A 56524-nucleotide genomic window follows, 5' to 3' on the forward strand; every position below is an offset into this window, starting at 1 on the left:
AGAGCTACTGGCAGGAGCGCAACGATGCGGCCTGGGAGGATCGCTCGATCCTGCGCATGCTGCCATCGCTCGAGGAAGGCATCGCCGAGCTGCGCGCCCTGCCCGGGGTCGCCCGGCTGCACGATCTGTCGGTGCAGGCGCACCGGGCCAAGATCGGCATGCTGCGCGCGCAGCCCCAGGTCGCCGAGCGCGCCGCGCATCTCGCCGCCCTTCCCGCACTGCCCCCCGGCGAGCTGGAGCTGATGGCACAACTCGGGTTTGCGTCGACACCGGCGGAGGGCGCGCGATGATCGTCATCAACCTCGGTCTGCCGAAGAGCGGCACTACCACGCTCGGGCTGGCGCTGGAACGGGCCGGGCTCCGGGTTGCCGACTTCCGCCTGCGGCGCGGCAAGTCCCCCGACCCCGCGCTCGCCGGCAGCTACGTGGCGCGGCAGCTCTACGACGGCTATTTCCGCTCGGGCGATCCGCTGGAGCGGCTCGACGGGTTGGATGCGCTGACCGAGATCAGCGTGCTCAACGCCCGCCTCAATCTCTGGCCGCAGACCGATTTCGGGCTGATCGAGGCGCTGCGGACCCGCCACCCGGAGCTGAAGTTTCTCGCTTCGATGCGCGACCCGCAGGCCATGGCGCATTCGATGCTCCGTTGGTCAGACCTCGGCAGCGACCGGCTGCCGCGGGGCGCGGTGCCCGGCCTGCCCGCGGGCTACGGCGAGACCCGGCTGGAGCGGGCGCAATGGATCGCCGGGCACCAGCAATTCCTGCGCCGCATCTTTGCCGATGATCCACGTTTTCTGGCCTATGACATCGACGACCCCGAGGCCCCGGCGCAGATCTCGCGTCACCTCGGGGTGAGCCTGCCGTGGTGGGGCAAGGCGAACGAGAACCGCAGCGGAAGGGACGACGGATGAGAATTTTTCTCCATATCGGTCCCGACGTGCAGACCACCGAGCGGCTGCAGCGGGTGATGGACGCCAAGCGGCGGCAGATGGCCAAGCGCGGCGTGCTCTACGCCCGCAGCCCCGGCGCGCGCAACCACACCCGACTCTACATGGCGGTGAGCGATCCTCGGTCCGTGGACGCCCTGCGCTGGGGCCGCGGCTTTGCCGATCCGGCCCAGCAGGCCGCGTTGCGCGCCGAGGTGGCCGCGCAACTGCAGGCCGAGGTGCAATCGGCGCAGCCAGAGGTGCTGATCCTCTCGGCGCACCAGCTGGGCAACGCTCTCACCCGGCAGGACGAGCTTGCGCGCTTGCGGGCGCTGCTGTCCCCGCTGTCAGAGGACATCACTGTCGTCGCCCATCTCGATGCACCGTCACGGATGCTTGCGCGGCATTACGCGGCGCAGCTGATGGATGGGCGGCGCAGCGGGCCAGAGGTCGAGCTGGCCCTCTGCACCGCGCCTGACTGGTGGCAGGCGGCGCTGGCCGCACGGCCCGCGACCGATCCGCGCGCGGGGCTCTTTGCCGAGGCGCAGGGCCCCGTCCACTGGCTCGACTTCGCCCGGCTGCAGCGCGGCTGGGAGGCGGTCTTCGGGGCCGGCGCCATCCGGCTGCGCAGCCTCGATCCCGCGCAGCTCTACGACCCGGCGGTGGTGGAGGAACTGCGCGCCGCATTCGACATCGAGCAGAGCATCGGCAAGGTCGAGGCGGCTCCGCCCCCGTCCGCGCCCTCCGCCGCCTGGCTCAGCCGCTGCCGCCAGATGAACGACGCTTTGCTGCGCTACCTCGGCAGCGACCCCGGCCTTCAGATCCCGCGCCCGCTCTGGCGGCGTCTGCTCTCCGAGATCAAGGTGCCCGGTGCGCCGCTCGATCCGGGCATGTTTGCCGCCCTCGACCGGCGCTTCGCGGCGGACCTCGAGGGCCTCGCCGCACAGCATCCCGCGCTGCGTCCGGAGCATTTGCGCAACGACGCGCCGGAAGCCCCGTGGCAGGAGGCCGACCCGCTTTTCGGCTTCCGGGCAACGCAGTACCTCATGGCATTCCGCTGGCGCATCGCGCAGGCCTCGAAGGAGGCGCAGGACACCCCCACGCCGACAGAGCCGCCCCAAGCGGCCCCGCAAATGCCCGCGGCGGCCCGCCGCAAGCTGGCGGCGCTGCAGAACACGCCCTGGCTGCCGCACAACCGGCTCGGAGCCCTGGACGAGACCCAGGTGCGCTCCGACTTCACTTCGTTGCCTCCCCGGCCACGCCGGGACAGCGGTGCCCGCGTCATCCTCGGCTGCATGAAGAACGAGGCGCCCTATGTGGTCGAATGGGTGGCCTACCACCGCGCCATCGGCTTTGACGATTTCCTCATCTACTCCAATGGCTGCGAGGACGGCACAGAGCAGATCCTCGAACGGCTGCAACAGATGGGCGTGATGCAGCATCGCGACAATGATGGCTGGTCCGGAAACTCTCCGCAGCAGCACGCGCTCGACGCGGCGCTGGAGGAAGAGGTGATCCGGAAGGCCGATTGGGTGCTGCATTCCGACGTCGATGAATTCGTCAACATCCGCTGCGGCAACGGCACGCTCGACGACCTCTTCGCCGCCGCGCCGGAGGCCACGCATTTCGCGCTGACCTGGCGGCTCTTCGGCCACGGCGGGGTGCAGGCGCTGGAGGACGCGCCGGTGATCGGCCAGTTCTCCGACTGCGCCCCGCGCTACTGCCCCAAGCCGCACACAACATGGGGGTTCAAGACCTTGATGCGCGGCGTCGGAAGCTACGGGAAACTCTCGTGCCATCGCCCGAACAAGCTATCTCAAGACGCTGATAAAACGGTGAAATGGGTCAACGGATCGGGCCGCGACATGACCGACGAGGCGCTGCACAACGGCTGGCGCAACTCACGCCGGTCAATCGGATACGACCTCGTGCAGCTCAATCACTATCCCCTGCGCTCGGCCGAAAGCTACCTGATCAAGCGCCAGCGCGGGAGGGCGCTGCACGTCGATCGGCAGATCGGGCTGAACTACTGGATCCGCATGGACTGGTCCGGCGCGCGCGACGTGACCATCCAGCGCAACCTGCCGCGTCTGCGGGCCGAGATGGACCGGCTGCTGGCCGATCCGGAACTCGCCCGCCTGCACGCCGAGGGCGTCGCCTGGCACAAGGCCAAAGCTGCTGAGCTGCGCGCGGATCCCGAATTCGGGAAATTGTTCCGTGAAGCGACGGCGCTCAGCCTCACCCCCGAGGAACGTGTCGCCTGGGCGCTCACGCTTGACATGGAGAGCTGACGCATGGCCGCCCCGAGCATCACCGCCGTGATCTGCGTCCGCAACGAGGGGGCCTTCCTGCTCGACTGGCTGGCGCATCACCTTGCTGCCGGGGTGAGCCACGTGGTGGCGCTCAGCAACGACTGCCAGGATGGCACCAACGCGCTGCTCGACCGGCTGGCCGAGGTGGCGCCGCTCACTCACATCCGCAACGACGGGCCCTACGACAAGGGCGGTATCCAGTTCACCGGGCTGAAACTTGCGGACCGCTGCGCCGCCGTGCAGCAGGCCGACTGGCTGTTGGCGCTGGACGTGGACGAGTTCGTCAACGTGCACACCGGCGATCACACCCTCCCGGCGCTGATCGCCGCCCTGCCCGAGGCAGATGCGATCACCCTGACATGGCGGCTCTTCGGCAACGCCGGCGTGGTCAGCTACGCCGACATCCCCGTGCCGCAGCAGTTCACCCGCGCCGCTCCCGTGACGATGTTCTGGCCCTGGCGCTCGGCGATGTTCAAGACGCTCTATCGCAACGACGGGACCTACCGGAAGCTCGGTGTGCACCGTCCGCGCAGCCCCGAGCCGGAAAAGATCGATGCCGTCCGCTGGTTCGACGGCGAGGGGCGCGCGCTCGACGCGCAGTTCCGCACACGGCGCATCTTTTCCAACTACGGGCGCTCAAATTACGCGCTGGCGCAGCTCAACCACTACCCGCTGGGCGCGATGGAGAGCTATGTGCTCAAGGCCGACCGTGGCCGTGCGGTGCACAGCGATCACCTTCTGGGGCTCGACTACTGGGTCGAGCGGAATTTCAACACCGACGAGGACCGCAGCATCGCGGCCTTGGCCACGCCCACCCACGCGCTGCGCGAGGGCTTCGCCGCCGATCCCCGGCTCGCGGAGCTGCATGGCGCCGCCGTGCGCTGGCGCAAGATGCGCTTCGCCGAGCTGATGGCGCAGGAGCCCTACCGGGCGCTCATGGGGCGGTTGATGATGACGCCGCCATCGCGCCCGCTGCCCCCGGAACTCGCCCGTCCGCTGATCGCCGCCGCGACCCGCGCCCGGCGGGCCGGCGACAGCTAGAAACGGCCTGCAAGCGCTTCCGTTGCGGCAATTTTCCTTGCCGCCGCACCACCGCCGTATTACCCCTAAACCCACATATTTCCGCCTCAATCCCTGCGCAGGCTCGGACCTATACGAGACGTTCGGGAATGGAGAGCGGGCACGACCCGCGGAGACCCGATCGGAAGCGACAAGACTATGGCAGGTACGATGAAGGACAGCGCAGATCAGATCAGGCCCGAGAACGTCTTCGACGACGAGCTCGACCTCACCGGCGTTGACCTCAGCATGCATTCCGGCCGCGCCTGGATCGACGCCATCTCCGGCATCGGCGACGCGCATGGCTTTGCCGAACCGCTCGGAAAACGTCACCACGCGGTCTTCGTCGAGGATGGCGACACCTTGCTGGTGACCTTCGAATCGATGCCCGGGATCTCTTCCTACAGCCAGACCGCGACGCCGCTCGGCTGGGAGATGCAGGCCATCGAGGGCTGGTCCAACCTGTCGGTGATCTGCACCGCCGACACTTGGTTCCGCGACCGCGAGGTGGTGGATTTCTTCGACCAACTGCTCGACGACGGATTTTTCGACGAGTTCGAGAAGGTGATCTTCTACGGCGCCGGACCCTGCGGCTATGCCGCTGCCGCCTATTCCGTCACCGCCCCCGGCGCACGGGTCGTGCTGCTGCAGCCGCAGGCAACGCTCGATCCGCGCATCGCCGAATGGGACGATCGCTTCCCGGAAATGCGCCGCGTGGATTTCACCTCGCGCTTCGGCTACGCGCCGGACATGCTCGACGCGGCGCAGGCCGCCTACGTGCTCTACGACCCGCAGGAGCGGATGGACGCAATGCACGCCGCGCTCTTCGCCCGGCCCAACGTGACGCGTTTCCGCCTGCCCTACATGGGCGACGCGCTGCAGGGCGACCTGCTGGAGATGGACCTCGTGCACCCGATCCTCGACGCCGCGGCCGACGACCGCCTCGATGTGGCCGAGATGTCGCGGCTGATGCGTGCGCGGCGCAACCACCCGCCCTACCTGCGCCGCCTGCTGTCGCGGATCGACGCCGAAGACCGGCCCCTGCTGGCCGAGTGGGTGTGCTCGAATGTCACCGCGCGGCTCAACGCCCCGCGCTTCCGCCGACGCCTCGACGCGCTGCGGGCCGAAGCCGAAGGGCGCGACGGCTGAGCAAGACCCTACCCGGGCTCGAAGCGAACCTGACTTAAGGCGAGATCGCCGGGCGAAGGCGCTTCCGCATCACACCACCAGCGAGCCGACCCGCGACACCTGCCCGCCGCCCACCGGCGCGGCAACGCCCGTGGTCGAGGGGGCGGAGGTCGGCCAGCCCTGCGCCACGCGGACGGCGAGGAACCCGAAGGCCTGCGCCTCCAGCATGTCGCCGTCGAGGCCGGCCTCCTCGACCGGCACCACCGGGCAGTCGAGCCCGGCCTGCAGCATCGCCATCATCACCGGGTTGTGCCGCCCGCCGCCGGTCACCAGCAGCTTCTCGGGCGGGATCGGGCAGTGCTCCATGCCCTGCATCACCGAGGCCGCCGCCATCGCCGTCATCGTCGCGGCTGCATCGGCGTCCGACAGCTCTCGAACGAGATCGAGCATCAGCGAGAAATCATCCCGATCCAGGGATTTCGGCGGCATGCGGCGGAAGAAGGCCTCTTCGAGGAAGAGCTCCAGCGCGCCGTCGACCACCTCGCCCTGCGCGGCAAGCTGGCCGTCGCGGTCGCAGTCAAGGCCGAGACGCTCGCCCACCAGATCGTTGATCGGCGCATTCGCCGGGCCGGTGTCGAAGGCCAGAAGCGCGCCGGGCGCCTCGGGCGAGGGTTTGCGCGGATCGACCCAGGTCAGGTTGCCGACGCCGCCGAGGTTGAGAAAGGCCACCGGGCGTTCCGCCCCCATCTTCCGGGCGCAGGCGAAATGGTAGAAGGGCGCCAACGGCGCACCCTCGCCCCCCAGCGCGACGTCTGCGGAGCGGAAATCCCAGACCACGTCGCGGTTCAGCGCCTCGGCCAGCGCCGCGCCGTCGCCCAGCTGGTGCGTGCCGCGGCCCTGCGGCTCATGCGCCAGCGTCTGGCCGTGAAAGCCCACCAGCTCGGCCTCGGGGAACTCTGCCAGCAGCTCGGCGTGGGCGCGCTGGACCACTTCCAGCGCCGCTTCCAGCTCCTCGCCCGGCCAGCGCCCCAGCGCGGCCTTCAGAACCCGGCGCTCGGCCTCGGAATAGGGCCGGTAGCCGGAGCGCCCGAACTCGTGGATTTCCGCCCCGTCGGTGCGGATCAGCGCCGCGTCCACCCCGTCGAGAGAGGTCCCCGACATACACCCGAGAGCCCAAACGGACCGTGCACCCAACTTGCCCTTCACCTTCGCCTTCCCCGCGCTTATAGGAACGGTCGAACTATAAGAGGGATCCGCGATGACCTACCATCCCAAATCGGACTTCATGCGCGTCATGATCGAGCGTGGCTATCTTGCCGATTGCACCGATTATCAGGGCCTTGACGAGGCGTTGAGCACGGGCGTGGTCACCGCCTATATCGGCTACGACGCGACGGCAAAGTCGCTGCACGTGGGTCACCTGCTCAACATCATGATGCTGCGCTGGCTGCAGAAGACCGGCCACAAGCCGATCACCCTGATGGGCGGCGGCACCACCAAGGTGGGCGATCCCTCGTTCCGCTCGGACGAGCGCCCGCTGCTCGGACCGGAGCAGATCGACGCCAACATCGAGGGCATGAAGCAGGTCTTCGCCAAGTACCTGCAGTACGGCGGCGGCGAGACCGACGCGCTGATGCTCAACAACGCCGAATGGCTGGACAACCTCAACTACCTAGAGTTCCTGCGCGACATCGGCCGGCACTTCTCGGTGAACCGGATGCTCAGCTTCGAGAGCGTGAAGTCGCGCCTCGACCGCGAGCAGTCGCTGTCGTTCCTCGAGTTCAACTACATGATCCTGCAGGCCTACGACTTCCTCGAGCTGAACCGCCGCTACGGCTGCGTTCTGCAGATGGGCGGCTCGGACCAGTGGGGCAACATCGTCAACGGCATCGACCTGACGCGTCGGGTGCTCGACAACGAAATCTACGGCCTGACCTCGCCGCTGCTGACCACCTCGGACGGCCGCAAGATGGGCAAGAGCCAGGGCGGGGCCATGTGGCTCAACGCCGACATGCTTTCGCCCTACGAGTTCTGGCAGTTCTGGCGCAACACCACCGACGCCGACACCGGCCGGTTCCTCAAGCTCTACACCGAGCTGCCGGTCGAGGAGTGCGAGCGTCTCGGTGCGCTGCAGGGCTCGGAGATCAACGAGGCGAAGATCATCCTCGCCAACGAGGTCACCACGCTCTGCCACGGCGCCGAGGCCGCCAAGGCGGCGGAGGCCACGGCGCGCGAGGTCTTCGAAAAGGGTGGCGTCGGCGACGACCTACCGACGCTCGAGCTGAGTGCCGACGAGATCGGTGATGGCATCTCGATCGTGCAGGTGATCGTCCGCGCCGGGCTCGCCAAGTCCGGCAAGGAGGCCAAGCGCCTGATCACCGAGAACGGCGCGCGGATCGACGATCAGCCGCTGACCGATGCCGGGCTGATGCTCGACGCCGCCGCGCTCTCGGCACCGGTGAAGCTCTCGGCAGGCAAGAAGCGTCACGCACTGGTGAAGCTGGGCTGAGGCTTTCAGAGCTGAATTTCGAAGGGGCGGTGCCGCGTGGCGCCGCCCCTTTTTGCATCCGCCACACGGCGCCACACAGAGCCACGCGCGCCGGGCGGGCGCCTGCCCGTGGGGTGGCGCTGCTACGCCTGCGCTCAGCGCTTTATGCCCGCCAAGCCCGGACGGTGTTTGAGCGCCGTGCCAGAGTGGCAAAGCGCCAGCCCGCCGGGACGGGCAGGCGCTCGCCCGGCGGCCTTCGGCCTTGATTCCGGGCAGGCGGGGACCCTGCACGACGCCCCCACCCCACATCCTGCCGCTTTCGGACATGTCGCACACGTCCCCTGCGCCCATGCTACCCTCATGACCGAGCCCAACAGCCCCCTCGTCGTCTTCACCCCCTCCGGCAAGCGCGGCCGCGTGCCCGCCGGTACCACGGTGCTCGAGGCCGCCCGGCGGCTCGGCGTCGATCTCGACTCGGTCTGCGGCGGGCGCGGCATCTGCTCGCGCTGCCAGGTCGCCCCGGCCTTCGGACAATTCGCCAAGCATGGCATCACCTCGACCGAGGCCGCCCTCTCCGACTGGAACAGGGTCGAAGCCCGCTACGCCGAGAAACGCGGCCTCGCGCCGGGACGCAGGCTCGGCTGCCAGGCGCAGATCCTCGCCGACGTGGTGATCGACGTGCCCGCCGAGAGCCAGCTGCACCGGCAGGTCATCCGCAAGGCCGCCGACGCCCGCCCGGTCGAGATGGACCCGGCTCTCCGCCTCTGTCTCGTCGAGGTCACCCCGCCCGACATGCACGCGCCTTCCGGTGACCTGGAACGCCTTACAGAGGCGCTGCGCGCGCAATGGGGCATCGAGGGCGTCACGATCTCCCTCCCCGTGCTGGCCGACCTGCAAACCACCCTGCGCGCCGGCAACTGGACCGTCACCGCCGCGCTGCACCGGACCTCGGCGGACGCGCCCCCGCGCATTACCGCGCTCTGGCCCGGGCTGCTCGAGGGCGATCTCTATGGTCTGGCCATCGACCTCGGATCGACCACCATCGCCGCGCATCTCGTCTCGCTCCGCAGCGGCGAGGTCGTGGCTTCCTCGGGCATCATGAACCCGCAGATCCGTTTCGGCGAGGATCTGATGTCGCGCGTCTCCTATGCAATGATGAACCCCGGCGGCGCGGCGGAGATGACGGGGGCCGTGCGCGAGGCGCTCACCCACCTGGCGCAGAAGATCGCCGCGACCGCCGGCATCGACATGGACCGCATTCTCGACCTGACCATCGTCGGCAACCCGGTGATGCACCACCTGCTGCTCGGGCTCGACCCGGTCGAGCTCGGACAGGCGCCCTTCGCGCTCGCCACCTCCGAGGCGCTCAATCTGCCTGCGCGCAATCTTGGCATTTCTGCCCTTCCCGAAGGAGCGCAGATCTACCTGCTGCCGCTGATCGCCGGTCACGTGGGGGCGGACGCCGCCGCCGTTGCCCTATCGGAAGCACCGGACCACTCGGACGAGTTGGCGCTCATCGTCGACGTGGGCACCAATGCCGAGATCCTGCTCGGCAACCGCCATCGCGTGCTCGCCTGCTCCTCGCCCACCGGCCCGGCCTTCGAGGGGGCGCAGATCAGCTCCGGCCAGCGCGCCGCCCCCGGCGCCATCGAGGCGATCCGCATCGACCCCACCACCAAGGAGCCGCGCTTCCGGGTCATCGGTTCCGATCTTTGGTCCGACGATCCGGGCTTTGCCGAGGCCACCGCTCAGACCGGCGTCACCGGCCTCTGCGGCTCCGGCATCATCGAGGCGGTTGCCGAAATGCGCATGGCGGGGCTGCTGGACTCGGCCGGGCTGATCGGCTCGGCGGCACAGACCGGCAGCGCGCGGATGATCCCCGAGGGCCGAACGCACGCCTACCTGATCCACGACGGCAGCGCCTCGGGCGGGCCGGTGATTACCGTCACACAGGGCGACATCCGCGCCATCCAGCTGGCAAAATCGGCGCTCTACGCGGGCGCACGGCTGCTGATGGACGAGATGGAGGTGGATGCGGTGGACCGGGTGGTGCTGGCCGGGGCCTTCGGCGCGCATATCTCGCCGCTGCACGCGCTGGTTCTGGGCATGATCCCGGACGTGCCCGTCGAAGATGTAACCTCTGCGGGCAATGCCGCGGGCACCGGCGCGCGCATCGCGCTCTGCAGCCTCGCCGCCCGGCGCCGGGTCGAAGCACTGGTGCGCCGGATCACCAAGGTCGAGACCGCCATCGAACCGCGCTTCCAGGAGCATTTCGTCGCCGCCAGCGCCATTCCCCACGCCACGGCCCCCTTCACGCAGCTGCGCCGTGTTGCGCCGCTGCCGGATGCGATGTTCAACGCCGAGGGCGGGCGGCGCAGGCGGCGCTAGGCCTCCGCCACGATCCCGTCCACGAGGTTTCGGAGGTCTCCGAAATAGCCCCCAGACCGCGCCGGCTGCATGGGGTCCGAGGTGATCGCAATCACCATCTCGCGTTCGGGCACCACCACCAGCATCTGCCCGCCATAGCCCCTTGCATAGGCCGCCTGAGCGCCGTCAAACCGCGTGAGGAACCAGCCATAGCCGTATTGGTCCCCCGAAAAAGGCGAGCGCGCACGCGGCTGCCACGAGGTCTGGAGCCAGCGCTCCGGCACCACCTGCCGCCCGTCCCACGTGCCGCCCCGGCGGACCATCTCGCCGATCCGCAGCAGCCCGCGCGGCGTCACCGCCATGTCGTTGCCACCGAGATAGCGCCCCTGCGGATCGCGCACCCAGGGGGCGAACTCGATGCCGAGCGGATCGCCGAGGCCTCGCCGCGCAAGGCTCAGCAGGCTGTCTCCGGTGGCTTCCGACAGCGCCGCGCCCAGCACGTGCCATCCGCCGGTGGAGTAGATGAACCGGCCCCCGGGCTCGGACTGCGGGTCTGGCCGCAAGGCGCTGTCCACCCAGTCGGAACTTGCAACCCAGGCGCCGTAGGAGCCGCCCGACGTGCGCACCAGACCGCCGCGCATGGACAGCAGATCGCCGACGGTCAGATCATCGCGGCTGTCGCCCGTCGCGCCGCGCCCGAGCATGGGAAGGATGCGCGCGTCCACACCAGGGATGTGCCCCGCGTCGATGGCGATGCCCGTGAGCAGCGCAACCAGCGTCTTGGAGACCGATTTGACGTTCGCCACCCGGTCGAGCCCCGGCCCGCCGAAGGCCTCTTCGACCACCGGTGCCCCGTCCTTCCAGACCAGCAGCGCGTGCAACTGGTCGAGCGCCTCTGCGCGGGCCGCCCAGGGACGGGACTGCGCCAGCGCGGGCGTGGCAAGAAGGGCGGCGGTGCTGCCCAGGAAGAGGCGGCGGGAGAGGAACGGACCTTGGCTCATAGGAATGAAAATCGACCCCGAGGACCGCCACGGCAAGCCAACGGAGTATCACGCCCGCGTGTGCGGGAAATCTGCGCAGCGCCCGCTTGACGCGCCCGCGCGCCCCGCGTAGATCAGCTTTCAGAGCGCGGGTATGATGTAATGGTAGCCTGTCAGCTTCCCAAGCTGAACGCGCGGGTTCGATTCCCGCTACCCGCTCCACTCCCACCAGAAAATCACCCCCACCGGAAATCCCGAGAAACCGTGCATCGGTTTTCCGCCGCAACGCCGCGGGGGGTTAATGTTCCGCCCGCAGCCGCTGGCGCAGCAGGCGCACGCCCTGCCGTACCTCGTCCCGCACCCCCCCCTCGCGCGGGGCGTCGCGCAGGGTGGTGAGCAACGGCTCCGAAGGCTGCCCGCGGCGCGCCCAGGACTGACGCGCCAGCACCGCACGTGCCGGCTCCGGCAGACGCTCCGGCACCTCGCGCCCCGAGAGCGTCGCCCAGACCAGCGACCAGCAGCGCGGCGCGCTCCACGGGTTGTAGCCGCCGCCGCCCGAGACGATCATCGCCGGGGCCAGGGCGCGCAGCGCCGCCGCGGCGCGGGCGTGCGAATTGTTCGACAGGGAAAGCCGCGCCAGCGGATCCTCCAGCACCGCGTCCGCCCCGCATTGCAGGAAGATCGCGTCCGGGCGGAAAGCCGCCACGGCGGGCAGGATCATCTGCTCGAGCACATGGGAGAACTCGGTGTCGTTGAAGTCGCGCGGCACCGGCAGGTTGAAGGCGGCGCCCCCCGCGCGATCCGTCACCTCGCCGGTGAAGGGCCAGCGCTTTGCCTCATGTACCGAGATCACCCGCACCTGCTCGGAGCCGTCGAAGGCGATCTCCACCCCGTCGCCATGATGTGCGTCGATGTCGACATAGGCGACCCGCCGCATGCCAAGCCGCAGCAGGTGCCGGATGGTCAGCACCGGCTCGTTGAGAAAGCAGAAACCACTGGCCCGGTCGGCCAGCGCGTGATGGGTGCCGCCGCCGGGGTTGAACACCACGCCGGGGCTGGCGGCGACCATCTCGGCCGCGAGCAGCCCGCCGCCCACCGCCGTCGCGGGACGGCGGTACATCTCCGGAAAGACCGGGTTCGACAGCGTGCCCAGGCCGTGTCGCAGGCGTACCTCCTCGCTGACCGAGCCCGCAGCCTCCGCCGCCCTCAGCGCGGCAATATAGCGCGGCGCGTGAAAGCCGGTCAGCGCCGCCGGTTTGGCCCGGGGCGAGACGCGCCATTCGTCCTGCGACAGCCAGCCGAGCGCCCGGCACAGGTCGATCACCGCCGGCACCCGCTCGATCGACAGCGGGTGCAGCCGGCCGTAGCGCGAGCCGCGGTAGATTTCCGAGCCGATGAAGATCGCCATTGCGCGCGATGCCCCCGCTTCCTGCCTTCTTCTCTTTCAAAATACGCCGGGGGTGAGCCGCGCAGCGGCGAGGGGGCAGCGCCCCCTTGTGCGCACCGCCGCTATCCGGCGATCGCCCGCAGCGCCCGGCTGCGGGCCGGCGGTATCGCGGCGGTTTCCACCCCGGTGAAGACGTGCAGCGTGTTCATCTGCCGGTCCACCACCGCATGATCGCTGACCCAGCCGCCCATGCCGAGATAGGTCCGCAGCAGCGGCGGGATGAGCTTCAGCGCGCCGCGCGCCTCGCCGGTGCCGGGATCGAAGCGCACCACCTCCGCTGCCTTGACGCCGATCTTCCAACGCTCCGGCGCGGCGTGACGGGCGCGCAGCATGCCGAAGGCGGCTCCGTAGCGCGCCGGCTCGGTGCCGGAAAAACTGGCACAGCCGAAGAGCAAGCGCGCCCCGCCGCGGTCGACGAGCGCCGCGATCGATCCCCAGGCCAGCCGCAGAACGTCCGGATCGATCTGTCCCGGACGGGTGCAGAACCGCCCCAGTTCCAGCAGCGGGCCGCCGAAAGTTTCGAGCCGGGTGAGATCGTAGTATTGCGCGGAATAGCTGGTGCCGACCGCGGCGCTGCTTTCGAGCCAGAGATAGCGAAAGCAGCACAGCAGCCGTCCGGCGTCGTCCTCGATCAGAACATGGCGGCAACCTGCGTCGAGCGGATCGCTGTCGGCGGGGCCGCCCGGGCCGAAGAAGGCAAGGCCGCGCAGCGCCTGCGCCGCCGCGAGGTCTGCATCGCCGCGCGCCATCCGCGCGTGGAACCGGCCGCGAGACAGGAGCACCTCGCCCTCCCCCGTACCAAGATCCTGCGGTCGGGAGGACATGCTCAGCGCTCCACGCTTATTCCAGGTCGCCGAGCGCCAGGCTGCCGATGTTCCCGAAGAGCCTGCGGATGAAGCCCAGTTCGCCATCGCTGGTCCGGGTGATCCGGCGCGTGAGCGGCACGACGTTGCCGTCCTCGAGACCGTAGCGGGTGATGTTGCTGACAACGCCCTGGCCGTCGAAGGTGATCGCCAGCACCTTGCGGTCGACGATCTCGGGCTCCTGCCAGGCGAAGCTGCGGACCTGCGACTCGATGTAGTAGTAGCCGCCCTGATCGGTCACCCCCGAGGCAGAGGGCACGCCGATCACGTCTTCCACCGTGGCGCGCGTGTCGATGCCGGGCACGATCTGCAGAAGATCATCCTCGCGCGGCACGTAGCCATGCGTCCGGTACTGCGCCGAGCAGGCAGCCAGTCCCAGCGCTGCAGTTCCAGCCAGAAGCGCAAATCTCAACCGTGATACCATGGACGCAGTCCTGCCCCTTGCCTTGCCCCTGAGGGCCTTCTATCCCGCATTACACAACCGAGCCAAGCGCTTCAAGCAAAGGAAAGGCGAGCTCATGGACAGAGGCGGAAACTCCGCGCGGCTTCGGGTCTCGACGATGCGCCGCGACGTGCCCACGGAATTCGACCTGCGCCCCGACGCCGACGATCGCGCCGCGATCGCCGGACAGCTCGGCCTGCTGGGTCTGCGCAAGGCCCGGCTGGCCGGAAAGCTCACCCCCGAGGCGGGCGGTGCCTACCGGCTCACCGCGGAACTCGGCGCCACGGTGGTCCAGCCCTGCGTCGTCACGCTCGACCCGGTAACCACCCGGATCGACGAGCAGGTTTCGCTGCTCTTCCGCCCGGCGCAGCAGATCGCGGAGCCCGATCCCGGCTCCGAGGTCGAGGTGCCCGAGGACGAGGAAGAGCCGCTGCCCGACGTCATCGACCTCCGCACGATTCTCACCGAGGCCCTGTCGCTGGCCCTGCCGCCCTACCCGCGCAGCGAGGCGGCGGAGAAAATGGCCGAGGCCGCCCCCGAGGCGCCCGAAGAGGACCTCTCCGAATCTCGTCCGAACCCGTTTGCCGGGCTCTCGGAACTGCGCGATCGACTCTCGAAGGGTGAAAAAGACGAGGACTGAGGCCTCTGAGCGCGAAATCTCTCTTGCGTCTTTGCAGGAATTACCTATTTTCGCGCCTTCATCGGAATTCCGGGTTGCCAGCCACCATGGGTTAAGACTATGAGGCCGGGCACGCCCGAACGTTATCGGGCACCCGTATAGCCCCCACACGCGAACAATCGAGGTTGAGACATGGCCGTCCAACAGAACAAAGTATCGAAATCGCGCCGCAACAACCGTCGCGCCCATGACGCGCTGGTCGCGGCCAACCCCAACGAGTGCAGCAACTGCGGCGAACTCAAGCGCCCGCACCACGTCTGCCCGTCCTGCGGCCACTATGCCGACCGTGAGGTCGTCGCCATGGCTGACGAGATCGACCTGGACGAAGACGCGGCATAAGCTGCTGAAAGGCCCGGTCGTCGCATGACATCCGCAATGGATAACCGTCAGGCGCACGGGCCTCTGGTCCTCTCCATCGACGCTATGGGAAGCGATCGCGGGCCGGCAACCATCGTTGCCGGTCTTTCCGCCTTTGCGCGGAAGCATCGCGATGTCCGCTTCCTGCTGCACGGACCCGAGGCCGAGTTGCGCCCCCTGGTGGACAAGCACAAAGGCTTGCCCGCCCAGGTCGAGATTCGCGATGCCTCCGGCGTCGTGTCGATGGAAGACAAGCCGAGCCACGTGATGCGCAACGGCCAGGACACCTCGATGTGGTCCACGGTCGATGCGGTGCGCAACCGCGAGGCCACCGTGGCGGTCTCCTGCGGCAACACCGGCGCGCTGATGCTGCTGTCGATGGTGCGGCTGCGCAAGCTGCCCGGGGTCAACCGCCCCGCCATCGCGGTGCTCTGGCCCTCGCGCAACCCGCAGGGCTACAACGTCATGCTCGACGTCGGCGCGGACATCCGCGCCGATGCGGATGACCTGCTGAAATACGCCATGATGGGGGCATCCTACGCCCGCAACGGCCTCAACCTCGAGCGTCCGCGCATCGGCCTGCTGAACGTCGGCACCGAAGAGCACAAGGGCCGCGCCGAGCTGAAGGCCGCGCATGAGCTGATCGCCGCAAACGCCGAGGCCGGCAGCTTCGACTACGTCGGCTTCGTCGAGGGGGGCGACATCCCCGGCAAGCGCTGCGACGTGATCGTCACCGACGGCTTCACCGGCAACATCGCGCTGAAGACCGGCGAAGGCACCGCCTCGCTCATCAATTCACTTCTGCGCGAGGCCTTCACCTACTCGCCGCTGTCGCGCCTTGCTGCGCTGCTTGCCCTGAGTTCGCTCAAGCGCCTGCAGGCACGCGTGGATCCGCGCCGCAAGAACGGTGGTGTCTTCCTCGGACTCAACGGCACCGTGGTGAAATCCCACGGCGCCGCGGATGCCACCGGGGTGGCCGCAGCGGTGGAACTGGCCTATGACCTCGCGCAGTCCGGCTTCGGCGACAGGCTGGCCGCCCGCGTTGCGAGCGCCGCCGCCAGCGCCGACACCGAGGCCACCGCCGACCCGGCGGAGGCCACAGATACAAAGAAAAACGGAACAGGCATATGAGCATCAGGGCGAAGGTCGCGGGCATCGGGCATTACCTGCCCCAGCGTGTGGTCCCCAACGCGGAATTCGAGACCACTCTCGACACCTCCGACGAATGGATCCGCTCGCGCTCGGGCATCGAACGCCGCCACTTCGCCGCCGAGGGGGAAACCACCTCGATGCTCGCCGCCAACGCGGCCGAGGCGGCGCTGAAGGATGCCGGGCTCGAGGCCTCTGATCTCGACGCACTGATCGTTGCCACCTCGACGCCCGACCTGACCTTCCCCTCTGCTGCCACCATGGTGCAGGCGCGCATCGGCATGTCCGGCGGCTTTGCCTTCGACGTACAGGCGGTCTGCGCCGGCTTCGTCTATGCCCTGTCGACCGCAAACGCGATGATCGTCTCGGGACAGGCCAAGCGCGTCATGGTGATCGGGGCCGAGACCTTCTCGCGCATCATGGACTGGACCGACCGCGCCACCTGCGTGCTCTTCGGTGACGGCGCGGGCGCGTTGATCCTCGAGGCCTCCGAGGGCGCGGGCACCTCCGCCGACCGCGGCATTCTTTCCGTCGACCTGCATTCGGACGGCCAGTTCCGTGACTTGCTCTATGTCGACGGCGGCGTCTCGACGCAATCCACCGGCCACCTGCGGATGGAGGGGAAGGAAGTCTTCCGCCACGCGGTGGAGAAACTCGCCAAGACCGCGACCGCGGCCATGGAGAAGGCCGGCGTGACCTCGGAAGAGGTCGATTGGGTCGTGCCGCACCAGGCCAACATCCGCATCATCAACGGCACCGCCAAGAAGCTGGGCCTGCCGATGGAGCGCGTCGTTGTCACCGTTCAGGACCACGGCAACACCTCCGCCGCCTCGATTCCGCTGGCGCTGTCGGTCGGCAAGGCCGAGGGCAAGATCAAGCAGGGCGACATCGTCGTCACCGAGGCGATCGGCGGCGGTTTGGCCTGGGGCGCTGTCGTCCTGCGCTGGTAAGCGCAAAAATCCGGCAAAATCCGGCCCTTGCAGGCTCCGAGCCGGCAAGGGCTGCTTGACTCGGAATCCGCCTCCCCCCTATGCTGTGGCGCAACCTTGGGAGGCTGCCAAATGAGTGACAAGACTTTGACGCGCATGGATCTCAGCGAAGCGGTGTTTCGCGAGGTCGGGCTGTCGCGCAACGAAAGCGCCGAACTCGTCGAGTCGGTGCTGCAGCACATGTCCGATGCCCTGGTCCGTGGCGAACAGGTGAAGATCTCGTCTTTCGGCACCTTCTCGGTGCGGGACAAGGCGGCGCGCATCGGTCGCAACCCCAAGACCGGGGAAGAAGTGCCGATCCAGCCGCGCCGCGTCCTGACCTTCCGCCCGTCCCACCTGATGAAGGAACGGGTTGCCGAGGGGAACAAGTCGTAGTCCGGCGCAGCGCCTCCGCATCTCCGGCCCTGCGCCCCGATCGATCCAAGACCATCTGAAACCTGCGCGCCCGCCCGTGCGCAGGAGGGGGTAAGACCGCATGAGCAAGTCGCGCGACGCATTCCGCACCATCTCCGAGGTGGCGGAGCTTCTCGACACGCCGGCACACGTGCTGCGCTTCTGGGAAACCAAGTTCAGCCAGGTGAAGCCCGTCAAACGCGCCGGGGGACGGCGGTACTACCGCCCGGGCGACGTTGCGCTGCTCGCCGGCATCCGCCAGCTGCTGCATGACGACGGGCTGACCATCAAGGGCGTGCAGAAGGTCCTGCGCGAACAGGGCGTGAAACACGTCGCGGGCATCGCCCCGCCGTCGGAACTTCTGGAAGAGGACACGGCCAGCGCTCCGCCCCCGCAGGAGGCCGCGTTCGAGGCCTCTGCAACCGAAGGTGCGGCGGGCGAAATGGCCGAGGTGGACCGGTCTGTGGCGGTCGCGTCCGGGGCCGGAGATGCCGCTGTCGAAGAGCCTATGCCACTAGACGAGCCTGCGGCGCCTCAGGAAAGCGCCACGGTGCTCCCCTTTGCGCAGCTTGCCAGCGCCCAGGACCCCGAGCCCGAGCCCGAGGCCCCCGTCTCCGAGAAGAGCGACGAGGACCCCGCTCAGGACGAAATGCCCGTGCTCGCCGCGACCACACCGCTCTTTCCCGAAAGCGAAGACCCTGCGCCACATGCGCCGCAGCAGACCGCGCTCTGGGACGAGGACCCCGAGGCCGTCACCGCCTTGGAGACCAAAGGATCAGCTCCCGACGCCCTGCCCGGCTTTCTCACCGACTCGCTTGAGGAACGTGGCGCAGCCCCGCTCCCGGAAGCTGTCCTGCCCGAACTTCCCGATCTCGACGCCCTGCCTTTGCCCGCTCCGGGCCCGCTGGCGCTTCTCGCGGATGTCCGCCACGTGGCTCCGGAACGGGCCGCTGAACTGTCTGCGCAGCTGGTCGCATTGCAGGCCTTCGTGGCCGCGCGGCAGGGCGCTGAACCGACCTGACGAGATTGGTGAAAAAACTTGCACGAGGGGGGTTGTGCGTCCGGTGAAAACCAGTATGAAACGGCCTCACAAGTCGGGCTATAGCGCAGCCTGGTAGCGCGTCCGTCTGGGGGACGGAAGGTCGCAGGTTCGAGTCCTGCTAGCCCGACCAAATTCTCCCCTACGCCGTTTCTGACTTGTCCGCCCCGGCATCGGGACGAGGAAACGGCACCGCCAAGCCGCTGGCGAAAAAGCGGAAATCCATGCGCCTTCGACCCTGCCCCGCGATCCGGGTTTTACCCGAGCCTTTCTGCACGCTGGCCCATCTCTGCGCGGCTTCCGCGTCGCACCGCCGGCCCTGCAGCGCTTGCACATGCGCATTCCTCGTTCCCTTCGTGCAGCGCGCTTGCTAAGCACGATCAACGCAATACAGGGGAACGTGACGATGACAGGGGTGCTCGCCAGCCAGCAGATTTCGGCGCTCGTGGAGAGCGGGGCGATCCGCATCGAGACCCCGCTGGTCGACGGGCAGATCCAGCCCGCCAGCCTCGACCTGAGGCTCGGTCGCGAGGCGATCCGCGTGCGCGCCTCCTTCCTCGCCGGAGAGGGCCGCTCGCTGGCGACGCGGCTCGAGGAATTCGAGATGCACCGGGTCGATCTGACCGAGGGCGCGGTTCTCGAAAAAGGCTGCGTCTACGTGGTGCCGCTGCTTGAAAGCCTCGATCTGCCCGATGACCTGACCGCCGTGGCGAACGCCAAGAGCTCGACCGGCCGGCTCGATCTGCTGACCCGCACGATCACCGACGGCGGCACCGAGTTCGACCGGATCGCAGCGGGCTACAAGGGGCCGCTCTATGCCGAGATCTGCCCCCGCTCCTTCTCCGTGCTGGCGCGCACCGGCATGCGGCTCAACCAGATCCGATTCCGCCGCGGCCAGTCGATCCTGAGCGATGCCGAGCTGAAGGACCTGCATGCCGCCGAAACGCTGGTCACCGGCGGCCCCGCGGTGATCGGCGACGGGCTTGGCTTCTCGGTGGATCTGCGCCCCGAGGACAGCGATCTCGTGGGCTGGCGCGCCAAGCCGCACACCGGGGTGATCGACCTCGACCGCATCGGCCATTACGACCCGGCGGACTTCTGGGACCCGCTGCACGCCTCGCGTGGGCAGTTGATCCTCGACCCTGACGCATTCTATATCCTGGTCAGCCGAGAGGCGGTGCACATCCCGCCGCGCTTTGCCGCGGAAATGGCCCCTTATCTCGCCATGGTCGGCGAGTTCCGCGTGCATTACGCGGGCTTTTTCGATCCCGGCTTCGGCCATTCCGCCGCCGGGGGCACCGGCTCGCGCGGCGTGCTTGAGGTGCGCTGCCACGAGGCACCCTTCGTCCTCGAGCATGGGCAGATCGTTGGCCGTCTGGTCTACGAGCGGATGGATGAGCCCCCCGCGCAGCTCTATGGCGCGGGCATTGCATCGAACTACCAGGGACAGGGCCTCAAGCTGTCCAAACACTTCCGCAGCTGATCCGCGCGCAGACTGCGGCGGGTCCACGGTCTGCTCAGGCCGCCTCGCACAGAACGACGCGCGGGCTGCCTCCGGACCGCGACTGGCGCAAAGCCGCCCGCGCCCGCCGAATCGCCGGTCCCAGTTCGCCATCGCCACGCCGCGCCATCACCGCCGCAGCGGAGAGATCGATCCGCATCATCTCGCGCTCGGGGTCGCGCAGATCCGCCGCGAGCGCGCAGAGTTCCTCGGCGCGGGCGCCCAGCGTCCCGATCGTACAATTGCGGCACATGAGCAGCAGGCCCAGTTCCTCCTCCCGGCAGAGCAGCTCCTCGGGGCTGAGGTCGCGCTGCAGCCGCGCTGCGACCAGGCGCAGCACCCGCTCGGCGCTTGCCGGGCCGAAGCGCTGGCTCAGCGCCCCAAGATCGTCAATCTCGATCAGGATTAGCCCATGGCTGGTGATCGGCCCGAAGGTGGCACTGTAGAGCTCCGCCGAGGCCCGCCCGCGCATGCCGGTCGCAGGATCGCGGAGCGCCGCGTTGTAGAGCCGCCATTCGGTCAGCCGCAGCCGTGTGGCATTGGCATCGTATTTCATACCCAGGAAGAGGATCACCGCGAGCATCGCCAGCGCATCGACCACCATCACCGCGACCCCTGAGGTCGGCAGCAACGGCGCGGGTACGAAGCGCACACTCACCGCCTGCGATGCGACCAGCGCGAGCCAGGCCAGCAGGATGCCGCGCACCGCGCGCCCCGACTTCGAGCCGCTGACCAGCGGCCGCAGCACCGCCTTGCGGGCGTGGCGTGCCACGTTGGCCACGCCAAGGGCCAGCAGCAGCGCCGAGGTCGAGAGCGACATCTGTCCGAACAGCAGCGGCGCGTTGTTGAGATAGCCGATCGCCGCGACGAACGGCAGGCCGAGGGCCATGATCGAAAGGCCGAAAGACGACATCGGCAGCCGCCGGTAGCACAGCTGCCCGCCAGCGAGAAGCACGTAGGAGATCGCCGTATTGAGCCCCATGCGCCCCGCCCCGAACTCGATGCCCGCGCGGTAGCCGAGCCCGGTGATCAGGCAGACGGCGATCACCAGGGCCCAGACCAGCGTCTCGCGCTGGCTCGAGCGGCGCAGCGGACGTTGCAGCATCGTCGCCGCCACGGCGCCGGTGCCGGCCAGTAGCGTCGGCAGCGAGAGTGCGCTCTCGCCAGCGGGCGCGTAGAGACGCGAGATACCGTAGATATGTCCCTCGGCGGCGACCAGCAGCACCGCGCCCGCCAGCACCAGGCAAACCTTGCGCGTCCAGGCCAGTGGCCGAAGGCTGGGGTGAGAAGGGCTCAGAAAGACCCCGTCGCGGGCCTTGAGAGCGTGGAACCGGGCGCCGTAGTCCATCGTCCTGAACCTCCTGAGAACCGTAAGCGAGGAAGCGATGCTCATACGGCGCCCCTTAACAGAGCGCTAAGCAAGGGTGGGCTCGCGGCGGATCACCGGGATCAGTCGGCGCGAGTTACGTCAAACACTCTTCAAATGTTCAAGGTTGACCAAAGAGGGGCGTACTAACTCCCACCCAGATGTGTCGGTTCCACGCGTGGGCGGCCCTGCGGGGAAACTCGCTCAAAACACCGAAATTCAATCACTTCCGACCAATTTTTCACCTGAAACCGGAACAAGATCACCCGGGCGGTGTTGGAAGGGTCACAAGGCGGCACCAAAGGGTCGACCGCCAGAGACCTGAAAGGACTTGATCATGAACACCAAGAAAACGCTCCTGCTCTCGCTTCCGCTCGTTGGCCTTGCCGCCGCCCCCGTTGCCGCCGCGATGAGCGCTTCGGCGACCACCGATCTGAACCTGCGTTCGGGCCCCGGCCCGCAGTATGCCATCGAAAGCGTCATCCCCTCGACCGCCGAAGTCGACGTCGAAGGCTGCCTCGCAGACGCCGAATGGTGCGAAGTGAGCTATCAGGGCACCTCGGGCTGGGCCTATTCGGCCTACCTGACGACCCCGATCGAAGAGGAGCCGGTGGTGCTTTATGAGAACCGCGACCGCGTCGAGGTTAAGACCGTCACCTATGACGACACCAGCAACGCTGCCGCCGGTGCTGGCGTGGGCGGTGCCTGGGGTGCCGCTGTGGGCTCGCTGATCGTCGGTGGCCCGGCCGCCGTGGCTGCAGGTGCCGTGATCGGTGCCGTTGCCGGTGCCTCCAGCAATGTCGAGGAAAAGTCCATCACCTACGTCGAGTCGAACCCGGTTGAGCCGGTTTACCTCGACGGTGAAGTTGCCGTCGGTGCGGGCATCCCGCAGGAGATCACCGTCTATGAGGTTCCGGAGAGCGACTACTCCTACCTGAACGTCAACCAGCAGCAGGTGCTGATCGACCCCGAGACCCGCCGCATCGTGAAGGTCGTTCGCTAACGACCTGAGATAAATACGAAAAGGCCCCGCGCTTCGCGGGGCCTTTTTTTTCGTAGAGCTGCCGGGATCAGTCCTCGAAAAGCTCGGACTGGCCCGGGGCCTCCTCGTCTTCGTCGTCCGCGTCTCGCTCGCCGAGTGGCACCACGCCCGGCGGCGGCCGGTTGTCCAGCAGCCCCGCGGCCCGCAGCTCTTTCAGCCCCGGAAGGTCGCGCGCGCTCTCGAGACCAAAGTGGTCGAGGAACTCCTCGGTCACCACGAAGGTCACCGGCCGGCCCGGGGTCATCTTGCGGCGACCGAAGCGGATCCATTCCATCTCGAGCAGCTGGTCGACGGTCCCGCGCGAGACGCTGACGCCGCGGATTTCCTCGATCTCGGCACGGGTGACCGGCTGGTGGTAGGCGATGATTGCCAGCGTCTCGATCGCCGCACGCGACAGCTTGCGCGTCTCCACCGTCTCCTTCTGCATCAGGAAGCCGAGGTCGGGCGCGGTGCGGATCGCCCAGGCATCGCCGACGCGCACCACATGCACGCCCCGGCCCTCGTAACGCTTGCGCAGGTAGGCCAGCGCCTCTGCCGGATCGCAGCCATGTGGCATGCGCTCTTCCAGCTCGCGCACGCTCACCGGCTCGGCGGAGGCAAAGAGGATGGCCTCGACCATGCGCTCCTGATCGCCCATGGGCGGCGCTGCGAAGAGGCTTTCGGTGTCGTCCTGCGCCGCACGCCGCTCGGCGCGGGTCATCTCGATGTCGTCACTCACGCGGGGTCTCTCTCTTGCGCAGCTCGATGGGCGCGAATGTGTCGTTCTGGCGTATCTCGGCGTGGCCTTCCTTCACCAACTCCAGCGAGGCGGCGAAGGTGGCTGCCGTGGCCGAACGCCAGCGCTGCGGGTCTTCGGACCAGCCGTCGGGCAGCCAGCGGCAGATGTCGGTCCAGTCACCGGCAAAGCCGATCATCCCGCGCATACGGTCGAGCGCCTGCTCCATGGTGAAGACATCGTGGCGGTCCATCACGAAGGGGCGAAAATCGTCGCGGGTGCGGGTGCGGGCATAACCCTGCATCAGATCGAGCAACGAGGCACTGTATTTCACCCGCCGGATCCGCTGCATGTCCTCGGGCACACCGCGGGCAAAGAAATCCCGGCCCAGACGGTCGCGCGCCATCAACCGCGCAGCAACGTCGCGCATCGCCTGCAGCCGCTGCAGCTGGAACGCCAGATGTGCCGCGAGTTCCTCGCCCGAAGGCCCTTCTTCGGTCGGGTCAGGCGGCAGCAGCAGGCGCGATTTCAGGAAGGCGAGCCAGGCGGCCATGACCAGATAGTCGGCAGCCAGCTCGATGCGCAGCGCCTTGGCCTTCTCGACGAAACCCAGGTACTGGCGGGCCAACTCGAGGATCGAAACCTTGCGCAGATCGACCTTCTGCGTGCGCGACAGCGACAGCAGGAGGTCGAGCGGCCCCTCGTAGCCCTCGACGTCGACGATCAGCGCCTCGGCCGCAATGCGGTCGGCGACGCTGAGCGTCTCGAACTCCAGTTGCGCATCGTCCTGCATCGGTGATCAGCGGTGCCCGGCCAGCAAGGCCTCATGCTCCGCCCTGAGCGCCGTGATGTCAATCTCGGCAGGGATGGTGCGGGTGGCGAGCGCCGCCTCGGCCCGTGCCTGCGCCGCCTCGCTCATCACGCCCGCGGCCTCGACCACCGGCACCATGTCTTCCATCTTGCCGTTGCAATGCAGCGCCACGTCGCAACCGGCGGCGATGGTCGCCCCGGCGCGCTCTCCGATGCTGCCCGAAAGCGCCTCCATCGACAGGTCGTCGCTCATCAGCAGGCCCATGAAGCCGATATTGTCGCGGATCAGCGCGACCATCTCGGGATCGACGGTGGCGGGGCGCGTGTTGAGGCCCTCGTAGACAAGATGCGCGGTCATCGCGAGCGGCAGATCGGCAAAGGGCCGGAAGGCCGCGAAATCAATCGCTTCCAGCTCATCGCGCGGCGCGGAGACCCGCGGCAGATCCTTGTGGCTGTCGAGCTGTGCGAGGCCATGTCCCGGCAGGTGCTTCATCACCGGCAGCACGCCGCCCTCGGTCAGCCCCTTCACCACCGCCTTGCCCATGGCGACCACGGTCTCGACACTCTCGCCGTAGCAGCGATTGCGCAGGAAGGCATGGGTGCCCGGGCGCGCGACGTCGAGCATCGGTGCGCAGTCACCGTCGATGCCCACCGCAAGCAATTCGGCGGCGATGATGCGGAAGCGCAGCTCCATGGCGCGGGCAGCATCGGGGCCGGCCAGCGCCACCTCGTCGAGCGGCGGCAGGAACTCGGTGGCCAGCGGCGCACGCAGGCGCTGTACCCGGCCGCCCTCCTGATCGACGAAGACCGGCGCGTGCCAGCCGACGGCGGCCCGCAGGTCAGAGGTCAGCGCCCGAAGTTGCTCGGCGCTCTCGACGTTGCGCGCAAAGAGGATGAAGCCGAAGGGATTTGCCTCGGCGAAAAAGCGTTTCTCCTCGGCACTCAAGGTCAGACCGAGCGGCGCGAGGATCGTGGCTCCGAAGCGGCTCATCGCGTGGTCACCGGGATGCAGTCGGCGTTCTCGGCGACGAAGGCGGCGCAGAAGCGGCGCGCGTCGGCGAGATCGTCGAAGCCCGCGGCACGCAGACGGTAGAAGGTGCGCCCGCCGGAGCTGGCGCGTTCGATCACCCGGTCCTTGCCATCCATGAACTCGCCGAAGCGGGCGCTGAAACGCTCCCACTCCTGCCGCGCCACGTCTTCGCTGGCATAGGCCCCGAGCTGCGCGAGCCGGGTGCCGGCGGGCAGCGAGGTGGGGTCGACCTCGGCGGGTCCTGCGGCTTCGGGCGCGGCCGGAGCAAGCGCCACGGGCTGGTTCAGCAGATCGCCGGGACGGGTCTCCGGGCGGCGCGAACGGATCAGCGCACCGGCCGGGGCGGCACCGGTGACACTGGCCACCAGCTCGCCCTCGCCATCCGCGCCATCGAGGTCGGTGAGCGGGCGGGCGTTGGCCGCGATCTGGTCGGCAAGTGCCTGAATGGGGTCGATTTCTTCTCCCTCAGCGTCGATCTCGGCAAGCGGATCGCCCTCTTCGAGCGCGGCCTGCGCAACCTGCGCCTGTCGCTCCCGCTGCGCGGTCAGCTTGTTCTGCGGGATGTCCTCGTCCGACAGACCGATCCCCTGGGGCGCCAGCAGCAGGCGGTCGGCACCGGGCTCGGCGAGGCCGGTGCCCGCCACGGCATTTACCGCGAGGCCGATGTGATCGGCGGTGGAGCCTCCCGGATCCTCGGGAGCGACCCGCATCGGGCCTTCCATCGCCTGCACCACGGGGATGCCGTTCACGTCCCGCATGAGAAGCTCGTAGCCCCACATCCCGACGCCAACGACCAGCGCCAGCGATACCGCCGCGCCGGCCCAGTTCGCCAGGGAAGCTGCCTTCCGCCCGGTCGGGGCCGGTGCTTCCGGCCCGTCGTAGGGGTAATCCGCCATGTTTGCCTCGGTCTGCCTGTCGGGCCGGCACAGGGACTCCCCGCCGGCCATCTTGCTCTGCTCAATCGCCCCGAGGCGCCTTTGGATCAGCGCATCTCTTCTGCCGGGGTCACGCCCAAGATACCAAGACCCGCCGAAATGACAACCGCGACGGCCCGTGCCAGCGCGATTTTGCTTTGGCTGACAGTCGCATCGTCCTGCAGGAAGCGCAGGTCCGGCTCGTCGTGGCCGCGGTTCCACAGACCGTGCAGGTCGGAAGCCAGCTCGTTGAGCCAGATGGCGACCTTATGCGGCTCGTGGCCCTTCGCTGCGATCTCGACGATGCGCGGCCATTCGGCGACCTTCTTGGCCAGCGAAAGCTCGGCCTCATGCGTCATGCCAGAGAGATCAACACCGGCAAGCGCCTCGTCCGACACGTCAATTCCGGCCTCGACGGCCTTGCGCAGCACCGAGCAGACGCGGGCGTGGGCATATTGCACGTAGAACACCGGGTTCTCGCGGCTCTGCTCGACGGCCTTGGCGAAGTCGAAGTCGAGCGAGGCGTCGTTCTTGCGGGTCAGCATGACGAAGCGGGTGACATCCGGGCCCACCTCTTCGACCACGTCGCGCAGGGTCACGAAGGTCCCTGCCCGCTTGGACATCTTGAATTCCTCGCCGTTCTTGAACAGCTTGACCAGCTGGATCAGCTTGATGTCGAGCGGCACCTTGCCATCCGACAGCGCCGAGACCGCAGCCTTCATCCGCTTGACGTAGCCGCCGTGGTCGGCGCCGAAGACGTCGATCAGCATGTCGAAGCCGCGGCTCACCTTGTCGTAGTGATAGGCGATGTCGGGCGCGAAATAGGTCCAGCTGCCGTCCGACTTCATGATCGGGCGGTCGACGTCATCGCCGTGTTCGGTGGATTTGAACAGCGTCTGCTCGCGCGGCTCCCAATCCTCGGGCTTCTTGCCCTTCGGCGGCTCGAGCACGCCGCGGTAGATCAGGCCCTTCTCGGTCAGCGACTCGATGGCCGCCTCGATCTTGCCGGTGCCGTAGAGCGATTTTTCCGAGAAGAAGTGGTCCATTTTCACGCCGAGCAGCGCCAGATCCTCGCGGATCATGCCCATCATCTCGTCAGTGGCGAACTCGCGCACCTCTGCGAGCCATTCGGACTCGGGCTGGTCGACATACTTGTCGCCGACCTGCGCCTTCAGCTTCGCGCCGACCTCGATCAGGTATTCGCCCGGATAGGTGCCAGCCTCGAACTCGACCGTGCGGCCATGCGCTTCGAGGTAGCGCAGGTATACCGACCGCGCCAGCACGTCGACCTGCGCGCCACCGTCGTTGATGTAGTACTCGCGGGTGACGTCATAGCCGGCATAGGCCAGCAGCGAGGCCAGCGCATCGCCGAAGACAGCGCCGCGGGTGTGACCGACGTGCATCGGGCCGGTGGGGTTGGCCGAGACGTATTCGACGTTGACCTTGAGCCCCTGCCCCATGCCCGAGCGGCCGTAATCGGTGCCCGACTTCAGCACGGCCGCCGGCAGCGCCTGCCAGACCGAGGGGTCGAGGCGCAGGTTGAGAAAGCCCGGGCCGGCCACTTCGGCGAGGGCGATGCGGCTGTCGGCGCCCAGCTTGGCAGCCAGCGCCTCGGCGATGTCGCGCGGCTTCTGCTTGGCGGGCTTGGCGAGCACCATCGCGGCGTTGGTCGCCATGTCGCCATGCGAGGCATCTCGCGGCGGCTCCACCGTCACGGCGGCGGTGGCGAGGCCCTCGGGCAGCGCGCCTTCGGCCTGCAGCGCTTCGATCGCCTGAATCACAAGCGCGCGAATGTCGGTGAAGAGGTTCATCTGTCTGTCTCCATACGGTCGGATGCTCCTCTACCATCTTGGCCCGCGGGGTCAAATGCCGAGATTGCGGGGACATGGCGGAAAGCCGGTGCGCCTCGCGGACCGGGGCCGGATGGAGGGTCGCCCTACTCCGCCTTCGCCCCCTTCAGCGTGTCGTTGCCATTCTCGTCCCGCCGCGCCTCCGAGCGTTCCTCGCGCTTGGGCGCCAGCACCACCAGCCGCACGCCGTCGGCTTCCTTGGGCGTGTCGTCCGGGCCGAGCAGCCGAAAGGTGCCGTTCGGCCCGAGGTCCGCCACGATCTCGGCGCGCGGGTTCTTCTCGCGCCAATCCTTCATGGTGAACTCCTCGGTGAGCCGCGAGACGCGGAATTCCCAGCCCTCGGAGATGCGCGCGTTGGCCTCCCAGTAGCTCTCGTCCGGGCCGAGCCGCCGCCCACCGAGCGTCGCAGGAAGCGCGTGCCGTGTCGACGTGTCGCGCGCGCGCTTGAGCTGGAAGATGTGCTCGCGGCCAAAGTCGGTGGCAAGGTCGGTGGCCACCAGCGTGTTGTAGGCGTCGTTGTCGGTGGCGGCGATCAGGCTCTCGTAGCTGACCAGGTCGAGCCGGTGCTCGGCCGCTTCGGACAGGATGTCGCCGAAGAACGTGTCGAGCCCGGCCTCGCGCGCGTCCCGAAGGTGCGCGCGGTTGGGGTCGGCGATCAACACCGGCAGCTCGAGCTTCTTCAACGCCAGCCCCAGCGCCACCGACCAGCGCGAGCCGCCGGTGATCACCACGCCGGGCGTCTCGGTGGCGGTCTGCCCCAGGGCGCGGGCCAGCGGCGCGAGGGTGAAGCCGTGCAGCACCACCGTCGCCGCCACCAGCGCGAAGGCGAGCGCTGGGATCCGCCCCGCATCCTCGAATCCGAGCGCCACCAGCCGCTGCGCAAACAGCCCCGCCACCGCCACCAGGACCACGCCGCGCGGCCCGGTGAAGGCGACCATAAGACGCTCCTGCCACGGGACATTGGTGCCGATCAGCGAGATCAGCACCGGCAAAGGCCGCGCCAGCAGGATCACCGAGGCCACGAAGGCCAGCGCCCGCCAGTCCAGCGAGCCCAGCATCTCGCGGCTCATGTTGGCGGCGAGCAGGATGAACACCCCCGAGACCAGCAGGATCGTCGCGTGTTCCTTGAAACGGCGCATCTCCTCGTAGCTCGGCAGGCCGGCGTTGGCGATCCACACGCCCATCAGCGTCACCGCCAGCAGCCCGCTTTCATGCAGCACCGAGTCGGCCAGCGCGAAAACCACCAGCATCGACACGAAGAGCACCGGCACCTTCATGTACTCCGGCACCTTGCCGCGCTTGAACGCCTGCGCCAGCCCCCAGCCGCCCAGCAGTCCGAGCGCCGAGGCCGCGAGGATACCGACGATCATGTCGACCATCGCCTCGCCCAGCGAGGCCGCGTCGGCAAGCACAGAGACCACCTCGAAAGCCAGAACAGCGGCCAGCGCGCCGACGGGATCGTTGACGATCGCCTCCCATTGCAGCAACGCGGCGGGACGGTGTTTCAGCCGCGCCTGGCGCAACAGCGGCGCGATCACCGTCGGGCCGGTGACGATCATGATGCCGCCGAAGACCGCCGCGCTCTCCCAGCTCAGCCCCGCCACCCAGTGCAGCGCCGCCGCCGAGGCGATCCAGCCGAGCGGCGCGCCGACGAAGATCAGCCGCCGCACACCCAGCCGGGCATCGCGCAACCCCTGGAAGTTCAGCGTCAGCCCGCCCTCGAAGAGGATGATCGCCACGGCGATCGCCAGCATCGGCTCCATCAGGTCGCCGAAATCGCCGCGCGGATCGAGGACGCCAAGCCCCGGCCCGATGGCCAGACCCGCCACCAGCATCACCACGATTGCCGGCAATTTCATCCGCCAGGCCAGCCATTGCGAGCCGACGCCGAGCGCGCCAACGAGGGCAAAGCCCAGCAGCGGGTCGATGCCGCCTGTTTCAGGTCCCGTCATTCAGCGCCCTTTCGCCTGGCTGCGTCCTCCCGCCGCCATGATCTGGCGCGCGGGTGCGATCTGTCCAGTGCGATGAGGACCCATGGGAGTCCGGTCCGCCGAACAGCGCCTCAGCGCGCGTCGTGCAGGATGTCGGTGCCAGTCAGCTTGGCGTGCTGCAGCAGCGCGAAACGGTCGGTCATCCCGGCGACGTAATCGGCCACCATCCGCGCCAGCTCGGTCTCGCCGGTGGGATCGGTCGCGCGCCAGCGGGCCGGCAGCAGCAGCGGGTTGTCCATGTAGATCGGGAAAAGCTCCATCAGCGCCTGGGTCACCTTCTCACGGATCACCACCACCGAAGGCGCGCGGTACATGCGCGTGAAAAGGAAGTGCCGCACCTGCTTCAGTTCCTGGAACATCTCGTCCGAGAAGGCCACCACCGGCCGCCCGAGACGGCGGATGTCGTCGCAGCTCTCAGGGTTTGCGGCCTGAAGCCGCGCGCGGCTGGTGTCGATCACGTCGCTGACCATGTAGCCGAACACACGGCGCAGCGCCTCGTGGCGGCGGCGGTAGGCGTCAAGCTGCGGGTAAAGCCGGTCGACCTCGGCATAGGCGGGCTTTATCAGCGGCAGCTCGGCGATCTCTTCCTCGGTGAAGAGCCCGGCGCGCAGCCCGTCCTGCAGGTCGTGGTTGTTGTAGGCCACGTCGTCGGCGATGGCGGCAACCTGCGCCTCTCCGCTGGCATGGGTGTCCAGCTCGAGATCGTGCTCGGCGTTGTACTCGGCCAGCGCCAGTGGCAGCGTCTCGCCCGCCTTCAGCGGCAGAAGCGGGCCATTGTGCTTGGCGATGCCCTCGAGCGTGTCCCAGGTGAGGTTGAGCCCGTCGAACTCGGCGTAGTGGCATTCGAGACGGGTGACGATGCGCAGGGTCTGGGCGTTGTGATCAAAGCCGCCGTAGGGCGCCATGAGCGCGTGCATCGCGTCCTCGCCGGTGTGGCCGAAGGGCGTGTGACCAAGGTCATGCGCCAGCGCCACCGCCTCGGTGAGGTCGGTGTTCAACCCCAGCGCGCCGGCCATGGTACGCGCCACCTGCGCCACCTCGATGCTGTGGGTCAGCCGCGTGCGGTAGAAATCGCCCTCGTGCTCGACGAAGACCTGGGTCTTGTGCTTCAGCCTGCGGAAGGCGGAGCTGTGGATGATCCGGTCGCGGTCGCGCTGGAAACAGGAGCGGAAGGTGCTCTCCTCCTCCGCCACGCGGCGCGGCCGTGCCCCCTCGGGATCGCAGGAATAGATCGCCATCTGCCTCATGCCTTTCACGTGCCTCGTCTTGCGGCCCGGCCCGATGCATGTCAGGCGGTTGCCGCTGCTCTTGCGGATCCCTATATTATGGACCGACCGGGAGATAAACCTTTGAGGCACCCCATGAACCTGCCCCCGAAAGTGACTGACCGCGCCTATGAGCGTCTCGCCGAGATCGGCGCCGGCGCGCAGGGCAAGGCCCTGCGTGTGGCCGTCGAGGGCGGCGGCTGCTCGGGCTTCCAGTACGACATCAAGCTCGACGAGGCCGCCGAGGACGATCTCGTGCTCGAACGTGCCGGCGAGCGCGTGGTGGTCGACAGCGTTTCGCTGCCCTTCCTCGCCGATGCGGTGATCGACTTCTCCGAGGAGCTGATCGGCGCGCGCTTCACCATCGAGAACCCGAACGCCACGAGTTCCTGCGGCTGCGGCACCAGCTTCTCGATGTAACCCGCCGCACGACGGCTCAGTCCAATGCGCCAAAAGGCCGCGGCACCCGCCGCGGCCCTTTTCGTTGGCCTATCAAGACCCCCCGCGACATACCTGAAGTCGACCGCGACACGAGGGCCTTTCCCCCGCACGGTCAATGACAAGCTCACCCCGAGCCTCAACATCATCCAGCAAACCCCTGCGAAAAAACAAAAAAGCGCGCCACAACCGGACGCGCCCTTCTTCTCTTTCAAAATACGCCGGGGTGAATTGGCCGCAGGCCAAGAGGGGCCGCGCCCCTCCCGCCCCGAGCGATCAATCCTCGGTCACGTCCCCGTCTTCCTCGGACATGTGGAAATCCAGCCCATGCGCCGCGCGGATCTTGTCCTCGATCTCATTGGCGATCTGACTGTTTTCCTTGAGGAAGGTCTTGGCGTTCTCGCGGCCCTGGCCGATACGCTCGTCGCCGTAGGAATACCAGGCACCGGACTTGTCGACCACGCCGGCCTTCACTCCGAGGTCCAGCAGTTCGCCGGTCTTGGAGATGCCCTCGCCATACATGATGTCGAACTCGACCTGCTTGAACGGCGGCGCGACCTTGTTCTTCACCACCTTCACGCGGGTCTGGTTGCCGACCACCTCGTCGCGGTCCTTGATCGCGCCAATGCGGCGGATGTCGAGGCGCACAGAGCTGTAAAACTTCAGCGCGTTGCCGCCGGTGGTGGTTTCGGGCGAGCCGAACATCACGCCGATCTTCATGCGGATCTGGTTGATGAAGATCACCATGCAGTTCGAGCGGCTGATCGAGGCGGTGAGCTTGCGCATCGCCTGGCTCATCAGGCGCGCGTGCACGCCGACCGAGCTGTCGCCCATGTCGCCCTCGAGCTCGCTCTTGGGGGTCAGCGCGGCGACGGAGTCGACCACCACCAAGCTGACCGCGCCGGAGCGCACCAGCGTGTCGGTGATTTCCAGCGCCTGTTCGCCGGTGTCCGGCTGCGAGATCAGCAGCTCGTCGAGGTCGACGCCCAGCTTCTTGGCGTATTGCGGATCGAGCGCATGTTCGGCGTCGACGAAGGCGCAGACGCCGCCCTTCTTCTGTTCCTCGGCCACGGCATGCAGCGTCAGCGTGGTCTTGCCCGAGCTTTCCGGGCCGTAGATCTCGATGATCCGGCCCTTGGGCAGGCCTCCGATGCCGAGGGCGATGTCGAGCCCGAGCGAGCCGGTCGAGGTCGCCTCGATGTCGCGCAGGGCGTTGTCGCCGCCCAGCTTCATGATCGAGCCTTTGCCGAACTGCCGCTCGATCTGGGCCAGCGCCGAGTCGAGTGCCTTTTGCCGGTCCGCGTTTCGCTTGCTGTCCATAGTCAGAAGATCTGCCGTTGCCATGATTTCCGATCCTTATTTCATACCGCGTCCGGGGCGGCAATCGCTGCTTTTGTTCGCCTCTTGTTCTTATTGGGGTTATGAGACCAAAAGGAGAACATTTCAAGCACCATCTGTTCTCACTGTTGCGAAACAGGGTTAAAGAGTGGTTTATCGACAAAAAGACCACGGTGTGAGGCAGGGGTATGCTGGTTTTCTGGAAGGCGCGGCTTGTGCTGCTCGCGGTCCCCAAGACGGGGACATCGGCCTATGAGACAGCACTTGGGCCGCACGCCTCGATAAGCGTGCTCGACCCGCCCGAGCTGAAGCACGCGCCGGTTTACCGATACAACCGTTTCTTCCGCCCGATGTTCGAGAAAATGGGCGTCGAGCACATGGAGCTGATGGCGGTGGTGCGCGAGCCCGTGTCCTGGCTCGGCTCGTGGTACCGCTATCGCCAGCGCGACTTTCTCGACGGCAAGCCCACCTCGACCCGCGGCCTCAGCTTCGATCAGTTCGTCGAGGCCTACACCCGCGGCGAGCGCCCGCCCTACGCCAATGTCGGCAGCCAGGCGAAATTCGTCGAGCCGCGCCCCAACGGCACCGAGGTCAGCCATCTTTTCAAATACGAGAACCAGGCGGCGATCACCGCCTTTCTCGAAGAGCGCCTCGGGCTGAGCCTCGACCTGCCGCGCGAGAACGTCTCGCCCCGCGCCGATCTCGCGCTCTCCGCGGAACTCGAGGCGCGGCTGCGGCGCAAATGCGCGGCGGATTTCGAGCTCTGGGAGCGCGCCCGCTAGACCGTCAGGCCGGCTCAGCCCAGCTGCTGCCGCACCGTCTCGGTCAACTCGCTCAGCGAGAAGGGCTTGGGCAGGAAGACCGAGTTGGGCACTGCCACGCGGCTCTTGTCGAGCGACTCCTCGGCGTAGCCTGACACGAAGACCACCCGCGTGCCGGGCCGTTTTTCTAGTGCGCGGCGCACCCAGCTTGGCCCGTCGAGGCCGGGCATCACCACGTCCGTGACAAAGACATCGACCTTCAGCGTCTCGTCTTCGAGGACCTCGAGCGCCTGTTCCGCGGTCTCGGCTTCGATCACCGTGAAGCCGCGCAGGCGCAGTGCGCGGGTTGCAAAGGCGCGCACCGGTGCCTCGTCCTCGACCACCAGCACCACGCTGCCGTCCCGCGCCGCCGCCGCCGGTGCGGCCTCGGCGGGGGCCAGCTCGGGCTCCGCGATTTCTTCGTAGGCCGGGAACAGCAGGGTGAAGCAGCTGCCCTCGCCCGGAACGCTGTCGATGAAGATGAAGCCCCCCGTCTGCTTTACGATGCCGTAGACGGTGGACAGACCGAGCCCGGTGCCCTCGCCGGTGCGCTTGGTGGTGAAGAAGGGCTCGAAGACCTTCTGCAGCTTGTCCTGCGGGATGCCTGATCCCTGATCGATCACCTTGACGCAGGCATAGGCCCCTGGCTCCACCTTCGCGCGATCGCGCAGCAGCGGCTCGTGCACCACGCAGCGCTCGCTCTCGATGACGATCTCACCGCCCTCGGGCATCGCATCGCGCGCGTTCACCACGAGGTTCATCATCACCTGTTCGAGCTGCCTACGGTCGCCGCGGATCGGCGGCAGCACCGGATCGTGGCGCAGGGTCAGATGGACTCTCTCGCCGACCAGACGGTTCAGAAGGTGCGTCAAATCGGACAGCGTGTCGCGCAGGTCGAGCATCTCGACACTCAACGTCTGTTTGCGCGAGAAGGCCAGCAGCTGGCCGACCAGCGAGGCGGCGCGGTTGGCGTTCTGGTTGATCTGCATGAGATCGGCATAATCCGCGTCGCCCTGATCATGCCGCAGCAGCAGCAGATCGCAATGGCCGGAAATGGCGGTCAGTAGATTGTTGAAATCATGCGCCACGCCGCCGGCGAGCTGGCCGATGGCCTGCATCTTCTGGCTTTGCACGAACTGCGCCTCGAGCGATTTCAGCTCGGTCGCGTCGTTGAGCACCGCCACCAGCTCGGCCTGCCCGGCCTGAATGACGCAGTTGAGCGTGACCTGCACGAAGACCTCGCGTTCGGGACGCACGAGGCGCAGGAATTCCGACCGATGCAAGCCGCGCCCGACCGCGGCATCGGCGAGCCAGTCGGTGATCGAACGTCCCAGCCCCTCCATGTGTTCGTCGACGGTGCTGCCGTCGGCGCTCTGGACCTCGAGCATGCGGCAGGCCTCGGCATTGGCGCGCAGGATGCGGCCGTCCGGCGCGAGGCGCAGCAAGGGAACCGGCAGTTCATCGACGCCGTCACGCACCCCTGCCGGCTGCGGGTCTTGCTCCGGCATCGGGTGGAGCACGACCTCCTGCCGGCCGACGCCGGCGTCGGAGCAGCGAATCTGCACGTTGCGGACCCCCGAGGGGGTGACGATCTGCTGCACCTTTCCCGAGCGCGGCGGCGTCTCCAGCACCTCGTCGAGCCGTTTGACCCGCCGTCCCAGAAGGGTCCGCGCCGCGGCGTTCATGTAGAGCACCGCGCCACTGCGCCCGACGGTGAGCACCGGGGCATCGCCCGCCGCGTTCTGCGCCTCTGCCACGGCAACGGTCTCGGCGGTCGGACCGGTGCTGCCCGTCGGCAGGCGTTCTATCCGCCAGCAGCTCAGCTCGCCTGCGGAAATCACGGTGACCCGGTGGCGGCCAGCCGGGGTCGCCACGTCCTCGCTCGCGCCACGCGCGCCCGCCAGCAGCCGCAGCCGCTGCATCATCATATCGGCATCCGGCAGCACCACGCCGAGCCGATCGGCCAGGGTTTCCCCGGTTCCGAAAGCCGCGAGCGCGGCATCATTGGCAAACAGCAGGCGGCCATCGGCCGCCTCGATCAGCGCCGGGGCCGGATCGGCCTCTGCGAGGCGGCGCAGCGTTGCAAAGGCCCGCCCGGCGCGGCGCACCGCCAGCAGCCGCCGCAACCCCATCAGCACGCCTAGCGCAAGGAATGCCCCCGCCGCCGCAAAAAGCGCGGGGGCGGCGGAATGCCCAGGCAGAAGCACGCCAATTGTCAGGCAGGCGCCCCCCGCCCCGACCAGGGCCAGCCCCGGCAGTACCTGCCGCAGCCGCGCGGGCCCGTCCTGTTCCTCGTAAGACGCGGTTGGCGTCACGCGGTCATCCCTTTCGATCCGTATCCCCGCGCATCATGTCGCATGACCTGGCTTAACCAAAAGTGAATCACCCCATGACCAAGCGTCAGGGCAACCGCCGGCGCTGCGACTGTGCTGCGACTGTGCTGCGCCCGTGCTCAGGCCGGGCGTCGCAGCTGCGCGCAGAAGAACCCGTCGCCGCCGTCGCCCGGCAGGAACTGCCGCTTCATCTCCAGCGTCCAGCCGGGGTGGCGCGTCAGGAATCCGTCGATCTGCGCGCCGTTCTCCACCGCCAGCATCGAGCAGGTGGCATAGGCCAGAACGCCACCGGGCCGCACAAGCGCCTGCGCGATATCGAGGATCTCGCCCTGCACCACCTGCAGCTCCGCGAGCCGCTCCGGGGTCAGCCGCCATTTGCCCTCTGGCGAGCGCCGCCAGGCGCCACTGCCGGAACAGGGCACGTCGCAAAGCACGAGGTCATAGGGCCCCTTGGGGCGCGCAACGGTCCGCAGGCGAGCCCCCGCCCGCTCGGCCCGTGCCGGAAGGTCCGACATGCGGCGAGGATCGGCGTCATGCGCCTCGACCTCGCCGCCGGTGCGCGCGGCCATGGCCAGGGCCTTGCCGCCGCCGCCGGCGCAATAGTCCAGCACCCGCAATCCCTTGGTCAGCGGCAGCGCCTCGACCACCGCTTGGCTCGCCACGTCCTGCAGCTCGACCAGACCCGAACCGAAGGCCCGGCTCTGCGCCACGCGGCGGGCGCCTTCGGTGACCTCGAGCGCCCCTGCGGCGAGCGGGTGCGGTCGGGTCTCGATACCGTCTTCGGCCAGCATGGCCTGCGCTGCGGCGAGGTCTCCTTGCAGGGTATTCACCCGCAGGAAGACCGCGGCCCGGTCGCGCAGCGCCTCCGCTGCGGCGGCGGCTTCGTCGCCGAGACCGTCCTGCAACAGGTTGTCGATCCAGTCCGGCAGGTCGCGCGCCTCGGCCCCTTCGGGAGACCGCCCCGCCGCCTCTTCCTCGGCGCTGAGCGCCGCCGGTGCGTGACCGTCCCCGGTGAACAGGCTCTCCGGCGCGATGCCCTGCTGGCGCAGAAGGCCGATCAGCCGCGCCCGGCCACTCTCGCCGCCGCCCTGCACGGCGGTGGAACGCCAGCGACGTAGCGTGTCGAAGACGTGATCGCGCACCGCGGCGCGGTCCTTGGAGCCGGCGTAACGCGCGCCGCGCGACCAGCCGAGCAAAGCCTGCTCCGCCGGTGTTCCGGCGGCGATGCGGTCGAGCACCTCGGCGGCGGCCTGCAGCCGCGCGCCGGGGGTCATGCCGCGCCCCGCAGGTAACCGCGGCCCTGCCGCGAAACGCGCAGGATCGGGCTCGGGCTGGCGGCAGTCGCGGTGATATGGCTGCCGCTGAACGGCACGCCGCTCTCCGCAAGCCAATCCAGCGCCTGCACGCGGACCCGGGTGGCCTGCACGCTGTCGATGTCGAACTTGGTGTGCACCGAAGGGTCGGGCAGTTGCAGCGGCAGCGAATGCAGCAAGTCGCCGACCAGCGCGAAACCGCCGGCGAAATGCAGCCCCATGTGACCGGGCGTATGGCCCGGCAGGAGCCAGCTGCGCAGCCCGTGGCCGAGATCCTCGCCGCTCTGCACCGCGCGGAAGCGCTCGCCGCAGGCCTCCAGCAGACGCCCGCCGTGGCTGTCCTTGCCGTGCCAGTGGGCGATGTCGGTCTCATGCGCGAGATAGGCGGCGTTCGGGAAGGCCGCCTCGCCTGCCTCGGTCAGCGCGCCGCCGACGTGATCCCCGTGCAGGTGAGTGAAGATGACCCGGTCGATGTCGCCGGGCTCAACGCCCTGCGCGGCGAGCAATGCCACGAGCCGGCCACCCGCCTCGCCATAAAGCGAACCGCAGCCGGTATCGACAAGATCGAGGCTGCCATCAGCATGGCGCAGCAGGAACACGTTCACGTCAACAGCAACGCCGCCGCGATGGGCGGCGGCGATGCGCTCGGCCGAGACCTCGGGGAAGACATCCGCCCCGAGGCCCAGCGTCCCGTCGCGCAGGCAAAGGAGCGTCGTGCCGCCCCCCTGCCAGCGCGGGGTCTGGTCAACGCCCTGGGTCATCCGATCCGGTAGTTCGGCGACTCGCGGGTGATCTGCACGTCGTGCACGTGGCTCTCCGACAGGCCGGCGTTGGTGATGCGCACGAAATTGCAGTTCTTGCGCATTTCCTCGACGGTGGCGTTGCCGGTGTAACCCATGGCGGCACGCAGCCCCCCGACCAGCTGGTGGATCACCGCGCCGGCCGAGCCCTTGTACGGCACCTGCCCCTCGATGCCCTCGGGCACCAGCTTGTCGCTCGCCGCGTCCTTCTGGAAGTAACGGTCGGCAGAGCCGCGCGCCATGGCGCCGAGGCTGCCCATGCCGCGGTAGGCCTTGAACGAACGGCCCTGGTACAGGATCACCTCGCCCGGGCTTTCATCCGTACCGGCGATCATGCTGCCCACCATGGCGCACGAAGCGCCCGCGGCGATGGCCTTGGCGAAATCACCCGAGAACTTGATGCCGCCATCGGCGATCACCGGCACGTCACCGGCCGCCTTGGCGCAATCCATGATGGCGGTGAGCTGCGGCACGCCGACGCCGGCGACCATGCGCGTGGTGCAGATCGAGCCCGGCCCGATGCCGACCTTGACCGCATCCGCGCCCGCGTCGATCAGCGCGCGGGTGGCATCCGCCGTCGCCACGTTGCCGGCGATGACCTGCACCTGGTTCGACAGCGCCTTGGCCCGCGCCACGGCGTCGATCACCCCGGCGCTGTGACCGTGGGCGGTGTCGATCACCACGATGTCGACGCCCGCATCGATCAGCGCCTCGGTGCGCTCGAAACCCGAGTCGCCGACGCCGGTGGCTGCAGCGACCCGCAGGCGGCCCAGCTCGTCCTTGCAGGCAGTGGGGTTGAGCACGGCCTTCTCGGTGTCCTTCAGCGTCAGCAGGCCGGTGAGCTTGCCGTTCGCATCGGTGACCAGCAGCTTCTCGATCCGGCGGCCCTTCATCAGGCTGATCGCCTCGTCACGATCGGCGGGCTCGCGCAGGATGGCGAGGTTCTCCGAGGTCATCATTACCCGCACCGGCGTATCCGGCTTTTGAGCAAAGCGCATGTCGCGATTGGTGACGATGCCGACCACGCGGTGCTGCTCGTCGACGACCGGGAAGCCGGTGAAGCCGTAGCGGTCGGTCAGCGCCTGCGCATCCGCCAGCGTCTGATCGGGGGTGAGCGTCACCGGGTTGTAGACGATGCCGCTCTCGAAGCGTTTCACCCGGCGCACTTCCTGCGCCTGCTTCTCGACGTCGAGGTTCTTGTGGATCACCCCGATGCCGCCGGCCTGCGCCATGGTGATCGCCATGCGCGCCTCGGTCACCGTGTCCATCGCGGAGGAGAGCAGCGGGATGTTGAGCGCGATGCTCTTGGTGACGCGGGTGCGCGTGTCGGCCGTGGACGGCAGAACGCTGGATGCTGCGGGAAGCAGCAGGACATCGTCGAAGGTGAAGGCCTCGCGAATCTCCATGGGGGCGGCTCCTTGGGAGGGTATCGGTTGGCACGTCCCTATTGCACGGATGTTCGGCGGGGGAAAGACCCAACGGAAATTCAACGCGCCAGGCTGTGTCCGGCCCGTCGCGGGCGCTTTCCGGCCTTGTCGGACGCGGGGTGACGCGCGGTTCGCAAAGGGGGGCTCCGCCCCCGCCCTGCGGGCTCCCCCGGGATATTTTCACCATGTGGACGCGATCACCGGAGCGCCTCGACCACGGCGATCGCCGCGAAGGGAACCGACAGCACAAATGCCGCCAACAGCGCCGCGGCGCGGGTGAGGCGCGGGCGCGGGATCTGCGGACGGCGGCGGCGACGCGCGCCGGGAGGGCGAGGATTGGTCATGGGGCGATTAACCACACGGTCACTTTCGGCGCGGTTAATGGCGGGCATGGCCCCGCCTTCCCGCCCGCCTTCGCCCGCGCAGCCAGCGCCGTCAACGCCCCTACCTCCACCGGCGCAGTCTTCCTCGATGCTGCACTCACCGCCGCTGTTCTCACGACCGACGCCGACCGTTTCCCGGAGGGCGTCCTCGCCCCTGCTGCCCCTGCCCCAATCTCCGCACTACGCGCGCGCCTGCTCCCTGATCGGCGTGGACTGCCGCGCGGGTCAGCAGGCGCTACCCGGCGGCGAAGTGCTGCACTGGCAAACCCAGTCGCGCAGGATGCCGCTCCTCGGCACCGTCTCGCTGCTCTCGCGCGGGCCAGTCGCCAGCAGCCCGGTTGAGGCCGAGGGCTGGCTGCGCGAACGGCGCGGCACCGGACCACTGCTGCTCAACGCCGACGGTCTAAGCGCGGATGCCCTGCGGCGCGCCGGCTTCTGGCCGTTGCTGACGCCGGCAACACTCGGCCTGCTGGCCATCGGGCCCGAGGCGCAGATGCGCGGGGCGCTGCGGCAGAAATGGCGCAACAGGCTCGCCCGCGCCGAGGACGCCGGGCTGACCCTGCGCCGGATGCCGCTGCTGGCAAAGCACTGGCTGCTGGCCGCCGAGGCCGCGCAGGCCCGCGCCCGGCGCTACCGCAATCTGCCCCCCGGGATGCTCGTTGCCTTCGCCCGGGCCAATCCCGGCTGCGCGCTGATCTGGGAGGCGCAGCAGGGCCGCCTGCCCGTCGCCGCCATCGCAGTGCTGCGGCATGGGCGCATGGCGAGCTGGACCACCGGCGTGTCGACGCCGCGGGGCCGCGCAGTCAACGCGATGAACCTGCTGGTCTGGGAGGCGATGCGCTGGCTGGCGGCGCAGGGCCACGAGCTGCTCGATCTCGGCATCCTGAACGACGCCGACGCACCGGGTGTCACCCAATTCAAGCTGGGCACGGGGGCGCGGTCGCACAGGCTCGGCGGCACTTGGCTGCGCACCCGCTCCCTCGCGCCGCTCGCCCGCCACCTGCCAAAAGGGCTGGCCACCTGACGGTGCCCAGCCCTTCTTCTCTTTCCAAGTACGCAGGCCCGATCGGCTGGCCGGATAGGCCGGGGCGCGGCACGCAGGGCCGAGGGGCAGCGCCAATCGGTCGCGGCCCGCATCCCTGGGCGACTCTCACTCGGTCGGCGTGACCTTGACCATCACGTCGGGCTGACCGATCACCGCGCCATTGCGGCCCTCGCCGCGCTTGATCGCGTCGATCACCTCCATGCCCGAGGTCACCTCGCCGACGACCGTATACTGGCCGTTGAGATGCGGTGCCGGGGCAAAGGTGATGAAGAACTGCGAGTTCGCCGAATCCGGGTTCTGCGAGCGGGCCATGCCGACCACGCCGCGCCCGAAGTCCTTGTCCGAGAACTCCGCCGGCAGATCGGGCATGTCCGACCCGCCGGTGCCGGCCATGCGCAGGTCATCGCCCAGCTTGCCGTATTGCACGTCGCCGGTCTGCGCCATGAAGCCGTCGATCACCCGGTGAAACACCACGCCGTCATAGGCACCGGATTTCGCCAGAGCGGTGAGCCGCGCGGCGTGCTGCGGGGCGACATCGTCGAAGAGCTCGATGTGGAAGGTGCCGTTGGCCCCCTCTCCCTCGACCTGCACGTCGAGCCCCGCCGCCAGCGCAGGCGAGGCCAGCACCGAAAGCAGCAGCGCCAGCTTACGCATCGGCTGCGACCTTGACCGAGATCATCCGGTCGGGCTCGGCAGGCGGCTCGCCGCGGGTGATCGCATCGACATGCTCCATGCCGTCGATGACCCGGCCGTAGACGGTGTACTGGCCGTTGAGGAAGTGGTTGTCCTTGAAGTTGATGAAGAACTGCGAGTTTGCCGAGTTCGGGTTCATCGAGCGGGCGGCACCGAGCGTGCCACGGTCGTGCGGCAGCTTGGAGAATTCCGCCGGCAGGTCGGGCAGCTGCGAGCCGCCGGTGCCGGCGCGGCGCAGGTTGAAGCCGTCTTCCATGTCACCATGCTCGACGTCGCCGGTCTGCGCCATGAAACCATCGATAACGCGGTGGAAACAGACGTTGTCATATTCGCCCGCGCGCGCCAGTTCCTTCATGCGCTCGGCGTGCTTCGGCGCCACGTCGGGCAGCAGCTCGATGGTGACGGTGCCGCCCTTCAGCTCGATGAGGATGGTGTTTTCGGGGTCCTTGATCTCGGCCATGTCGATACTCCCTATGGCGTTCGTTGCGCGAGATTTAGTCCGCCTGCGCCCGAATGCCAAGATGTGCCGCCCCACCGGCCGCTGCGCCCGGCGGCTGCCGCATTGACCTTGCGCGCCGCACGGGGCAGACCTTTGACCAAGCAAGACATCAGGAGGACCGACATGGCCTGGAAGACCCTCGACGACATGGAGCTCGGCGGCAAACGCGTGCTCACCCGCGTGGACATCAACGTGCCGGTGGACGGCGGCGTGGTCACCGACGCGACCCGGATCGAGCGCGTGGCCCCCACCGTGCAGGACATCCTGTCGCGCGGCGGCACCCCGGTATTACTCGCCCACTTCGGTCGCCCCAAGGGCCAGGTCGTGCCCGAGATGTCGCTGAAGATGCTGGTGCCGGCGCTCGAGGCCGCCTTCGGCACGACGGTCAATTTCGCCACGCTGGACGAGGCCACCGCGGTGATCGCCGCCTGCGCCGAGGGCCAGGTCGTGCTGCTCGAGAACACCCGTTTCGAGCCCGGCGAAGAGAAAAACGACGCCGAGCTCGCCAAGCGCTACGCCGCGCTCGGCGATGTCTACTGCAACGATGCCTTCTCGGCGGCGCACCGCGCCCATGCCTCCACCGCGGCGCTGGCCCACCTGCTGCCCTCCTGCGCCGGTCGTCTGATGCAGGCCGAGCTCGAGGCATTGGAAGCCGCGCTCGGCGCGCCGAAACGCCCGGTGCTGGCGGTGGTCGGCGGCGCCAAGGTCTCGACCAAGCTCGACCTGCTCGGCAACCTCGTGGAAAAGGTCGACATGCTGGTGATCGGCGGCGGCATGGCCAATACCTTCCTCGCCGCACAGGGCGTGGACGTGGGCAAATCGCTCTGCGAGCACGAGATGACCGGCACCGCCCGCGAGATTGCCGAGAAGGCCGCCGCGGCAGGCTGTGAGATCCTGCTGCCGCGCGACGTGGTGGTGGCGCGGGAATTCCGCGAGAACGCACCGTCGGAAGTGGTGCCCGCCGAATCCTGCCCCGCCGACGCGATGATCCTCGACGCCGGCCCCGACAGCGTGGCGCATGTGGAGCAGGCCATCGCCCGCGCCGAGACGCTGATCTGGAACGGCCCGCTCGGGGCCTTCGAGATCGCCCCCTTCGACGCGGCCACCAACGCGGCGGCGAAATTCGCCGCCAAGCGCACCGCGCGCGGCGAGCTGGTCTCGGTGGCCGGCGGCGGCGACACGGTGGCGGCGCTGAACAAGGCCGGCGCGGCGGACGACTTCACCTATATCTCCACCGCCGGCGGTGCCTTCCTCGAGTGGATGGAAGGCAAGACCCTGCCCGGCGTCGCCGCGCTCGGCTGACCAGATAGAGCCGATCGGCCCGCGAGGCGGGCCGATCGGCCACAATCGGCGCGCAATCGCACCGAAACTCCAGGAACCGGCGCCACGGGGGATTTTCATGCCGCCTTGGCTGTGTCAGGGTTTCCCCCACGTCGGACGCATCCCCGCGCAATGAGGGATCGCGGCGCAGAGCAGACCAACCGGTAGACAGGCATCAGGAACCACGCACATGACAGGCAGACGCAAACCGGCTTTCGGCGGCCTTGTTTTCGCGGTGATCACCCTGAGCCTCTCGGGCTATTTCACCTTTGCCGCCGTTCAGGGCGATTACGGCCTGTTCCGCCGCGCCGAGATCGAGGTCGAGGCCGACCGGCTCACCGCCGAGCTTGACGGGATCAACGCCGAGGTGGCGCATATGGAAAACGTCACCCAGCGCCTGTCGGACGACTATCTCGACCTTGACCTTCTCGACCAGCAGGCCCGCGACGTGCTCGGCATGATCCGCTCGGACGAGATCGTCGTGCGCTGAGCGCACGCAGGTATGGCCTGCGCTAAGCGCGGATAGACCTACCTTTCACCGACCATAGGCCGCGCGCCCCGCCACGCCCCGACGGGCGCCGTCCTCGTCAATCGTCTTCGCAATCGAGCGCCCGTGCCGGGCGCTTTCGGGGCTCCGCCCCCGCACGCCGCTCCGCGCCGCGCTCCCCCGCGTATTTTCAAAGAGAAGAAGGCACGGACGCTTCGAGGCTTCTTCTCTTTCCAAATACGCATGGCGAGGCAGCCCACAGGCGCGCCCTCGCCGGGACGCCGCGGGCGGCGGGGTTTTGCCACCTGCTTGCCGCAAGGTCCGTCAGCGCCACTTTTTGTCGAAACAGCCCGCTCCGCCCTTTGACACTCTGGCGCCAGCGTTTTACTGTGGGAGAAAGTTTAACACTAAACTAGTTGGGAGGAGTCCCCATGGCCGCCCGGAAACCATCCGCCAAGCCGAACGTCTCGCCCGAGGAGCTCAAGCAATACTATCATGACATGCTGCTCATCCGCCGCTTCGAAGAGAAGGCGGGTCAGCTGTATGGCATGGGGCTCATCGGCGGGTTCTGCCACCTCTACATCGGCCAGGAAGCCGTCGTCGTCGGCCTCGAGGCCGCTGCGAGCGAGGGTGACAAGCGCATCACTTCCTACCGCGACCACGGGCACATGCTCGCCTGTGGCATGGACCCGAACGGGGTGATGGCCGAGCTCACCGGCCGCGAGGGCGGCTACTCCAAGGGCAAGGGCGGCTCGATGCACATGTTCAGCCGCGAGAAGCACTTCTACGGCGGCCACGGCATCGTTGGCGCGCAGGTGCCGCTCGGCGCCGGACTCGCCTTCGCCGACGCCTATCTCGGCAACGACCGCGTCACCTTCGCCTACTTCGGCGACGGCGCGGCCAACCAGGGCCAGATCTACGAGACCTTCAACATGGCCTCGATCTGGAAGCTGCCGGTGATCTTCGTCATCGAGAACAACCAGTACGCCATGGGCACCGCCCAGAAGCGCTCGACCTCGACCGAGGAAATCTACACCCGCGGCGCGCCCTTCGGCATTCCCGGCCAGCTGGTCGACGGCATGGACGTGCTGGCGGTCAAGGAAGCCGGCGAGAAGGCCGTGGCGCACTGCCGCGCGGGCAATGGCCCCTACATCCTCGAGGTGAAGACCTACCGCTACCGCGGCCACTCGATGTCGGACCCGGCGAAGTACCGGACCCGCGAGGAAGTGCAGAAGATGCGCGACGAGCGTGACCCGATCCAGAGCGTGCGCGACCTGCTGCTGCAGGGCAAGCACGCCACCGAGGACGATCTCAAGGCGATCGACAAGAACATCAAGGACATCGTGAACGCCTCGGCGGAGTTCTCGAAGGAGAGCCCGGAGCCGGCGCTCGAGGAACTCTGGACCGACATCTACGCCGACGAAGTGCCGCAAGGCGACGCGGTAGAGGCCTGAGGCAGAAGGACTAGACGGATATGGCAACCGAAATTCTCATGCCCGCGCTCTCGCCGACCATGGAAGAGGGCACGCTGGCCAAATGGCTGGTCAAAGAGGGTGACACCGTAAGCTCGGGCGACATTCTCGCCGAGATCGAGACCGACAAGGCCACCATGGAGTTCGAGGCGGTCGACGAGGGCATCGTCGGCAAGCTGCTGATCGCCGAGGGCACCGAGGGCGTGAAGGTCAACACCCCGATCGCCGTGCTGGTCGAGGAAGGCGAGGATGCCTCGTCGATCGAGACCTCCTCGGGCGGCGACGCCGCCCCCGCGCCTGCCGAGGAAGAAGCCCCGGCAGCGCCGGTCGAGGCGGCCCCCGCCTCTGCCCCGGCAACCCCCAAGGCCAAGGCGGTCGAGCCCGACTGGCCCGAGGGCACCGAGATGAAGACCCAGACCGTGCGCGAAGCGCTCCGCGACGCCATGGCCGAGGAAATGCGCTCGGACGCCAACGTCTTCGTCATGGGCGAGGAAGTGGCCGAGTACCAGGGTGCCTACAAGGTGACCCAGGGCCTGCTCGACGAGTTCGGCTCCAAGCGCGTGATCGACACGCCGATCACCGAGCACGGCTTCGCCGGTATCGGCGTCGGCGCGGCCTTCGGCGGGCTGAAGCCGATTGTCGAATTCATGACCTTCAACTTCGCCATGCAGGCGATCGACCAGATCATCAACTCGGCAGCCAAGACGCTCTACATGTCCGGTGGCCAGATGGGCGCGCCCATGGTGTTCCGCGGTCCGAACGGTGCCGCCGCCCGCGTCGGCGCTCAGCACTCCCAGGACTACGCCGCATGGTACGCCATGGTGCCCGGCCTCAAGGTGGCGATGCCCTATTCGGCCGCCGACGCCAAGGGCCTGCTGAAGAGCGCCATCCGTGACCCGAACCCGGTGATCTTCCTCGAGAACGAAATCCTCTACGGCCGCTCCTTCGAGGTGCCGGTGATGGACGACTTCACCGTGCCCTTCGGCAAGGCGAAGATCTGGCGTGAAGGCACCGATGTCACCATCGTCTCCTTCGGCATCGGCATGACCTACGCCCTCGAGGCGGCGGACAAGCTGGCCGAGGATGGCATCTCGGCCGAGGTCATCGACCTGCGTACCCTGCGCCCGATCGACTACGGCACCGTCATCGAGTCGGTGAAGAAGACCAACCGCTGCGTGACCGTGGAAGAGGGCTGGCCGGTGGGCTCCATCGGCAACCACCTGTCGGCCTACATCATGCAGAACGCCTTCGACTGGCTGGACGCCCCGGTGATCAACTGCACCGGCAAGGACGTGCCCATGCCCTACGCGGCGAACCTCGAGAAGCACGCGCTGATCACCACCGCAGAGGTGATCGACGCCGTGAAGCAAGTCACCTACCGGTAAGGAGAGCGTCATGCCCACGGAAATCCTGATGCCCGCGCTGTCCCCCACCATGGAGGAAGGCACGCTGGCCAAGTGGCTGGTGAAAGAGGGCGATACCGTCAGCTCGGGCGACATCATCGCCGAGATCGAGACCGACAAGGCGACGATGGAATTCGAAGCCGTCGACGAAGGCACCATCGGCAAGATCCTCATCGAGGAAGGCAGCGAAGGGGTGAAGGTGAACACCCCCATCGCGGTCCTGCTCGAAGAGGGTGAAAGCGCCGACGACATCGAAACCTCCGCGCCCAAGGCCGAGGCGAAAGCCGAAGCACCCAAGGCGGAAGAAGCCAAGGCAGCGGCAGCCACCCCGGCAGCCGGCTCCGCAACCCCTGCCCCGGCAGCGCCTGCCGCTGCCGATGGCAGCCGCATCTTCGCCTCGCCGCTGGCCCGCCGCATCGCGGCGGACAAGGGGCTTGATCTCTCGCAGGTCAAGGGCACCGGCCCGCACGGCCGCATCGTGAAGGCTGACGTCGAGGCCGCCAAGCCCGGCGCGGCAGCCGCCCCGGCGGCAGCGTCCGAGACCAAGGCTGCCGAGGCTCCGAAGGCCGCGGCCATGCCCGCCGGTCCCGGCGCCGACGCGGTGCGCAAGATGTACGACGGGCGCGAGTTCGAAGAGGTCAAGCTCGACGGCATGCGCAAGACGGTGGCCAGCCGCCTCACCGAGGCCAAGCAGACCATCCCGCACTTCTACCTGCGCAAGGACATCAAGCTCGACGCGCTGCTCAAGTTCCGCAGCCAGCTCAACAAGCAGCTCGAGGCGCGCGGCGTGAAGCTCTCGGTCAACGACTTCGTCATCAAGGCCTGTGCCCTGGCGCTGCAGTCCGTGCCCGACGCAAATGCCGTCTGGGCGGGCGACCGCATCTTCAAGCTCAAGCCGTCCGACGTGGCAGTGGCCGTGGCGATCGAGGGTGGTCTCTTCACCCCGGTGCTCAAGGATGCCGAGATGAAGTCGCTCTCGGCGCTTTCGGCAGAGATGAAGGACCTCGCGGGCCGGGCCCGGAACAAGAAGCTGGCACCGCATGAGTACATCGGCGGCAGCTTCGCGATCTCCAACCTCGGCATGTATGGCATCGACAACTTCGACGCGGTGATCAACCCGCCGCATGGCGCGATCCTCGCCGTGGGCGCGGGCGTCAAGAAGCCGATCGTCGGCGCCGATGGCGAGCTGGCCGTGGCGACGGTGATGTCGGTGACGCTCTCGGTCGACCACCGGGTCATTGACGGCGCGCTGGGGGCCGAGCTTCTGCAGGCGATCGCCGACAATCTCGAGAACCCGATGGTGATGCTCGCCTGATCCGGGCGCATCGCTGGAATAAAGAACGGCCCCACTGCAACGTGGGGCCGTTTTGCTTTGCCCGGCCCCATGGCACCGCTTTCGGCATTGAAACGCAAAGGGCGCGGACCCGCCGGCCCGCGCCCCTTTTCAGTCAGGTGGATGCGTTTATTGCATCGCGCTGTCGAGGAAATCCGCCACGACGTTCGACATGTCGAAGGACGCCCCGCCCTGCACCGGCGGGTATTCTGCCAGCGTCTGCAGGTGTTGGCCCATGAGCACGCTCATCGGCTGCATCAGCCAGGACACCTTCTGCATCAGGTGCCCGTAGGCGTCGGTGCTGCTGTAGCTCTCGAAGGGGTCCATGCGGATGTTGAACACCAGCGGCGCGGTGCGCGCCTGCAGGCTGTCGTAATAGTCCTCCTTGGTGGAGAAGTGGAACTTCCACGGACCCATGCGGACAGCGGTCAGCTTGCTCTCGTAGTAGTGGAAGATGTGCGTACGGCGCGAGGCGTCCTCCTCGCCCATCCAGTACGGCAGGTTGTTCACCCCGTCGATGTACTGCTGCTTCTCTTCCATGACCTCGGCGGCCACGTCCTCGATCCCGGCGGCAGCGGCCAGCGAGGTGAACATGTCCTGGTGGCCCTGGATGCCGTTGAGGATTGTCCCGGCCTCGAGATGGCCCGGCCAGCGCACCATCGACGGCACGCGCACACCGCCCTCGTAGGTGGTCATCTTCTCACCGCGGAACGGCGAGGTGCCACCATGTGGCCAGGAGTTGTGCTCGGGTCCGTTGTCGGTCGAGTACCAGACGATGGTGTTGTCGGAGAGCCCCTGCTCGTCGAGCCAATCGAGGACCATGCCGATGTCGTGGTCATGTTGCAGCATCCCCGAGCCGTAGAGATCGGCTTCCGAGGTGTACTCCTCGGCAGCGTAGCGCCATTCGTCGTTGAGCCGCGTGTAAAGGTGCATGCGGCTGGTGTTGAGCCAGACGAAGAAGGGCTCGCCCGCCTCCTTGGCCGCGGACATGAAGTCGATCGCCAGCGGCAGCACCTCTTCCTCGTCGAACATCTTCATCCGCTCCTGGGTGAGCGGGCCCGTGTCCTCGATGGTCTGCATGCCGACCTTGCCGAAGCGCGGCTGCTCGGTGGGGTCGTCTGTCTCGGAGGCGAAGGAGTGGATCACCCCGCGCGTGCCGAACTGCTCCTCATAGGCCTCGAGCGAGCCCGAGAAGGCCTCGCCGAAGCGCTGGTAGTCGCGCTGCTCGGCCTCTTCTTGGGTGTTGAGGTGGTAGAGGTTGCCGAAGAACTCGTCGAAGCCGTGCACGGTCGGCAGGTGCTCGTTGCGGTCGCCGAGGTGGTTCTTGCCGAAATGGCCGGTGCGGTAGCCGACTTGCTTCAGCTCCTCCGCCAGCGTCGGCGAGGCCGCCTGAAGCCCGAGCGCAGAGCCCGGCTGGCCCACCGTCGTCATGCCCGAGCGGATCGGGTACTGCCCGGTGATGAAGGCGGCGCGGCCGGCGGTGCAGCTTGGCTGCGCGTAATGGTCGGTGAAGCGCACACCTTCCATCGCGATGCGGTCGATGTTGGGCGTCGTGTAGCCCATGGTCCCCATTCCGTAGGATGAGAGGTTGGACCAGCCGATGTCGTCGCCCCAGATCACGAGGATGTTCGGCTTCTCGGCCTGCTCCTGCGCGACGGCGGGTGCCGCGAGCCCCAGAACGGCGAGCGGAACCGCCAGAATATGTGTCCTCGACATTACTTTTCTCCAAAATTCCAGACGTTTGGGTAATGTTCCCCAAAGTAAATTTACACACGCTCTGCGCGTGTTGTCAGGCGAATCCCGGGTCGCAAGAATTTCGTGACGTAACGTAATTTTGATCATGCCGGCGCTGCCGAGGCAGCTGGACACCGTCCCATGCCCAGACGTCATGCGCTGTCTGCATGGCGAGGTTGCGCAAGCGTCGCTTGCGAAGATGCACCTGCAGCATACCATTGGGCCGTGCTGCATGGCGGCGGACGTCCCATGTCCTCCGCGGTCCGGCGCTCCCTAAATCCGACCTCCGCCCACATCCGCCTCCCGGAGCTGAGACATGGCTATCCAAGACCGTCAGGGCCTGCTGACGATCCTCTCGCTGGCGCTCGGCGCCTTTGCAATCGGCGTCTCCGAGTTCGCCGCCATGGGGCTGCTGCCCTATTACGCCGCCGATCTCGCGGTGAGCGAGCCCGACGCCGGCCACGCGGTGAGCGCCTATGCGCTCGGTGTCGTCGTCGGCGCGCCGGTGCTGGCGGTGCTCGGCTCGATGATCCCGCGCAAGCTGCTGCTGATTCTGCTGATCTGCTTCTTCGGCTTCGGCAACCTGCTCTCGGCCATGGCACCGGACCTGCCCCTGCTGATCGCCGGACGCTTCCTCGCCGGCCTGCCGCATGGCGCCTTCCTCGGCATCTCGATGCTGTTCGCCGCCGAGTTCTCGCCCGAGGGCCGCAAGGCGCGCGGCGTGGCGCAGGTGCTGATGGGGCTGACGCTCGCCAATGTGATCGGCGTGCCGCTGGCGGGTGCCGCGGGTCAGGTCTTTGGCTGGCGGCTCTGCTTCGTGGTCACCACCGGCATCGCCGCGGCCTCGGCGCTGATGATCGCGCGCTTTGCCCCCAGCGTTCAGTCCGGCCCCATGCCGAGCCCCCTGCGCGAGCTTTCGGCGTTGGCCAACCGCGCGGTCTGGGGCACGCTGCTCATCGGCGCAATCGGCTTCGGCGGGGTCTTCGCGGTCTATTCCTATTTCTCGGCGGCCATGCTCGATGCCACCACCGCGCCCGGCTGGGCGATCCCGCTGGCGCTGTCCGGCTTCGGCCTTGGTGGCATCCTCGGCAACCTGATCGCCGGGCGGCTCGCGGACTGGTCGCGGCTCGGCGGCGCGCTTGTGCTGCTCTCGGGGATGACGCTCATGTCGCTGCTCTACGCCGCAGTGATCGGCGACTGGGTCATGATGAGCCTCGCGATCTTCCTGCTCGGCAGCACCGCCAGCCTCGCCATCCCGCTGCAGATGCGGCTGATGGACGTGGCGGGCGAGGCGCAGACCCTTGCCGCGGCGCTCAACCACGCCGCCTTCAATGCCGCCAACGCGCTGGGGCCGTTCCTCGCCGGACGCGCGCTGGCCGCGGGCCACGGCTGGGACGCCACGGGACAGGTCGGTGCGGCGCTGGCGGCGGGCGGCATCGTCATGCTGGGCCTCGCATGGATGGAGAGCCGCAGCCGCGCGCGCCGGGTCATGCCGGCGGTGGCGGCAGGAGCCTGAGCCGGGCTCGCCCGGCGGCTTCGTCTTGCGTCCGGGCGGATCGGCGCCCCCCCTTCAAAGCAAAAGGCGCGGTCCTACCGGGCCGCGCCTTTCTCAATTCCCCGTGGCCGCGCCTCAGTCGCTGCAGTTGCAGCCGGTCAGCTTCTGGTCCATCGAGCGCGAGGGCTGGTCGCAGCCTGCCTCGCCGACGATCTTCGCGGGCACCCCGGCAACGGTCTTGCAGGGCGGCACCTCGGCCAGCACCACCGAGCCCGCCGCGATGCGCGAGCGGTCGCCCACCTTGATGTTGCCCAGCACCTTCGCCCCGGCACCGATCAGCACGCCGTTGCCGATCTTCGGATGACGGTCTTCGTCCTCCTTGCCGGTGCCGCCAAGCGTCACCGAGTGCAGGATCGACACGTCATCGCCGACCACCGCCGTCTCGCCGATGACGATCGAGTGGGCGTGGTCGATCATGATGCCCTTGCCGATCTTCGCCGCGGGGTGGATGTCAACGCCGAAGACCTCGGACGAGCGCATCTGGAAGAAATACGACAGGTCACGCCGCCCCTCGCGCCACAGCCAGTTCGCCACGCGTTGGCTCTGCACCGCCTGGAAGCCCTTGAAGTAGAGCAGCGGCTGCAGGTAGCGGTGGCAGGCCGGGTCACGCTCGTAGGTGGCCTGGATGTCGGCCCGCGCCTTCAGCGCCAGCGAGGGGTCGGAACTGTAGGCCTCGTCGCAGATCTCGCGCAGGATCTGCTCGGACATCTCGCCGTTCGCCAACTTGAGAGAAATGCGATACGCCAGCGCCCGCTCGATGGTCGGATGGTGCAGGATCGAGTAGTGCACCGACCCCCCAAGCAGCGGCTCTGCGGCGACGACCTCCTCGGCCTCATGGACGATGCGGGCCCAGACAGGGTCCAGTTCGGCGATCTTGGCACGGGTCTTGGCCATTGGAATCCTCCGTCAGTTGCCGGCCACTCTAGCAGATAGCCGTCACGGGTCGAAATGCAAAACCGTGATCTAGGGGATCGCGGACGGAGATGAAAGAGCCGATCAGGCCGAGAGTGCCAATCGCGCAAAGGGGCCCGGCCCGTAGCGCGCCGAGACCTGCGCCACCTGCACCTCGTAGCCGCCCGTCAGCCCGTCCTGCGCCGGGTCATAAGTCCATGACGGAGCCGTGCAGAATGCCTCGCGGATCACCGCGCCGCCCTGCGTCACGCGCGCGAGGTAGCTCTCGCTTTCCTCGCCGAGCGGCACCTCGGGCAACTCCCAGTCGTCGCCGTCTATGCGCGTGCGCCGGATCCAGCTGAGCGCCAGTGCCGAGCCGCCAAACGCCTCGGCCCGCAGATGCGCCGGCCGGTAGGGCCGCAGCCCATTGCCGTCGAAGGCCAGCAACTGGTGCACATAGGATGGATCGTCGTAGCCGCGCCGCGCCGGGCCGATGCGGAAGTGCCGGGCCTGGCGCCGCTGCGCCGGGGCGAGCGCGATCTGCTGCGCCGAGCCGTCGATCAGCACCACCCAGGAGCCCGCTGGCCAGGCACCGGGCATCAATCCGTCGCTGCCCGCCTGGCCGCGCAGCCGGTGCGACAGCAGCCAGCGCCCCGGCTCGAGCAACTGCGCGTCGCGAAACTGGAAGAGCTCCCAGTTGCCCGGCGTGCCATCGCCGATCGCCATCACGTTCGCGCCGCCCAGCAGCGCCTCTTCCGAGACCGACTGCAGAGCGCCCGAGCGCATCTGCACCTGCAGCGCCTCGCCCCGGTCCACCCGCCCGGTCGGCGCAGCGAAAAGCGGCGTCTCGGTCACCCCAACCGTGGCACGCGCGGCGATGATCTCGTTCAGCACGTAGTCGGCGTCCGACACGGAGTCGTAGACCGCAACGCTGCCCGGCCAGGGGCTGGCAGTCACCGCGAGATGCGGCGCGTGCGGCACCTCCTCGCCGCTCATCAGCGGCAGGTCCAGGAACAGCGGCTGCACCGGAACCGGTGCCGTAAACGGCCGCAGAAGGGGATCGCCGTCGCCCATGTCGGCGGGCAGGTAGGTGTCGGGCTCGATGCGCACCGCCTCGATTTTCTGGTGGCTGCCAATTTCGACCTGATCGATGCGGGCACGTAGCGGCCCCGAGTTTCCCGGCAGTTCGATGATGTCGCCGGCACCCAGCGGCAGCTGCGAGGGCGGCAGGGCAAAGCGCAGGTTCTCGCGGGCGATGCGCGCCTCGGCCAGCCAGCGTTCGAGCACCATGCGGCCTTCGGCCCGGGTCAGCGCCATGGTCAGCTCGGTCTCTGCAACGGCATGGGTCTGCGCGTCGGGCAGAACCACCTCCTCACCGCAGATCGCGTGATCTCCGTCCGCTTCGACGAAGCGCAAGCGCAACCGCCCGGCCATCTCGGCATCGGCCGCGCGGGTCAGCAGAAGGTCGCTCTCCTCGCCCGCGTCATGCACCAGCGCAGCCGGGTCGAGCGCCACGGCCCGCCGTCCGCGCCGCGGCAGGAAGACCAGCGCGCCGTCACGCTCGATCGCGTCCACGCCATGCGCCAGCAGGAGCGGCTGCAGCGCCGCGCGCGCGTCCGACAGCCGGTCCAGGTGATAGCCCCGCACCCAGCCCCACAGCCGGCTCACGTCGACCTCCCGCGCCCCCGCCCGCGCGCAGACCTCGGCCACCACCGAGGCCAGCGTCCGCGCCGAGCAGCGCCCGTTCAGCCAGTGCCCACGCCGGTAATTGCTTCCATCGTTCCACAGCGCGCCAAGCCCCGGAAACCAGGGGTAAGGCCGTGCGTCCCAGGCCCAGACCAGCGCGCGCGACATGTCGATCATCGGCGCGCCGTAGAGCTCGGACACCGGGTTGTGCGCCGGCTCGTTCCAGTAGGCATGGACCGCGCGCAGGTATTGGCGCTGCATAAGCTCATCGCGCAGACCATTGGAATACCTAGGAAGATCGCTTTCGGAGCTTTTCGGATCGAGGAACTTGTTGGGCTGGTTCGCGCCCTTGTCCACGGCGGCACAACCAAGCTCGGTGAACCAGATCGGCTTGCTCTGCGGCTCCCAGCCGGTCGGCAGAGCCTGCCGCACCCCGTCGATGCGCTCGTGGTGCCGGCTCGACCACCAGCTGCGCAGGTCCTTGTAACGGTAAACCCAAGGCTCGCCATGCGCCCCGTCTGTGATCGGCTCGCGGCGCTGCGCCGCGCGGGCCTCGGAGGAAGGGTAGTACCAGTCATACCCTTCGCCGCCCGCGACATTGGCCATCAGGTAGTCGGGATTGTAGATCGCACCCCAGGCGGCATCGGCGTGGTCGTCACCTTCGCGCCAGTCGGCGATCGGCATGTAGTTGTCGATGCCGATGAAATCGATCTGCGGGTCGCTCCAGAGCGGATCGAGGTGGAAGTAGACATCGCCCGAACCGTCCTGCGGATGGTAGCCGAAATACTCGCTCCAATCCGCCGCGTAACCGATCTCCACCCCCGGTCCCAGCAAGGCGCGGCATTCGCCGGCCAGCGCGCGCAGCGCCTCGACCGCCGGGAAGCCCCCTGTGCCGCGGATCTGTGTCAGCGCCCGCATTTCCGAGCCGATGCAGAAGGCCGAGACCCCGCCAGCCGCCGCGCAGAGCGCCGCCTGATGCAGGATGAACCGGCGGAAGGACCATTCGTCGGGACCGGAATAGCTGACCTCGTCCGCGGTGACCGAGAAGTCCGCCGCTGCGGCGGTGCCGAAAAAGCCCGCCACCTCGGCTTCCGCAGCGGCGGTGCCGTCGGGCGAGCCCTCCCGTCCCGGCGCGCGGCTCAGGGTGATCCGCCCGCGCCACGGCAGCTCCGGCTGTTCCTCGGCCCCGGTCCAGGGATCGGTCAGCCCGTTGCCCGCCATCTGGTCCATCAGGATGAAGGGATAGAAGACCACCTCCAGCCCGCGCGCCGCCATCTCCCGAAGCGCCTCGATCACCGAGCCATCGGCCGGCGTTCCGCCGTAGACCGGGCGTCCATCCAGATGCGGCACCTGCTCCGCGGCACCGCGCCCGAGCCCCGACACGCTCCAGGGCATCTGCGCCGAATCCCACTCGGCCTGTTCGACCTTCGGACGGATGGAGCACTCGCCGCAGCGCAGGTCGTCCCCGAACCAGCTCACCACCAGCGAGGCGGCACGGCAGGCGGGCAGCTCGTCCCGCAACTGGTTCAGCGAGACAAGGAAGTCCGGGCTCTCGGCGGGCGTGTTGAGGTTCACCGCCCCCTGCGCGCCGCCGCCGTAGTCCAGGTAGACAGGCCGCGTTGCCAAGGCGTATTCGCCGGTTCCGGGGATCATCGCCACGCCGCGGATCGCGCCGGGCACGTCCGCCGTATCCGCCAGTTCGGGCCGCGTCACCTCGAAGCTGAACTGCGGCACGCGGTTCCCGAAGCGTTCGAGCATAAGGTCCTCGATCACCACGTAGGCCGTGCCACGGTAGGCAGGCACCCTGCCCGCGCCCTCCACCGCCTCCATCTTGGGATCGGGCGTCTGGTCGCGGCTGCCGGAATAGACGCGCATGTCGAGGTCACGCACGGCGATCTCGACCCCGTCGGCCCAGACCCGGTTCACCCCGGTGATCTCGCCTTCGCAGAGCGCCAGCGCGAGGCTGACCGAATAGCTGTAGCTCTTCACCGTCGTCTCGCTGCGCGGGCTGCCCTTGCCGCCACCACCGCCGCTGATCTTCTGCTTGCGCACGTGCTCGCTGAATTCGGTCGCCCAGATCACCTGCGCGCCGACCCGCATCCTGCCCCAGACCTGCGGCACCGCCGCGCCCTCACCCGCACCGGCAAGGCGGAACCGCTCTATGCGCCCGGTCTCGACCGTCTCGGAGCCAGCCCCCATGAGCCGCTGGTCCAGCGCGCGGCCCAGCCCCGCGCCGATGAAACGCCCGACCGCGGTCATCGACAGGCCGAGGAACGACCCGCCGACGGCGCTACCAAGCGCCGCACCGGCAACGGAAAGGAGGATCGTGGCCATCAGTCTTGCTCCCTCGGAAAGGCAAATCGCGCCGCCAGCCGGCGGCGCCAAGGCAGGGTCAGCGCGCTCTCGATCACGCCATGACCGCTATAGGCATGCACGAAGCTGGCGCCCGCACCGGTCCGCGCCTGCAGCCCGA

Annotated in this window: 49 protein-coding genes and 2 tRNA genes (2 of these 51 cut by a window edge); 26 read left to right on the forward strand and 25 right to left on the reverse strand. The window is 68.2% G+C overall.

Going from position 1 to position 56524, the window contains the following annotated elements:
• From BM397_RS03755 to BM397_RS03775, 5 genes are all read left to right on the forward strand, one after another.
• Window positions 1-290: the final stretch of a glycosyltransferase family 2 protein gene (locus BM397_RS03755; protein WP_092422413.1), read on the forward strand. The gene continues 760 nt to the left of window position 1, outside the view; the window shows 290 of its 1050 coding nt (coding positions 761-1050); its start codon lies off the left edge, out of view; it ends in the stop codon at window positions 288-290.
• Window positions 287-910, forward strand: coding sequence for a sulfotransferase family protein (locus BM397_RS03760; protein ID WP_092422007.1), 624 nt, complete (start codon window positions 287-289; stop codon window positions 908-910). Before BM397_RS03755 ends, BM397_RS03760 begins: the two co-directional genes overlap by 4 nt.
• Window positions 907-3216 carry a glycosyltransferase family 2 protein gene (locus tag BM397_RS03765; protein WP_092422010.1) on the forward strand — a complete coding sequence of 770 codons (2310 nt, stop codon included), beginning with the start codon at window positions 907-909 and terminating at the stop codon, window positions 3214-3216. Before BM397_RS03760 ends, BM397_RS03765 begins: the two co-directional genes overlap by 4 nt.
• 3 nt (window positions 3217-3219) lie before the next feature.
• Window positions 3220-4278, forward strand: a complete 1059-nt coding sequence (locus tag BM397_RS03770) for a glycosyltransferase family 2 protein (RefSeq protein WP_092422013.1) — start codon at window positions 3220-3222, stop codon at window positions 4276-4278.
• Window positions 4279-4455: 177 nt separating this feature from the next.
• Window positions 4456-5445, forward strand: a complete 990-nt coding sequence (locus BM397_RS03775) for a phosphoadenosine phosphosulfate reductase (RefSeq protein ID WP_439895876.1) — start codon at window positions 4456-4458, stop codon at window positions 5443-5445.
• A gap of 69 nt (window positions 5446-5514) precedes the next feature.
• On the opposite strand, the gene BM397_RS03780 is transcribed toward BM397_RS03775, so the two are convergent.
• Window positions 5515-6585, reverse strand: coding sequence for an anhydro-N-acetylmuramic acid kinase (locus BM397_RS03780; protein ID WP_245696005.1), 1071 nt, complete (start codon window positions 6583-6585; stop codon window positions 5515-5517).
• A gap of 97 nt (window positions 6586-6682) precedes the next feature.
• Here BM397_RS03780 and tyrS point away from each other — a divergent pair, with 97 nt between their 5' ends.
• Both tyrS and BM397_RS03790 read left to right on the forward strand, forming a co-directional pair.
• Window positions 6683-7933, forward strand: a complete 1251-nt coding sequence (tyrS, locus tag BM397_RS03785; RefSeq protein WP_092422016.1) for a tyrosine--tRNA ligase — start codon at window positions 6683-6685, stop codon at window positions 7931-7933.
• A gap of 339 nt (window positions 7934-8272) precedes the next feature.
• Window positions 8273-10300 carry an ASKHA domain-containing protein gene (locus BM397_RS03790; RefSeq protein WP_092422019.1) on the forward strand — a complete coding sequence of 676 codons (2028 nt, stop codon included), beginning with the start codon at window positions 8273-8275 and terminating at the stop codon, window positions 10298-10300.
• Here BM397_RS03790 and BM397_RS03795 read toward each other — a convergent pair.
• Window positions 10297-11280, reverse strand: coding sequence for a serine hydrolase domain-containing protein (locus BM397_RS03795; protein ID WP_092422021.1), 984 nt, complete (start codon window positions 11278-11280; stop codon window positions 10297-10299). The two genes, BM397_RS03790 and BM397_RS03795, sit on opposite strands and share 4 nt — an antisense overlap.
• Before the next feature lie 127 nt (window positions 11281-11407).
• On the opposite strand from BM397_RS03795, the gene BM397_RS03800 reads away from it, so the two are divergent.
• A tRNA-Gly gene (locus BM397_RS03800) sits at window positions 11408-11481 on the forward strand.
• A 76-nt stretch (window positions 11482-11557) separates the two neighbouring features.
• Here BM397_RS03800 and BM397_RS03805 read toward each other — a convergent pair.
• From BM397_RS03805 to BM397_RS03815, 3 genes are all read right to left on the reverse strand, one after another.
• Window positions 11558-12667, reverse strand: a complete 1110-nt coding sequence (locus tag BM397_RS03805; RefSeq protein ID WP_092422024.1) for an arginase family protein — start codon at window positions 12665-12667, stop codon at window positions 11558-11560.
• Between the two features lie 101 nt (window positions 12668-12768).
• Entirely contained in the window at window positions 12769-13530 is a 762-nt protein-coding gene (locus BM397_RS03810) for a GNAT family N-acetyltransferase (protein ID WP_176806533.1), read from the reverse strand.
• 16 nt (window positions 13531-13546) lie between these two features.
• Window positions 13547-13993, reverse strand: a complete 447-nt coding sequence (locus tag BM397_RS03815) for an outer membrane protein assembly factor BamE (protein ID WP_092422026.1) — start codon at window positions 13991-13993, stop codon at window positions 13547-13549.
• A 94-nt stretch (window positions 13994-14087) separates the two neighbouring features.
• Between BM397_RS03815 and BM397_RS03820 the strand changes: the two genes are divergently transcribed.
• The 8 genes from BM397_RS03820 to BM397_RS03860 all read left to right on the forward strand — a co-directional run bounded on the left by BM397_RS03820 (window position 14088) and on the right by BM397_RS03860 (window position 20100).
• Window positions 14088-14651, forward strand: coding sequence for a YceD family protein (locus BM397_RS03820; RefSeq protein WP_092422028.1), 564 nt, complete (start codon window positions 14088-14090; stop codon window positions 14649-14651).
• Window positions 14652-14822: 171 nt separating this feature from the next.
• Entirely contained in the window at window positions 14823-15029 is a 207-nt protein-coding gene (gene rpmF, locus BM397_RS03825) for a 50S ribosomal protein L32 (RefSeq protein WP_066106415.1), read from the forward strand.
• Between the two features lie 24 nt (window positions 15030-15053).
• On the forward strand, window positions 15054-16178 hold the full coding sequence (plsX, locus tag BM397_RS03830; RefSeq protein ID WP_092422031.1) for a phosphate acyltransferase PlsX: 1125 nt from the start codon (window positions 15054-15056) through the stop codon (window positions 16176-16178).
• Window positions 16175-17146 carry a beta-ketoacyl-ACP synthase III gene (locus BM397_RS03835; protein ID WP_092422034.1) on the forward strand — a complete coding sequence of 324 codons (972 nt, stop codon included), beginning with the start codon at window positions 16175-16177 and terminating at the stop codon, window positions 17144-17146. The genes plsX and BM397_RS03835 overlap by 4 nt, the downstream gene beginning before the upstream one ends.
• 111 nt (window positions 17147-17257) lie before the next feature.
• A complete protein-coding gene (gene ihfA, locus BM397_RS03840) occupies window positions 17258-17560 on the forward strand; it encodes an integration host factor subunit alpha (RefSeq protein WP_066106404.1) in 303 nt (100 codons plus the stop codon).
• A gap of 100 nt (window positions 17561-17660) precedes the next feature.
• On the forward strand, window positions 17661-18599 hold the full coding sequence (locus BM397_RS03845; protein ID WP_092422037.1) for a MerR family transcriptional regulator: 939 nt from the start codon (window positions 17661-17663) through the stop codon (window positions 18597-18599).
• 74 nt (window positions 18600-18673) lie between these two features.
• Window positions 18674-18750 (forward strand) — tRNA-Pro (locus BM397_RS03850).
• A 273-nt stretch (window positions 18751-19023) separates the two neighbouring features.
• A complete protein-coding gene (locus BM397_RS03860) occupies window positions 19024-20100 on the forward strand; it encodes a 2'-deoxycytidine 5'-triphosphate deaminase (protein ID WP_092422040.1) in 1077 nt (358 codons plus the stop codon).
• Between the two features lie 34 nt (window positions 20101-20134).
• On the opposite strand, the gene BM397_RS03865 is transcribed toward BM397_RS03860, so the two are convergent.
• Window positions 20135-21466 (reverse strand): diguanylate cyclase domain-containing protein, encoded by a 1332-nt coding sequence (locus BM397_RS03865; RefSeq protein WP_176806534.1) that lies wholly within the window; start codon window positions 21464-21466, stop codon window positions 20135-20137.
• 355 nt (window positions 21467-21821) lie between these two features.
• Here BM397_RS03865 and BM397_RS03870 point away from each other — a divergent pair, with 355 nt between their 5' ends.
• Window positions 21822-22487, forward strand: a complete 666-nt coding sequence (locus BM397_RS03870) for a DUF1236 domain-containing protein (protein ID WP_092422425.1) — start codon at window positions 21822-21824, stop codon at window positions 22485-22487.
• A gap of 67 nt (window positions 22488-22554) precedes the next feature.
• Here BM397_RS03870 and scpB read toward each other — a convergent pair whose 3' ends face one another.
• From scpB to BM397_RS03905, 7 genes are all read right to left on the reverse strand, one after another.
• Window positions 22555-23226, reverse strand: coding sequence for an SMC-Scp complex subunit ScpB (gene scpB, locus BM397_RS03875; RefSeq protein WP_092422428.1), 672 nt, complete (start codon window positions 23224-23226; stop codon window positions 22555-22557).
• A gap of 10 nt (window positions 23227-23236) precedes the next feature.
• Window positions 23237-24034 (reverse strand): segregation and condensation protein A, encoded by a 798-nt coding sequence (locus tag BM397_RS03880; protein WP_092422046.1) that lies wholly within the window; start codon window positions 24032-24034, stop codon window positions 23237-23239.
• A 6-nt stretch (window positions 24035-24040) separates the two neighbouring features.
• Window positions 24041-25042 carry a beta-N-acetylhexosaminidase gene (nagZ, locus tag BM397_RS03885; protein WP_092422049.1) on the reverse strand — a complete coding sequence of 334 codons (1002 nt, stop codon included), beginning with the start codon at window positions 25040-25042 and terminating at the stop codon, window positions 24041-24043.
• Window positions 25039-25977, reverse strand: coding sequence for an SPOR domain-containing protein (locus tag BM397_RS03890; protein ID WP_092422431.1), 939 nt, complete (start codon window positions 25975-25977; stop codon window positions 25039-25041). Before BM397_RS03890 ends, nagZ begins: the two co-directional genes overlap by 4 nt.
• A gap of 86 nt (window positions 25978-26063) precedes the next feature.
• Window positions 26064-27806: an arginine--tRNA ligase gene (gene argS / locus BM397_RS03895; protein WP_092422052.1), complete on the reverse strand. Its 1743-nt coding sequence runs from the start codon at window positions 27804-27806 to the stop codon at window positions 26064-26066.
• A 125-nt stretch (window positions 27807-27931) separates the two neighbouring features.
• Window positions 27932-29797, reverse strand: a complete 1866-nt coding sequence (locus BM397_RS03900) for a cation:proton antiporter (protein ID WP_092422055.1) — start codon at window positions 29795-29797, stop codon at window positions 27932-27934.
• A 110-nt stretch (window positions 29798-29907) separates the two neighbouring features.
• Window positions 29908-31074 (reverse strand): deoxyguanosinetriphosphate triphosphohydrolase, encoded by a 1167-nt coding sequence (locus BM397_RS03905; protein ID WP_092422057.1) that lies wholly within the window; start codon window positions 31072-31074, stop codon window positions 29908-29910.
• 123 nt (window positions 31075-31197) lie between these two features.
• On the opposite strand from BM397_RS03905, the gene BM397_RS03910 reads away from it, so the two are divergent.
• Complete coding sequence (locus BM397_RS03910; RefSeq protein ID WP_092422060.1) at window positions 31198-31521, forward strand: HesB/IscA family protein; 324 nt, start codon at window positions 31198-31200, stop codon at window positions 31519-31521.
• A gap of 294 nt (window positions 31522-31815) precedes the next feature.
• Here the strand turns inward: BM397_RS03910 and recA are convergent, their stop codons facing one another.
• Window positions 31816-32883 (reverse strand): recombinase RecA, encoded by a 1068-nt coding sequence (gene recA, locus BM397_RS03915; protein ID WP_092422063.1) that lies wholly within the window; start codon window positions 32881-32883, stop codon window positions 31816-31818.
• A gap of 182 nt (window positions 32884-33065) precedes the next feature.
• Between recA and BM397_RS03920 the strand changes: the two genes are divergently transcribed.
• Window positions 33066-33659: a gamma-glutamyl kinase gene (locus BM397_RS03920; protein WP_092422066.1), complete on the forward strand. Its 594-nt coding sequence runs from the start codon at window positions 33066-33068 to the stop codon at window positions 33657-33659.
• 14 nt (window positions 33660-33673) lie between these two features.
• On the opposite strand, the gene BM397_RS03925 is transcribed toward BM397_RS03920, so the two are convergent.
• The 5 genes from BM397_RS03925 to BM397_RS29240 all read right to left on the reverse strand — a co-directional run bounded on the left by BM397_RS03925 (window position 33674) and on the right by BM397_RS29240 (window position 39894).
• Window positions 33674-35992 (reverse strand): hybrid sensor histidine kinase/response regulator, encoded by a 2319-nt coding sequence (locus BM397_RS03925; RefSeq protein WP_245696006.1) that lies wholly within the window; start codon window positions 35990-35992, stop codon window positions 33674-33676.
• A gap of 137 nt (window positions 35993-36129) precedes the next feature.
• Window positions 36130-37284 (reverse strand): RsmB/NOP family class I SAM-dependent RNA methyltransferase, encoded by a 1155-nt coding sequence (locus BM397_RS03930; protein ID WP_092422069.1) that lies wholly within the window; start codon window positions 37282-37284, stop codon window positions 36130-36132.
• A complete protein-coding gene (locus BM397_RS03935) occupies window positions 37281-38084 on the reverse strand; it encodes an MBL fold metallo-hydrolase (protein WP_092422072.1) in 804 nt (267 codons plus the stop codon). Before BM397_RS03935 ends, BM397_RS03930 begins: the two co-directional genes overlap by 4 nt.
• On the reverse strand, window positions 38081-39529 hold the full coding sequence (guaB, locus tag BM397_RS03940) for an IMP dehydrogenase (RefSeq protein ID WP_092422075.1): 1449 nt from the start codon (window positions 39527-39529) through the stop codon (window positions 38081-38083). The genes BM397_RS03935 and guaB overlap by 4 nt, the downstream gene beginning before the upstream one ends.
• 218 nt (window positions 39530-39747) lie before the next feature.
• Window positions 39748-39894: a hypothetical protein gene (locus BM397_RS29240; protein WP_176806535.1), complete on the reverse strand. Its 147-nt coding sequence runs from the start codon at window positions 39892-39894 to the stop codon at window positions 39748-39750.
• A 127-nt stretch (window positions 39895-40021) separates the two neighbouring features.
• Between BM397_RS29240 and BM397_RS03945 the strand changes: the two genes are divergently transcribed.
• Window positions 40022-40957, forward strand: a complete 936-nt coding sequence (locus BM397_RS03945; protein WP_092422078.1) for a GNAT family N-acetyltransferase — start codon at window positions 40022-40024, stop codon at window positions 40955-40957.
• A gap of 126 nt (window positions 40958-41083) precedes the next feature.
• On the opposite strand, the gene BM397_RS03950 is transcribed toward BM397_RS03945, so the two are convergent.
• A complete protein-coding gene (locus tag BM397_RS03950) occupies window positions 41084-41632 on the reverse strand; it encodes a peptidylprolyl isomerase (protein WP_092422081.1) in 549 nt (182 codons plus the stop codon).
• Window positions 41625-42131 (reverse strand): peptidylprolyl isomerase, encoded by a 507-nt coding sequence (locus BM397_RS03955; protein WP_092422084.1) that lies wholly within the window; start codon window positions 42129-42131, stop codon window positions 41625-41627. The genes BM397_RS03950 and BM397_RS03955 overlap by 8 nt, the downstream gene beginning before the upstream one ends.
• Window positions 42132-42293: 162 nt before the next feature.
• Here BM397_RS03955 and BM397_RS03960 point away from each other — a divergent pair, with 162 nt between their 5' ends.
• The 5 genes from BM397_RS03960 (at window position 42294) to BM397_RS03980 (ending at window position 48167) form a co-directional block, all read left to right on the forward strand.
• Complete coding sequence (locus BM397_RS03960) at window positions 42294-43472, forward strand: phosphoglycerate kinase (protein WP_092422087.1); 1179 nt, start codon at window positions 42294-42296, stop codon at window positions 43470-43472.
• Between the two features lie 208 nt (window positions 43473-43680).
• On the forward strand, window positions 43681-43980 hold the full coding sequence (locus tag BM397_RS03965) for an FtsB family cell division protein (RefSeq protein ID WP_092422090.1): 300 nt from the start codon (window positions 43681-43683) through the stop codon (window positions 43978-43980).
• Between the two features lie 428 nt (window positions 43981-44408).
• Window positions 44409-45431 (forward strand): pyruvate dehydrogenase (acetyl-transferring) E1 component subunit alpha, encoded by a 1023-nt coding sequence (gene pdhA, locus BM397_RS03970; protein ID WP_092422093.1) that lies wholly within the window; start codon window positions 44409-44411, stop codon window positions 45429-45431.
• A gap of 20 nt (window positions 45432-45451) precedes the next feature.
• Complete coding sequence (locus BM397_RS03975) at window positions 45452-46834, forward strand: pyruvate dehydrogenase complex E1 component subunit beta (RefSeq protein WP_092422096.1); 1383 nt, start codon at window positions 45452-45454, stop codon at window positions 46832-46834.
• 10 nt (window positions 46835-46844) lie between these two features.
• Window positions 46845-48167, forward strand: a complete 1323-nt coding sequence (locus tag BM397_RS03980; RefSeq protein ID WP_092422099.1) for a pyruvate dehydrogenase complex dihydrolipoamide acetyltransferase — start codon at window positions 46845-46847, stop codon at window positions 48165-48167.
• Window positions 48168-48314: 147 nt separating this feature from the next.
• Here BM397_RS03980 and BM397_RS03985 read toward each other — a convergent pair whose 3' ends face one another.
• Window positions 48315-49901 carry an arylsulfatase gene (locus BM397_RS03985; protein ID WP_092422102.1) on the reverse strand — a complete coding sequence of 529 codons (1587 nt, stop codon included), beginning with the start codon at window positions 49899-49901 and terminating at the stop codon, window positions 48315-48317.
• A gap of 334 nt (window positions 49902-50235) precedes the next feature.
• Between BM397_RS03985 and BM397_RS03990 the strand changes: the two genes are divergently transcribed.
• A complete protein-coding gene (locus tag BM397_RS03990) occupies window positions 50236-51435 on the forward strand; it encodes an MFS transporter (protein WP_092422105.1) in 1200 nt (399 codons plus the stop codon).
• Between the two features lie 114 nt (window positions 51436-51549).
• On the opposite strand, the gene cysE is transcribed toward BM397_RS03990, so the two are convergent.
• The 3 genes from cysE to BM397_RS04005 all read right to left on the reverse strand — a co-directional run.
• A complete protein-coding gene (gene cysE, locus BM397_RS03995) occupies window positions 51550-52368 on the reverse strand; it encodes a serine O-acetyltransferase (protein ID WP_092422108.1) in 819 nt (272 codons plus the stop codon).
• 102 nt (window positions 52369-52470) lie between these two features.
• Window positions 52471-56385 carry a baseplate multidomain protein megatron gene (locus BM397_RS04000; protein ID WP_092422111.1) on the reverse strand — a complete coding sequence of 1305 codons (3915 nt, stop codon included), beginning with the start codon at window positions 56383-56385 and terminating at the stop codon, window positions 52471-52473.
• On the reverse strand, window positions 56385-56524 hold the 3' end of the coding sequence (locus tag BM397_RS04005; RefSeq protein ID WP_092422114.1) for a C40 family peptidase. Its footprint extends 301 nt past the window's final position; the window shows 140 of its 441 coding nt (coding positions 302-441); its start codon lies beyond the right edge, outside the window; the stop codon is at window positions 56385-56387. The genes BM397_RS04000 and BM397_RS04005 overlap by 1 nt, the downstream gene beginning before the upstream one ends.

This window comes from Alloyangia pacifica, assembly GCF_900116195.1.
GTDB classification, from domain to species: Bacteria; Pseudomonadota; Alphaproteobacteria; order Rhodobacterales; family Rhodobacteraceae; genus Salipiger; species Salipiger pacificus.

Bases quoted from the DNA above. Each gene is read 5' to 3' on its own strand.
- BM397_RS03760 (WP_092422007.1), top strand. From the start codon at position 287: ATGATCGTCATCAACCTCGGTCTGCCGAAGAGCGGCACTACCACGCTC.
- BM397_RS03765 (WP_092422010.1), top strand. From the start codon at position 907: ATGAGAATTTTTCTCCATATCGGTCCCGACGTGCAGACCACCGAGCGG.
- BM397_RS03770 (WP_092422013.1), top strand. From the start codon at position 3,220: ATGGCCGCCCCGAGCATCACCGCCGTGATCTGCGTCCGCAACGAGGGG.
- BM397_RS03775 (WP_439895876.1), top strand. From the start codon at position 4,456: ATGGCAGGTACGATGAAGGACAGCGCAGATCAGATCAGGCCCGAGAAC.
- BM397_RS03780 (WP_245696005.1), bottom strand. From the start codon at position 6,585: ATGTCGGGGACCTCTCTCGACGGGGTGGACGCGGCGCTGATCCGCACC.
- tyrS (WP_092422016.1), top strand. From the start codon at position 6,683: ATGACCTACCATCCCAAATCGGACTTCATGCGCGTCATGATCGAGCGT.
- BM397_RS03790 (WP_092422019.1), top strand. From the start codon at position 8,273: ATGACCGAGCCCAACAGCCCCCTCGTCGTCTTCACCCCCTCCGGCAAG.
- BM397_RS03795 (WP_092422021.1), bottom strand. From the start codon at position 11,280: ATGAGCCAAGGTCCGTTCCTCTCCCGCCGCCTCTTCCTGGGCAGCACC.
- BM397_RS03805 (WP_092422024.1), bottom strand. From the start codon at position 12,667: ATGGCGATCTTCATCGGCTCGGAAATCTACCGCGGCTCGCGCTACGGC.
- BM397_RS03810 (WP_176806533.1), bottom strand. From the start codon at position 13,530: ATGTCCTCCCGACCGCAGGATCTTGGTACGGGGGAGGGCGAGGTGCTC.
- BM397_RS03815 (WP_092422026.1), bottom strand. From the start codon at position 13,993: ATGGTATCACGGTTGAGATTTGCGCTTCTGGCTGGAACTGCAGCGCTG.
- BM397_RS03820 (WP_092422028.1), top strand. From the start codon at position 14,088: ATGGACAGAGGCGGAAACTCCGCGCGGCTTCGGGTCTCGACGATGCGC.
- rpmF (WP_066106415.1), top strand. From the start codon at position 14,823: ATGGCCGTCCAACAGAACAAAGTATCGAAATCGCGCCGCAACAACCGT.
- plsX (WP_092422031.1), top strand. From the start codon at position 15,054: ATGACATCCGCAATGGATAACCGTCAGGCGCACGGGCCTCTGGTCCTC.
- BM397_RS03835 (WP_092422034.1), top strand. From the start codon at position 16,175: ATGAGCATCAGGGCGAAGGTCGCGGGCATCGGGCATTACCTGCCCCAG.
- ihfA (WP_066106404.1), top strand. From the start codon at position 17,258: ATGAGTGACAAGACTTTGACGCGCATGGATCTCAGCGAAGCGGTGTTT.
- BM397_RS03845 (WP_092422037.1), top strand. From the start codon at position 17,661: ATGAGCAAGTCGCGCGACGCATTCCGCACCATCTCCGAGGTGGCGGAG.
- BM397_RS03860 (WP_092422040.1), top strand. From the start codon at position 19,024: ATGACAGGGGTGCTCGCCAGCCAGCAGATTTCGGCGCTCGTGGAGAGC.
- BM397_RS03865 (WP_176806534.1), bottom strand. From the start codon at position 21,466: ATGGACTACGGCGCCCGGTTCCACGCTCTCAAGGCCCGCGACGGGGTC.
- BM397_RS03870 (WP_092422425.1), top strand. From the start codon at position 21,822: ATGAACACCAAGAAAACGCTCCTGCTCTCGCTTCCGCTCGTTGGCCTT.
- scpB (WP_092422428.1), bottom strand. From the start codon at position 23,226: ATGACCCGCGCCGAGCGGCGTGCGGCGCAGGACGACACCGAAAGCCTC.
- BM397_RS03880 (WP_092422046.1), bottom strand. From the start codon at position 24,034: ATGCAGGACGATGCGCAACTGGAGTTCGAGACGCTCAGCGTCGCCGAC.
- nagZ (WP_092422049.1), bottom strand. From the start codon at position 25,042: ATGAGCCGCTTCGGAGCCACGATCCTCGCGCCGCTCGGTCTGACCTTG.
- BM397_RS03890 (WP_092422431.1), bottom strand. From the start codon at position 25,977: ATGGCGGATTACCCCTACGACGGGCCGGAAGCACCGGCCCCGACCGGG.
- argS (WP_092422052.1), bottom strand. From the start codon at position 27,806: ATGAACCTCTTCACCGACATTCGCGCGCTTGTGATTCAGGCGATCGAA.
- BM397_RS03900 (WP_092422055.1), bottom strand. From the start codon at position 29,797: ATGACGGGACCTGAAACAGGCGGCATCGACCCGCTGCTGGGCTTTGCC.
- BM397_RS03905 (WP_092422057.1), bottom strand. From the start codon at position 31,074: ATGGCGATCTATTCCTGCGATCCCGAGGGGGCACGGCCGCGCCGCGTG.
- BM397_RS03910 (WP_092422060.1), top strand. From the start codon at position 31,198: ATGAACCTGCCCCCGAAAGTGACTGACCGCGCCTATGAGCGTCTCGCC.
- recA (WP_092422063.1), bottom strand. From the start codon at position 32,883: ATGGCAACGGCAGATCTTCTGACTATGGACAGCAAGCGAAACGCGGAC.
- BM397_RS03920 (WP_092422066.1), top strand. From the start codon at position 33,066: ATGCTGGTTTTCTGGAAGGCGCGGCTTGTGCTGCTCGCGGTCCCCAAG.
- BM397_RS03930 (WP_092422069.1), bottom strand. From the start codon at position 37,284: ATGACCCCCGGCGCGCGGCTGCAGGCCGCCGCCGAGGTGCTCGACCGC.
- BM397_RS03935 (WP_092422072.1), bottom strand. From the start codon at position 38,084: ATGACCCAGGGCGTTGACCAGACCCCGCGCTGGCAGGGGGGCGGCACG.
- guaB (WP_092422075.1), bottom strand. From the start codon at position 39,529: ATGGAGATTCGCGAGGCCTTCACCTTCGACGATGTCCTGCTGCTTCCC.
- BM397_RS29240 (WP_176806535.1), bottom strand. From the start codon at position 39,894: ATGACCAATCCTCGCCCTCCCGGCGCGCGTCGCCGCCGCCGTCCGCAG.
- BM397_RS03945 (WP_092422078.1), top strand. From the start codon at position 40,022: ATGCTGCACTCACCGCCGCTGTTCTCACGACCGACGCCGACCGTTTCC.
- BM397_RS03950 (WP_092422081.1), bottom strand. From the start codon at position 41,632: ATGCGTAAGCTGGCGCTGCTGCTTTCGGTGCTGGCCTCGCCTGCGCTG.
- BM397_RS03955 (WP_092422084.1), bottom strand. From the start codon at position 42,131: ATGGCCGAGATCAAGGACCCCGAAAACACCATCCTCATCGAGCTGAAG.
- BM397_RS03960 (WP_092422087.1), top strand. From the start codon at position 42,294: ATGGCCTGGAAGACCCTCGACGACATGGAGCTCGGCGGCAAACGCGTG.
- BM397_RS03965 (WP_092422090.1), top strand. From the start codon at position 43,681: ATGACAGGCAGACGCAAACCGGCTTTCGGCGGCCTTGTTTTCGCGGTG.
- pdhA (WP_092422093.1), top strand. From the start codon at position 44,409: ATGGCCGCCCGGAAACCATCCGCCAAGCCGAACGTCTCGCCCGAGGAG.
- BM397_RS03975 (WP_092422096.1), top strand. From the start codon at position 45,452: ATGGCAACCGAAATTCTCATGCCCGCGCTCTCGCCGACCATGGAAGAG.
- BM397_RS03980 (WP_092422099.1), top strand. From the start codon at position 46,845: ATGCCCACGGAAATCCTGATGCCCGCGCTGTCCCCCACCATGGAGGAA.
- BM397_RS03985 (WP_092422102.1), bottom strand. From the start codon at position 49,901: ATGTCGAGGACACATATTCTGGCGGTTCCGCTCGCCGTTCTGGGGCTC.
- BM397_RS03990 (WP_092422105.1), top strand. From the start codon at position 50,236: ATGGCTATCCAAGACCGTCAGGGCCTGCTGACGATCCTCTCGCTGGCG.
- cysE (WP_092422108.1), bottom strand. From the start codon at position 52,368: ATGGCCAAGACCCGTGCCAAGATCGCCGAACTGGACCCTGTCTGGGCC.
- BM397_RS04000 (WP_092422111.1), bottom strand. From the start codon at position 56,385: ATGGCCACGATCCTCCTTTCCGTTGCCGGTGCGGCGCTTGGTAGCGCC.